General features: G+C 62.8%; 41 protein-coding genes. 21 read left to right on the top strand and 20 right to left on the bottom strand.

Annotation, left to right across the window (positions count from 1 at the left end; translation table 11 throughout):
* Nucleotides 1–49: 49 nt before the first annotated feature.
* The gene (locus BGO20_RS15685) at nucleotides 50–817 is read right to left on the bottom strand and encodes a RelA/SpoT domain-containing protein (protein WP_291665145.1); all 768 of its coding nucleotides are present in this window, start codon (nucleotides 815–817) and stop codon (nucleotides 50–52) included.
* A 239-nt stretch (nucleotides 818–1,056) separates the two neighbouring features.
* Between BGO20_RS15685 and BGO20_RS15680 the strand changes: the two genes are divergently transcribed.
* Nucleotides 1,057–2,433, top strand: a complete 1,377-nt coding sequence (locus tag BGO20_RS15680; RefSeq protein WP_291665144.1) for a transposase — start codon at nucleotides 1,057–1,059, stop codon at nucleotides 2,431–2,433.
* Between the two features lie 99 nt (nucleotides 2,434–2,532).
* Here BGO20_RS15680 and BGO20_RS15675 read toward each other — a convergent pair whose 3' ends face one another.
* From BGO20_RS15675 to BGO20_RS15625, 11 genes are all read right to left on the bottom strand, one after another.
* The gene (locus tag BGO20_RS15675) at nucleotides 2,533–2,919 is read right to left on the bottom strand and encodes a c-type cytochrome (protein ID WP_089174908.1); all 387 of its coding nucleotides are present in this window, start codon (nucleotides 2,917–2,919) and stop codon (nucleotides 2,533–2,535) included.
* 28 nt (nucleotides 2,920–2,947) lie between these two features.
* Complete coding sequence (locus tag BGO20_RS15670; RefSeq protein WP_291665142.1) at nucleotides 2,948–4,222, bottom strand: molybdopterin molybdotransferase MoeA; 1,275 nt, start codon at nucleotides 4,220–4,222, stop codon at nucleotides 2,948–2,950.
* A gap of 74 nt (nucleotides 4,223–4,296) precedes the next feature.
* A complete protein-coding gene (locus BGO20_RS15665) occupies nucleotides 4,297–6,759 on the bottom strand; it encodes an arsenate reductase (azurin) large subunit (RefSeq protein ID WP_089174906.1) in 2,463 nt (820 codons plus the stop codon).
* 11 nt (nucleotides 6,760–6,770) lie between these two features.
* Complete coding sequence (locus BGO20_RS15660; protein WP_089174905.1) at nucleotides 6,771–7,292, bottom strand: arsenate reductase (azurin) small subunit; 522 nt, start codon at nucleotides 7,290–7,292, stop codon at nucleotides 6,771–6,773.
* Between the two features lie 179 nt (nucleotides 7,293–7,471).
* Complete coding sequence (locus tag BGO20_RS15655; RefSeq protein WP_291665139.1) at nucleotides 7,472–7,633, bottom strand: hypothetical protein; 162 nt, start codon at nucleotides 7,631–7,633, stop codon at nucleotides 7,472–7,474.
* A 17-nt stretch (nucleotides 7,634–7,650) separates the two neighbouring features.
* Nucleotides 7,651–8,190 (bottom strand): MerR family transcriptional regulator, encoded by a 540-nt coding sequence (locus tag BGO20_RS15650; protein ID WP_157733016.1) that lies wholly within the window; start codon nucleotides 8,188–8,190, stop codon nucleotides 7,651–7,653.
* 76 nt (nucleotides 8,191–8,266) lie between these two features.
* Nucleotides 8,267–9,583 (bottom strand): sigma-54-dependent transcriptional regulator, encoded by a 1,317-nt coding sequence (locus tag BGO20_RS15645; RefSeq protein WP_089174903.1) that lies wholly within the window; start codon nucleotides 9,581–9,583, stop codon nucleotides 8,267–8,269.
* Complete coding sequence (locus BGO20_RS15640; protein WP_089174902.1) at nucleotides 9,573–11,030, bottom strand: sensor histidine kinase; 1,458 nt, start codon at nucleotides 11,028–11,030, stop codon at nucleotides 9,573–9,575. Before BGO20_RS15640 ends, BGO20_RS15645 begins: the two co-directional genes overlap by 11 nt.
* On the bottom strand, nucleotides 11,027–11,818 hold the full coding sequence (locus BGO20_RS15635) for a substrate-binding domain-containing protein (protein WP_349236645.1): 792 nt from the start codon (nucleotides 11,816–11,818) through the stop codon (nucleotides 11,027–11,029). The genes BGO20_RS15640 and BGO20_RS15635 overlap by 4 nt, the downstream gene beginning before the upstream one ends.
* A 461-nt stretch (nucleotides 11,819–12,279) precedes the next feature.
* Complete coding sequence (locus BGO20_RS15630) at nucleotides 12,280–12,960, bottom strand: transmembrane anchor protein (protein WP_089174900.1); 681 nt, start codon at nucleotides 12,958–12,960, stop codon at nucleotides 12,280–12,282.
* An 11-nt stretch (nucleotides 12,961–12,971) separates the two neighbouring features.
* Nucleotides 12,972–13,697: a HupE/UreJ family protein gene (locus BGO20_RS15625; protein WP_089174899.1), complete on the bottom strand. Its 726-nt coding sequence runs from the start codon at nucleotides 13,695–13,697 to the stop codon at nucleotides 12,972–12,974.
* Between BGO20_RS15625 and BGO20_RS15620 the strand changes: the two genes are divergently transcribed.
* From BGO20_RS15620 to BGO20_RS15610, 3 genes are all read left to right on the top strand, one after another.
* Nucleotides 13,698–14,147 (top strand): hypothetical protein, encoded by a 450-nt coding sequence (locus tag BGO20_RS15620; protein WP_157733014.1) that lies wholly within the window; start codon nucleotides 13,698–13,700, stop codon nucleotides 14,145–14,147.
* Nucleotides 14,148–14,237: 90 nt separating this feature from the next.
* A complete protein-coding gene (locus BGO20_RS15615) occupies nucleotides 14,238–14,516 on the top strand; it encodes a metal-sensing transcriptional repressor (protein ID WP_089174897.1) in 279 nt (92 codons plus the stop codon).
* 65 nt (nucleotides 14,517–14,581) lie between these two features.
* Nucleotides 14,582–15,952 (top strand): MFS transporter, encoded by a 1,371-nt coding sequence (locus tag BGO20_RS15610; RefSeq protein ID WP_089174896.1) that lies wholly within the window; start codon nucleotides 14,582–14,584, stop codon nucleotides 15,950–15,952.
* 64 nt (nucleotides 15,953–16,016) lie between these two features.
* Here BGO20_RS15610 and BGO20_RS15605 read toward each other — a convergent pair whose 3' ends face one another.
* Together BGO20_RS15605 and BGO20_RS15600 are read right to left on the bottom strand one after the other, a co-directional pair.
* Nucleotides 16,017–16,811, bottom strand: coding sequence for a metallophosphoesterase (locus BGO20_RS15605; protein WP_089174895.1), 795 nt, complete (start codon nucleotides 16,809–16,811; stop codon nucleotides 16,017–16,019).
* A 51-nt stretch (nucleotides 16,812–16,862) separates the two neighbouring features.
* On the bottom strand, nucleotides 16,863–17,966 hold the full coding sequence (locus tag BGO20_RS15600; RefSeq protein ID WP_291550179.1) for an HAD family hydrolase: 1,104 nt from the start codon (nucleotides 17,964–17,966) through the stop codon (nucleotides 16,863–16,865).
* A 232-nt stretch (nucleotides 17,967–18,198) separates the two neighbouring features.
* Between BGO20_RS15600 and BGO20_RS15595 the strand changes: the two genes are divergently transcribed.
* The 5 genes from BGO20_RS15595 (at nucleotide 18,199) to BGO20_RS15575 (ending at nucleotide 25,876) form a co-directional block, all read left to right on the top strand.
* Nucleotides 18,199–18,627, top strand: coding sequence for a helix-turn-helix domain-containing protein (locus tag BGO20_RS15595; RefSeq protein ID WP_089174893.1), 429 nt, complete (start codon nucleotides 18,199–18,201; stop codon nucleotides 18,625–18,627).
* 1,493 nt (nucleotides 18,628–20,120) lie between these two features.
* Nucleotides 20,121–20,825: a TnsA endonuclease N-terminal domain-containing protein gene (locus tag BGO20_RS15590; protein ID WP_089174890.1), complete on the top strand. Its 705-nt coding sequence runs from the start codon at nucleotides 20,121–20,123 to the stop codon at nucleotides 20,823–20,825.
* Nucleotides 20,825–22,975, top strand: coding sequence for a Mu transposase C-terminal domain-containing protein (locus BGO20_RS15585; protein ID WP_291665129.1), 2,151 nt, complete (start codon nucleotides 20,825–20,827; stop codon nucleotides 22,973–22,975). The genes BGO20_RS15590 and BGO20_RS15585 overlap by 1 nt, the downstream gene beginning before the upstream one ends.
* Before the next feature lie 7 nt (nucleotides 22,976–22,982).
* Nucleotides 22,983–24,044: an ATP-binding protein gene (locus tag BGO20_RS15580; RefSeq protein ID WP_089174888.1), complete on the top strand. Its 1,062-nt coding sequence runs from the start codon at nucleotides 22,983–22,985 to the stop codon at nucleotides 24,042–24,044.
* Nucleotides 24,041–25,876 carry a TniQ family protein gene (locus tag BGO20_RS15575; protein WP_089174887.1) on the top strand — a complete coding sequence of 612 codons (1,836 nt, stop codon included), beginning with the start codon at nucleotides 24,041–24,043 and terminating at the stop codon, nucleotides 25,874–25,876. Before BGO20_RS15580 ends, BGO20_RS15575 begins: the two co-directional genes overlap by 4 nt.
* 681 nt (nucleotides 25,877–26,557) lie before the next feature.
* On the opposite strand, the gene BGO20_RS15570 is transcribed toward BGO20_RS15575, so the two are convergent.
* The 3 genes from BGO20_RS15570 to BGO20_RS15560 all read right to left on the bottom strand — a co-directional run bounded on the left by BGO20_RS15570 (nucleotide 26,558) and on the right by BGO20_RS15560 (nucleotide 29,935).
* Nucleotides 26,558–27,541 carry an AMP-binding protein gene (locus BGO20_RS15570; RefSeq protein WP_291665149.1) on the bottom strand — a complete coding sequence of 328 codons (984 nt, stop codon included), beginning with the start codon at nucleotides 27,539–27,541 and terminating at the stop codon, nucleotides 26,558–26,560.
* A 406-nt stretch (nucleotides 27,542–27,947) separates the two neighbouring features.
* On the bottom strand, nucleotides 27,948–29,276 hold the full coding sequence (locus tag BGO20_RS15565; RefSeq protein WP_291665126.1) for an ATP-binding protein: 1,329 nt from the start codon (nucleotides 29,274–29,276) through the stop codon (nucleotides 27,948–27,950).
* Complete coding sequence (locus tag BGO20_RS15560) at nucleotides 29,273–29,935, bottom strand: response regulator transcription factor (RefSeq protein ID WP_291665148.1); 663 nt, start codon at nucleotides 29,933–29,935, stop codon at nucleotides 29,273–29,275. The genes BGO20_RS15565 and BGO20_RS15560 overlap by 4 nt, the downstream gene beginning before the upstream one ends.
* Nucleotides 29,936–30,113: 178 nt before the next feature.
* Between BGO20_RS15560 and BGO20_RS15555 the strand changes: the two genes are divergently transcribed.
* The 7 genes from BGO20_RS15555 to BGO20_RS15525 all read left to right on the top strand — a co-directional run bounded on the left by BGO20_RS15555 (nucleotide 30,114) and on the right by BGO20_RS15525 (nucleotide 38,706).
* The gene (locus BGO20_RS15555) at nucleotides 30,114–30,503 is read left to right on the top strand and encodes a PepSY domain-containing protein (protein ID WP_291665124.1); all 390 of its coding nucleotides are present in this window, start codon (nucleotides 30,114–30,116) and stop codon (nucleotides 30,501–30,503) included.
* A 188-nt stretch (nucleotides 30,504–30,691) separates the two neighbouring features.
* Nucleotides 30,692–31,162: a DUF2271 domain-containing protein gene (locus BGO20_RS15550; protein WP_291665122.1), complete on the top strand. Its 471-nt coding sequence runs from the start codon at nucleotides 30,692–30,694 to the stop codon at nucleotides 31,160–31,162.
* Nucleotides 31,163–31,185: 23 nt separating this feature from the next.
* A complete protein-coding gene (locus tag BGO20_RS15545; RefSeq protein WP_291665121.1) occupies nucleotides 31,186–33,396 on the top strand; it encodes a PepSY domain-containing protein in 2,211 nt (736 codons plus the stop codon).
* Nucleotides 33,377–34,405, top strand: coding sequence for an FAD:protein FMN transferase (locus BGO20_RS15540; protein WP_465246042.1), 1,029 nt, complete (start codon nucleotides 33,377–33,379; stop codon nucleotides 34,403–34,405). Before BGO20_RS15545 ends, BGO20_RS15540 begins: the two co-directional genes overlap by 20 nt.
* Nucleotides 34,406–34,464: 59 nt before the next feature.
* Nucleotides 34,465–35,820, top strand: coding sequence for a ferredoxin reductase family protein (locus BGO20_RS15535; protein ID WP_291665117.1), 1,356 nt, complete (start codon nucleotides 34,465–34,467; stop codon nucleotides 35,818–35,820).
* Nucleotides 35,821–36,130: 310 nt separating this feature from the next.
* Complete coding sequence (locus BGO20_RS15530; RefSeq protein WP_291665115.1) at nucleotides 36,131–38,014, top strand: heavy metal translocating P-type ATPase; 1,884 nt, start codon at nucleotides 36,131–36,133, stop codon at nucleotides 38,012–38,014.
* Entirely contained in the window at nucleotides 38,011–38,706 is a 696-nt protein-coding gene (locus BGO20_RS15525; protein WP_291665113.1) for a VIT1/CCC1 transporter family protein, read from the top strand. Before BGO20_RS15530 ends, BGO20_RS15525 begins: the two co-directional genes overlap by 4 nt.
* A 429-nt stretch (nucleotides 38,707–39,135) precedes the next feature.
* Here BGO20_RS15525 and BGO20_RS15520 read toward each other — a convergent pair whose 3' ends face one another.
* From BGO20_RS15520 to BGO20_RS15510, 3 genes are read right to left on the bottom strand one after another with little or no spacing between them, the layout of a single operon-like run.
* Complete coding sequence (locus BGO20_RS15520; protein WP_291665111.1) at nucleotides 39,136–40,833, bottom strand: flotillin family protein; 1,698 nt, start codon at nucleotides 40,831–40,833, stop codon at nucleotides 39,136–39,138.
* 19 nt (nucleotides 40,834–40,852) lie between these two features.
* Nucleotides 40,853–41,488 carry an OB-fold-containig protein gene (locus BGO20_RS15515; protein WP_291665109.1) on the bottom strand — a complete coding sequence of 212 codons (636 nt, stop codon included), beginning with the start codon at nucleotides 41,486–41,488 and terminating at the stop codon, nucleotides 40,853–40,855.
* Nucleotides 41,488–42,594 carry a PspA/IM30 family protein gene (locus BGO20_RS15510; RefSeq protein WP_291665107.1) on the bottom strand — a complete coding sequence of 369 codons (1,107 nt, stop codon included), beginning with the start codon at nucleotides 42,592–42,594 and terminating at the stop codon, nucleotides 41,488–41,490. Before BGO20_RS15510 ends, BGO20_RS15515 begins: the two co-directional genes overlap by 1 nt.
* A 435-nt stretch (nucleotides 42,595–43,029) precedes the next feature.
* Here BGO20_RS15510 and BGO20_RS15505 point away from each other — a divergent pair, with 435 nt between their 5' ends.
* The 5 genes from BGO20_RS15505 (at nucleotide 43,030) to BGO20_RS15485 (ending at nucleotide 50,082) form a co-directional block, all read left to right on the top strand.
* The gene (locus BGO20_RS15505) at nucleotides 43,030–44,610 is read left to right on the top strand and encodes a DUF4153 domain-containing protein (RefSeq protein WP_291665105.1); all 1,581 of its coding nucleotides are present in this window, start codon (nucleotides 43,030–43,032) and stop codon (nucleotides 44,608–44,610) included.
* Nucleotides 44,610–45,314: a response regulator transcription factor gene (locus BGO20_RS15500; RefSeq protein ID WP_291665147.1), complete on the top strand. Its 705-nt coding sequence runs from the start codon at nucleotides 44,610–44,612 to the stop codon at nucleotides 45,312–45,314. The genes BGO20_RS15505 and BGO20_RS15500 overlap by 1 nt, the downstream gene beginning before the upstream one ends.
* The gene (locus BGO20_RS15495) at nucleotides 45,296–46,936 is read left to right on the top strand and encodes a sensor histidine kinase (protein ID WP_299858263.1); all 1,641 of its coding nucleotides are present in this window, start codon (nucleotides 45,296–45,298) and stop codon (nucleotides 46,934–46,936) included. Before BGO20_RS15500 ends, BGO20_RS15495 begins: the two co-directional genes overlap by 19 nt.
* A complete protein-coding gene (locus tag BGO20_RS15490; protein ID WP_291665104.1) occupies nucleotides 46,929–47,327 on the top strand; it encodes a ribosomal maturation YjgA family protein in 399 nt (132 codons plus the stop codon). Before BGO20_RS15495 ends, BGO20_RS15490 begins: the two co-directional genes overlap by 8 nt.
* A gap of 247 nt (nucleotides 47,328–47,574) precedes the next feature.
* Complete coding sequence (locus BGO20_RS15485; protein WP_291665102.1) at nucleotides 47,575–50,082, top strand: rhomboid family intramembrane serine protease; 2,508 nt, start codon at nucleotides 47,575–47,577, stop codon at nucleotides 50,080–50,082.
* Nucleotides 50,083–50,587: the final 505 nt, after the last annotated feature.

Genomic DNA, 50,587 nt, shown 5'->3' with positions numbered 1-50,587 from the left:
CCTTCGCGACAGACTCTACCCATTCATGGAGGAAGATCAGGGTCTCAGGTCAGCTCAGATTGTCTAACGTCGCAGCGGCTCCAAGTCTGCGATCGAGATCGAGAATCTCTTGGCGTCGCGGCCTGCCGACTGGCGCACCTGGGACGGGCGAGCAATTCTCGTGCTCTGCGAACTCCGATGACACCAACTCGAACAGGCGCAGCCAATCTCCGTTACCGGCGCCCCCTTTGAGATCCTCACCTCGGATTAAACCGACAGCCTCGACAGCCGTCGCCCAAGTGTGTTGAAGTTGCGTTCTAACCTGCACTTCGATCCGGCGCCCCGAGAAGTGCTCTACCTCCCCGCTGCCGGTGAATTTGAGCTTGAGGTGATGGCTGCGGTAACCGCCTGGCTTCGGTTCTGCGATGTAGTTGTTCTGGTCAAAGATTATGTGGCGGCAACTGTCACCGTAGGCGTTCACGAGTCGTTGCACGTCCTCCATCCGCGGCAGGATTGCTCGGCAACCACCCAGGTCTTGAATCGCTTCCAGTCCGATATTGATTTTCCGGAGCTTCTTCCGGATGGACGTCATGCGCTTTAGTCGGGCTGCGCTGATTCCAGAGGTCTGTTTGAGACCGAGCTTCCTGACCTTCGCGATTAACTCAGCGTGTATGCGGCGCATCGGCGCCGCATGTGAGTCGGGCCAACTATTCGCGACAGCAAAGGCATGACGAATTTCGTCCTGTGTTTCAGTATTCCAGACAAGATCACCGGCGAGTTTTCTGCCTGCTCGGCCGACATCCTTCTTGCTGTAGACGAAAAGTGGATAGGCGACCATGAGAGGTTCACTGAGAAACAGACAGGGGCGGACGCTCATTATTTAGGCTGCCCCTGCGTCGCCCGGCAACATGCTGTCGCAAATGTCCACAGGCACAAATTATCGCGAGAAGCGTATCCTTTCTTCGACTACCCGGAGGCTGATGCTCCGAATGTCAGCCAAGGGCCGATTGTGTTGAAGAAGTGGGCGTTGCTACGAGACTGAAGTCCTGATTCAGTTGTCCTTGGGAGGGGCGGCCGATGATGGGCGAACGAACAGTGGCGCAGGAGGCGCTGTTCTACGAGTTCAGCCTGGAGCGGCATGTCCCGCCTCAGCACCTGCTGCGCGCGATCGACCGCTTCGTCGACCTGTCCGGCGTCCGCGCGCATCTGCGTCCGTTCTACAGCGACACCGGCCGCCCCTCGATCGATCCGGAGCTGATGATCCGGATGCTGATCGTCGGCTACTGCTTCGGCATCCGCTCCGAGCGCAGGCTCTGCGACGAGGTCCATCTGAACCTCGCCTATCGGTGGTTTTGCCGGCTCGGGCTCGATGGTGATGTGCCCGATCACTCAACCTTCTCGAAGAACCGGCACGGCCGCTTCCGCGACAGCGATCTGCTGCGCGAAGTGTTCGAGACGACGGTTCGGCGCTGCATGGCGGAAGGGCTGGTCGGCGGCGAGGGCTTCGCGGTCGACGCCAGCCTGATCAAGGCAGACGCCAACCGTCAAGACGGCGTGCCCGGCAAGGACGGTTTGCCTCCCGAGGTCTCGCACCATGCCGTGCGCGAGTATCTCGCCGTGTTGGACGATGCCGCCTTCGGCGCGGCGACCCCGGTCGTGCCGAAGTTCATCTCGCCGGCCGCCCCGGCAGCGCGCTGGACCGCGGCCCATGGCGGGCAGGCCTTCTTCGCTTATGCGACCAACTATCTGATCGACCTGAAGCATGCCGTCATCATGGACGTGGAGGCGACCACGGCCGTGCGCCAGGCCGAGGTCGGGGCTGCGCGAACCATGGTCGAGCGGACGCAGGACCGCTTCGGCACCTGGCCCGAGAAACTGGTGGCGGATGCCGGCTACGGCTCGGCCGAGAACCTCGCCTGGCTGGTGCATGAGCGCGGGATCGAGCCGCATATCCCGGTCTTCGACAGATCGCAGCGCCGTGACGGCTCCTTCAGCCGCTCTGACTTCGCTTACGACCATGAGGGCGATCTTTACATCTGCCCGGGCGGCAAGGAGCTTCGACAGTTCCGTCGCGCCTTCGCGGTGCCGCGTGACGGCGTCGATCGCGAGGGCCTCATGCGCTACCGGGCCATGAAGCGTGACTGCGACGCCTGCTCCTTGAAGCCGCGGTGCTGTCCGAAAGACCCAGCCCGCAAGGTCCTCCGCTCCATCCATGAAGGCGCCCGCGACATGGCGCGTGACATCGCCGCCACCGATGCCTACGCAACCTCACGACGCGAGCGGAAGAAGGTCGAAATGCTCTTCGCCCATCTGAAACGCATCCTCAAACTCGATCGTTTGCGGCTGCGAGGACCTTGTGGCGCACGCGACGAGTTCCTCCTCGCAGCCACCGCCCAGAACCTCAGGAAAATGGCAAAGCTGATGCCGATGGGAGCGCCGCCCCAGCCGGCATGAGGGGCGAGCGCCCTCTCACCGATCACCCTGCCTTCGTCGATAGCCGACCCGGCGCCCACTTCTTCAACACAATCGGCCGCGAGCGAACGTGATATTTGCTCACGGAGCCTTCTTTCCATCCTTGTCGAACTGCTTGAGGAAAGCGGTCAGGTCTTTGATCTCCTGATCATTCTTTATCCCGGCGAACACCATCTTGGTTCCTGGAATCCTGGCCTTCGGATCCTTGATGTAGACGGCGAATGTCGCCTCGTCCCAGGTGATGCCCGAGTTCTTGTTGGCGCTCGAATAGCTGTAGCCCTCGACTGATCCGGAATGCCGGCCGAACAACCCGTTGAGTTCTGGCCCGACGCCGTTCTTCGCGGTTTCACCTATCTGGTGGCAGGCACGGCATTTGTTCCAGGAGCGCTCGCCCGCCGAAATGTCCTGGGCAAAGGCAACGGACGGCGAAGCTGCGAGCAAGGCAAGCACAGGCCAGAGGCGATTCATGGTCGATGGATCTCCGATGATGAAAGGGTCAGATGGCGAAAGCGCCACGAAGCGGATGAAACAGGATCACGTCTCCGGGACGAACGCCGCCGTTCTCCGCAGCGATCTCGGCCAAACCGTCGGCTTCAGCGAGGGGTTGCAACCGGGCAGAGCCGCCCCGGCCAAAGATTTCGACGCCAAGGCCCTCGGGACCGTCGACGAGTTTGACCGGAACGAACTCAGTTCGGCCTGCGCGGCGAGCAAAGGCTGACTTGCTCGGTAAGGGAAAGCCGAGCCGCCGTGGAAGCTCCCGCCCCTCAAGGGAGCAAGTCATCGTTCGGCCCAGCAGCAGCCAGCAGACTAGGCTCGAAACCGGATTTCCGGGCAGGCCCAGGTACGCCGCGGTACGGATGCGACCGACGACGGCGGGCTTGCCGGGCTTCAAGGCGATCTTGAGGGTTTCGCCGCTGCCTCCTGCCCGCTCCAGCGCTTCAAGTGCATGGTCCTCCTCGCCGAGGGAGGCGCCCCCGCTGGTGATTACGAGGTCGGCTCGCTCGGCCGCACACTGAAGTCGATCGGCGATCATTTCAGGGCGGTCAGGAACCCAGCCACCGTCGATTGGCACCAGGCCTGATTGCTCGATCAAGGCGAGCAGCATTGGCCGGTTGGAATCATAGATCGCGCTGGGTTCGAGTGCGTCAGCGGCCTGTCGGAGCTCGTCTCCCGTCGAGATCACGGCCACACGCGGCCGTGCGCGTACCTTGAAGGTGCCGATGCCCTGCGCGGCGGCAAGGGCGACATGGCGGGCATCGAGACGCTCGCCCACTTGGAGAAGGGTCTCAAGCGGTTGAACGTCCTCGCCCTTGATCCGGATATTGTCTCCCGCCCGGATCGGGCGACGCAGGACGATGACATCGCCATCGCGATCGACATGCTCTTGCATGACGACGGCGTCGGCCCCCTCGGGAATCGGGGCTCCGGTGAATAGCCGGGTCGCTTGGCCACGAGCGATCTTGCCCCCGCGACTGCCAGCGGGAACACGACCGACGACCTGAATGCGGGCTCCGACCGCAATCCCGTCACGCGCCACCACGGCATAACCGTCCATGGCGGACTGGGTGAAGGGCGGAGTCGCGACCAACGCCACAACGGGCTCGGCAAGCGTACGGCCCGTCGCCTGCGCGACCGGGACAATGTCGGCCTCGATCAACGGCGCGGCATAGGCCGATGCGCGAGCGCATGCTTCCGGGATCGAGAGAGTGACGGAAGCATGATCGACGGCTGGAGCCGCGAGCAATGCTTCCGCCGCAACAGGAGCGGTCATGGGCAACCTGCGAGCTGGAAGCGACGGGAAATGAGCGGGTCGCGCATGCGTCCGACCCGCTCATCGTGACGACGTCAGACCGCGTATTCGCGGCTCTTGAAGGACAGATGCCTGGTATTCTCCGGCGCGCTCGCGATCTTCCGGATGTTGCCCCAGGTCTGCTTGTAGTTCGGGATCACGAACTCATTGACGCCTGGCGAGACGACATTGCCTTGGACGCCAGTGGGAAACGCGAACAGCATGAAGGCCTGCTTTCGCTTCGCCGAAGGCGTCGGATAGGCCATGGCCTGCGTCGAGCCATTGTCATTGTAGACCTCGACGAGATCCCCGTCCTTGAGACCGAGCTCGGTCATGTCGGCTGGGTTCAGCTCGATGAAGGGATACGGCTGGGCGTCCATGACGAAGTCGTTCTTCTGGTCGAGATAGGCGCTCTGCCAGATCAGGTTGGCCCGCCCATTGTTTATCAGGAACGGGAATTTGTCCTTCTCGGCCTGCTTGCCGGCAGCCTGGAGACCACGCCACTGCGTCTCCATGAAGGTCGCCTTGCCGTCTTTGCCGCCGAATTTACCGTCAGCGAAAAGCCGCTTCGTGCCAATGATCTTGCCGTCCGCGAAGCCGGTCGCCGGCTCCTGGAAGCCATTCGTGCCCATCGCCTTCAGGCGAGCATAGGTGACGTGCTCTCCGCCCTTCTCATGGGCATGATAGCCGTCCATGAAAGCGTCTTCCTCGGTTTTCCAATCGAAGCCTTTGAAGTTGTCGGCGACCTGGGCCATGCCGATCTCCCGGAAGACGCGCTCCATGTTGTTGGCGATGCGGGCCGCGATCAGACAATCGGGCATCGCCTGTCCAGGCGGGTCCATGTAGCGCTCGACGAGGCGCATACGACGCTCGCCATTCATGGAGGTCAGGTTCATTTCGCCGGAGGTCGCGGCCGGGAGCCAGACATGCGACGCCTGCCCGATCTGGCTCGGTATGATGTCCATATCGACCGAGAACAGGCCGCCCTTCTTGATCGCCTCGACGATGGCGTTGACCAGCGCCGTACGGTCACCGAACGGGACCGAGTCCATGGCCTCCTTCACCAGGTCAGTGCGCTTCTTGTAGGTTCTCTTGAACTGGTAGGCATTGAGCGTCGTCTTGTAGTGGTCGCACCCCCAGATGTGGTGAACGCCCCCCTTGCCCTCGATCAGGAGCTTGTCGACGTATGCCGCCGGGCGACCGACATGGGCATCGGACGGACGCGAGTAGCCTTCCTGGTGGCCGCCCAGACGCACGCAGCCACCTCCCGGCCGACCGATGTTGCCGGTGGCGAGAGCGACATTCACGAGCGCGCCGTTGGTGCGGTAGTTGTCATTGCCCCAGATCAGGCCCTTCTCGTAGGCGAACATGGTGCGGCGACGCGCATTGCCTTCCTTTGGCGACGCGATCCATTCCGCCGACTGGCGGATCTGGTCGACGGTAAGACCGGTCAGAGCGGCAGCTTGCTCCAAGGTCGTCTTGTTGGCCGCGACCATCTTGTCGAAGCCGTTGGTCGAGGCGGCAATCAGTGCCCGGTCGAGCCAACCCTTCTCGGCGATGTACGTCATCCAGGCATTGAACAGCGCAAGATCGCTGCCCGAGTTGATGGCCAGGTGCATCACCCGGTCCTTGCCGGCCTCCACCTCGCAGGCGTTGACCGTGACGGTGCGCCGCGGATCGATGATAACGATCCGCGCAGGGGGATGAGCCTCATTCGGAAGCTCGGCGCGCTTCTTGTCCATCGACGTGCCACGCAGGTTCGGCACCCAATGGTTCAGGAAATAGTTGGTTTGGGTCTCCAGCGGATTGGCGCCCACCACGACGATCGTGTCGGCGAGCTCCGCATCCTCGTAGCAGTTGTTGAGCTCGCCGATGCCCATGTCGCGCGTGGCGTGGACCTCGGAATTGTAGGCGGGCCGGTTGTGGATCCGGATATTCTTCACCTTCATGGCGCCGAAATAGAGCTTGCCGGTGCCCCAGGTGTTCTCGTAGCCGCCCCCGGCGCCGCCATGGTCGAAAGCGGAGACGAAAAGCCCGTCCTCGCCCTGATCCTTGACGATCTGGCACGTGACCCGGGCCACGAGATCGAGCGCATCATCCCAGGACGTCGGCGACATCGCGCCGTAGCGCCAGACCATCGGGTGCGTGAGGCGCTGCTGCTGTGTCGAACGCGCCTCCGAGAATGAAGTCTCCGCCATGCGGGCGCCGCGAACCGAGCCGAGGCCCGAATTCACCACGCAGTTCTTGTCCGGCATGATGACCAAGTGGACGTCCTTACCGTCCTGCTTGACGATGTTGTACATCGACGGCGAATACCAGGCGCTGCTGTCGGCCCCTTGCTGCTGGGCAAGGTCGACCTTGAACTTGTTCTGACTCGGATCCGTGCCGCCCTGCCGATTGATGTCCCAGGTGTAGGCCTTGTAGCCGCATCCGACGATGCAGAAATGGCAGGTGACGTTGTGCTCCTTGGCGTCCGCGGGGACGATGGGGAGGCGATCGATCTGACGCTTATAGGTCATGGCCTTCTCCCTCAGAGCACGTTGGACAGGCGGCCGTAGAGCAGCTCGTCGAGCCCCTCAGCCACGATGTCGCCATTGGCTTCGACCCGCAGCGCATATTGCGGCAGGTTCTGGGTCGACTGCCCCCAAACCTGCTGGCCGCCAGCCTCGCAATCGAAGCGGGAGTAATGCCCGGGGCAGTTCAGCGTCTTGTCGGTCGCGTTGAACGCGAGCGGAAAGCCCTTGTGCGGGCAGACGGTCGAGAAGCCGACGATATCGCCGTCAGGGCCGACGCCTCCCGGAACGCGCTTGCCGAGCTTGATCAGCACGCCCGGCGCATCATCATCGGGATAGGCAACATCCTTCGGCTCGTTGACCTTGAGCTCTGCGACAGTTCCGAGCTTGTTGGCGGGATACTCGACCAGCGCGGCAGCGGGTTTTGCCTGAGCCGGCGCGGAAACGATCGTCGTCGCAGCGGCGCCTGCCGCGGCGAACCCCGCTCCTGACAGGAACCGGCGGCGGCCGAGATCGACCATCAGATCGCACTTCTTCATTGAGGTTCCTCCAGCCAGCTTCTCGTGAGCGGTAGGAGGTGATTGCAGGCCCCGTGCCAGGGCTCAGAAGGCCGAAGTCCTTAACAAAAACAGTGGCCTAAGGATCATGGTCGATCTGAGCATGTTCGAATTCTCGAACATGCTGCGGTTGCGAAAGTAAGGAAATCCAGACCCTGCAATCAGCGCGAAGAGTTCGTCGGCTGCTCGCCGTCGTCGCGACCGAAAGAAATCTCGAAATCCCGCCATTTGAGCCGCCGCAGGCGCATGGCAAGCACGAGCCCGAGGACCCCGATCAAGCTCAACACGGTCGGAGTGGCGACAATCGCAGTGAGGGCATCCATGCTTGGCATCGCGCTTCTCACTCGTCCAGGTCCGTGGTCTCAACGACCAGATGCGGGCGATCGAGTTTCGCCAGGATCGCTTCGGCCGCCTTCTTCGTGTCGAAAACAATTGTAACCGGCCCACCGGGCTGAAGCGTTCCCCGCTCTCGCTCATACTCATCGAGACTGTCCGTCCGACAGACCCCGGCGCTATCGACGATCACATAGCGGCCGATCCTGTGGCGGGGATCAGTCGTCCCGACCGCATAATTGGCGAAGCCGAGCATCGGCAACATGGCCATGCTCGCCGCCGTTTCCGCGTTGCGGAAGCCGTCGCTACCGAGCGGCGTGGCGGCGACCCGAAGTCCGATCCCCGCATCCGAAAAGGACTTGAGCGCGAGCATATGGCTCAGGTCTTCGAATGTGTACCTGCTGTGCTTTCCATCGTCCCGCGAGGCCAAATAGCCGCGTCGCTTCCAATCACGCTGCAACTCGACCGAAACGCCGGTCGCACGCGCCGCTTCACCAGGCGTGTACTCGGTCGAGATATATCGGACCGTCCGGCGTCGAGAGCTCATGCATTGCAATCCGTGAGATGCCCCACGAATACCGCAAAGACAAAACCGTGTCAAAGACCACGGTTTATCTGCAGTCTCAATCTCTCGCGGATCCCAGGCCGTACCGTCTCATCTTTTCCCAAAGTGTGGTCCGGGAGACCCCAAGTGCCTTCGCGGTAGCAAGCACTGCTCCATCGTTTTCAGAGAGAACACGGGCAATATGGCGCCGCTCGGCTTCGTCGCGAATGCCCTCCAACCCCTCCCGCTGAGACGGTTTGAAGGCAGTTTCGAGATCAGGAAACAGATCACCCGGCATCAGCAACGGTCCGTCGCTCAGAGCAACCGCACGTTCCACCCGGTTGCGGAGCTCGCGCACATTGCCAGGCCAACTATGGGCGAGCGCAGCTTCCAGGGTCAGCGCGCTGGCACCTTGAACGCGCTCTCCCATCTCGCTCGCGAATTCCGCCACGAAGCGATTGATCAGCCAGATCACGTCTTCATTTCGATCGCGCAGCGGTGGAACGGGAACATGCACGACATTGATGCGATAGAGGAGGTCTTCGCGGAATGTCCCTTCCCTCACCTTCCGATGCAGGTCTGCATTGGTGGCACAAACTACTCTTGCCCTGAACGGAACGATCTGCTCGCCACCCACCCGGCTGAAATTGCGATCCTCCAGAAGCCGCAGGAGCTTTGCCTGAAGCTTCGGCGCGAGATCGCCGATCTCGTCGAGAAACAGGGTTCCCGCACCAGCCCGCTCAGCGTAGCCAAGATGGCGGGCGTGAGCGCCCGAGAAAGAGCCCTTCTCATGCCCGAAGAGCTCGCTCTCCATGAGGTCCGACGGAATAGCGGCGCAGTTCACGGCCATGAACGGCCCGGCTGTCCCACGGGACGCATGTAGCAACCGGGCGCAAACCTCCTTGCCGCACCCGGTCTCACCCGTGAGCAGGACCGGAGCGCTGACCCTGGCCAGTCGCATGAGAGTGCTTTCGAGCGCGCGCATTGCAGGCGATACGCCGAGAAGCCCCTCGCCCTCCGGCTCAGCCGGATCAACCAAGGTCTCCAAGCGCTCAAGGAATACCGACATCTCGAAGGGCTTTGTGACGTAATCCGCCGCGCCACACCGCATCAACCGCACCGCCTGATCAATCTCTCCGAAGGCCGTCATAAACAGGAATGGGGGAGCTCGTTCGGACTTCACGGTCTCAAGGAAGATCTCCTCGCCATTGCCGTCTGGCAGCTTGAGATCGCAGATCACCGCCTGCGGCCGGCGCTTCGAGAGTCCCTGCACAGCCTCCGCTTTGGTCTTCCACCAGGTGACATCGGCACCTTCAATGGCGAGCCTCTGGACAAGAGATTCCCCCATGATCGGATCGTCCTCGATCAAGCCGATGGCGCAACGTTCAAGCGACATCGCGAAGCTCCTCTTTTGCGCGCAGGGGGATTGTCATGCGGATCAAGGCACCTCCAAGCGGTGACCTGGCGATCACCACCTGACCTCCCATCTCCTCGAGGAGACGACGCGTGACCCATAATCCGAGCCCCGCCCCTTCACCGAACGGAACTGGGCTGCTGGTCTCACCGGCAAGAACGGCATAGGCATCGGGGCTGAAGCCGGGCCCCTGATCGTGGACTTCCAGCAGCAAATGATCGCCTTCTATCGCGCAGATTACTGAAAGCTGGCCGCCAGGTGGGCTTACACCGATCGCATTGAGCAACAGGTTCAACGCGATTTGACGGAACGCAGTCGCCTCGATTGGCAACTCGCCCTGGATCGTGTTTTGCCAATCCAGTGTCAATGTGCGCCGGGCAATCTCTGGCCGAACGAGCAATCGCAGATCATCGAGGTCATTTGCGGCCAGATGGCGTGGATCGCGATCGGCACGATATGCCGCCAGCGTCGAGCGGACGACGTCCCGGATTCCCTTGAGGCCGCGTTCAATCAAATCGAGCGAGATCGATCGAACCTTCGGCTTGTCGCCATGGCGCTTCAACGTGTCGATCGCGTTGAACAGGCCGCCGAGAGGGTTGTTGATCTCATGGGCCATGCCGGAGGCCAGGCGTCCGAGACTGGCCAGCCGCTCCTCATTCGCCAGCTCTTTGGCAATCGCCTCGCGCTCGTTGACTGCACGCGCCATCGCGTTGAAGCGGATGAACAGGCGTCTGAACTCGCGGGTCGACGCGACGATTTCGTCTTTAGGAATCGGCTGTACCGGCCCCGAGACGCTGAGATCGAGGTGCCTCGATAGGGTGCCAAGCGGCCCGAGCATGCGCCTGATGATCCAGTAGCCTAAGGCGGCCAGCAGCAAGGCGATTGCAGCGTTTGTGGCGACCAGGGTTCGGAGGACCTCGCCGCGCTCGCGCAGCAGGTGGGAGATATCATAGTCAACATAGATCTCGCCGATGCGGCGATCCTGGTAGAGCAAAGGCCTCCGCGCGAAAGCGCGCCCCTTGCCAGTGTCGACGAAAAGCAGCGCGTCGCCATCGAATGCACGATCTCGTTCAGATTGCCGACTGAGCACAGGCGCTTGCCGGGGATCGCTTGCGGCAAGCGTTTCTCCCTTGCTGTCGACGACCACGATGCTCGCGCGGCCGAAGCCACCTTCGAGCGTCGCTCCCCTCTCGATAATGTCGAAGATCTCCCAGATATCCTCCCGCAAGACATGCGGGATGACTGCCGAGGCCAGGCCGTTGAGGTAGATCGTCGACATCGCCGCGAGCTGTCGCTCCTGAGTCTCGCGCAGTCGCGTCAGCACGACATTGGTTAGTACGATACTGACCACCACCATGAAAACTGCGACGAGAACAGGCGCCTTGAAAGCCAGCGGCCAGCGCCGCGGATCAAGCGAAGCTCGCCTCATCCGAGTGCCCTCACCAAATCCACGCGGGCCGCGATGCTGTCGAAAAGCGCAGGCTCCCCAGGCGTGAAACCATCGAGCCTCAGAAGAGCCAAAACGTCCCGACCCGTCTGATCAGCTGGCATTTCGATCAATGCCCGCCGCAGGCGCGCAATCCCGTCACTCCTGACGTTCGGGGTGGACGTCGCGATGGGCGGGAAGCCCATCCAGGCAGAGCGCCAGGCAGGCCTAGTTTGCCGTGTCAGCTCCGGCTCGGTCTCCGTCATCACCTCCCAGACGTATCCATCCACGCTACCCGATTGAGCCAGGCCCGCGGCTACCGCGCGAACAACGTTTCGATGCCCGTACGTGAAGAAGGTTCGCCGAAAGAAATCCTGGGGCTTGGCTCTACGCTCCGCCAACAATGCCCGTGTCACGAGATATCCCGAGTTGGAGTCTGGGTCAGAGAACGCGTGAATGTCTCCGCGTAGATCGGCGATCGAGCTCGCATCGCGATCAGCACCAACAAGAAGATAGGACTGATAGGTCGGTTTGCCGCGCCAGACGGGGACAGCCACCAGTTCGAGCTCACGACGATAGGCCACGAAGGGAAACCCGCAGATCCAGGCGGCGTCGAGCAGCCCTGAGATCAGCTGCGACGTAATCTCCTGATAGGTCCGCTTCAAAACAAGCTGGACCTCCATGTTCATGGCGGTCGAGAGATACCGCTGCAGCGCTTCGAGCAGTTCGAGATCGGAGGTCAGAAACACCGGTGTCAGGCCGAAGCGGAATGGTTGTTGAGCTCGGAGCACAGAAGGCGCGGCGAGAGTTGAGCTTACACCAATCAAGACGGCTCGACGCGTGAGAGCGCGGCGTTTGACGGCTGGACCTGAGAGCCGGCCGACCCTCGATGTCACGGCAAACCTCCCAGATTTTGCTTATTTTATTTCAATCTGGTCCCTCGCTGGACCCCAGTCAAATAGCTTCGGCATCTCGATGATCGTCGAATTGTCGCCTTCAAGATTCTCTCTGTTGATAGCCTCGCGCTGCGAGCTAGGCGTTCGCGCCACTATCGTAGACCCCGCACTACTCCCGTCGCGCGTTGCCAGATCGCCCCGGTTGCGCCGTCCTGCGACGCGAGTTCCTCGAGGTCGAAAAACCCTTTTGCTTCCGGGCACCCTGCTCCGAGCACCAGCGTCGGGCAGACCCGTATAGTGCTACCGACAAGGCCTGCCAGCCGGGTCGCTCGATCGACCGGCTGGCAGGCATCCGTTTAGATCATTCGTTTGATTTCGACATAAGCGCCGTTGGTTTTCAGCGTGATCGTCACGTCCTTAGCGCCACGATTGCGCCAGAACCAGCCGTGGCCTCCGTCGCCTTCGGCGGTCAGAACGCCTTCGTCGCCAGCGGCGCCGCGGCCCTGCTTGTAACTTTTTTCTTTGCCGCCCCCGGCCGGGGTGCCGTGCATGTCGTAGTTCACGACGCCGCCGTCGGTGGCCCAAGAAAAGTTCACTTTGGCGCCCGCCTTCATCGTCAGCTTGTATTCAACGCCTTCGCTCGGCTTCAGGGTGATGACCGTCTCCTCTTTGCGTCCGGCAGCCTGGGCGACAACCAGCCGCTCGCTCGCATGGGCGGGTGAGACGAGAAGGGCCGCGAGCGCACTGCCGAACAGGCTGGAACGCTGATCCGAGGCCGGACGGTTGGATTGCTCGATGGAGCCCGTCGAATCCTTCTGGCGATCGCGCTGGGCTTCCTCTGCGAGTTGAGCCTTGATCTCGCCCATCTCGGTCAACTTGAGCATGCGGCCGACCCCGGTCGGGTCGATAGCATACTCGGCCGGGAGCACGATGGTGACGAGGATGCCAGCCGCGGCGACAAAGGCGATGGCAGTGGAACGCAGGAGCTGCGCCGAGGTCGGCAGTTCCGCGCGGGTCGGAATATCGGTGTTGTACATGGGTTCGAACCTCAAACCTGCGAGATGAAGTAGCCGGTGAGCTGATAACCGATCAGCACGAACCCGGCGGTGAGCATGACGGTGTTGGCGGCGTAGGCATTGCGCCAGAAGCTGTTGGTGCGACGCCAGAAGCCCATCACGATCAAGATCGTAGCCAGGGCGGTGAGCTGCCCGATCTCGACGCCGACATTGAACGCGAGGAGGTTCGGGACGAGGCCGTCCGGGGAGATGCTGTATTCGAGGATCTTGGTCGACAGGCCAAAGCCATGGAACAGGCCGAAGATGAGCGTCGCGACCTTGGTGTTCGGCTGGAAGCCGAGCCATCTCTGGAACGCGCCCATGTTGTCGAGCGCCTTGTAAAGGACCGAGAGGCCAATGATCGCGTCGATGATGTAGCTGTTTATTCCGACGTTGAAATAGACGCCGAGCAGCATTGTCGTCGAATGGCCGATGGCGAACAGGCTGACATAGATCGCAATGTGCTTCAGCCGGTAGAGGAAGAAGATCACCCCAAAAAGGAACAGGATATGGTCGTATCCCGTCACCATGTGCTTGGCCCCGAGATAGACGAAGGGGACGATGTTCACCCCCGTGATCTCCTGGATGTAACCCTTGTCGCCTTCGGCGACGGCATGGGCGAGCGCAGCGTTCAGGCCGAAGAGCCCGAACATCGCAGCGAGCAGGATTATGAGCAGAGCGCGCAGCTTGCGACGCCCCGCCAATGAGGATTGTTTCATTTGATTTCCAAGATTTGTCGTAAGGGAACGCCGCCTGTGGCGGAGCGCTTTTCAAACGACGACAGATCTCGGAGGTCGATCGAGGCCGTGGCGAAGCCTCAGTTCGGTGTCTTGCGGCTCAAGCCGCATCACGATGCCGACGAAACGCGGTATTCCGAGCCGGGGCTGACCGACCAGGTTCGCAGTCTCGTGAACATGGTCGGAGGTGCTGTGGCCGTGGACATGTCCTGGGACGCGCTCGTTCGGCTCGCCCTCGTCATGCGAATGCCCGTGCTCCGCGATCGCTACGGCAAGTTCGGCATGGCGCAGGGCTTCGGCCTGAGCCATCGCATAGACATTGTGGCCCGACTGGACGTGGACCGCGGACAGCAACATCGCGAACACCGCCAAGAAGGCGGCCGCGAGGCTCGATCTGCTTCTGATGCTGCGACGCGGCATACGATTAGCTAGGGACACCATTCTTAACGAAAGTTTGACGTGATGACATGGAGGCGCCGAATCGCGCTTTGACTCATCCTATCCAGGGGGATACCATCAGCTATGTCCGATAGCCATCTTCACGAGAGCCATCCCGAGATCGCCAAACGCCTGAAGCGGGCGGAGGGCCATCTGCGCAAGGTCATCGAAATGATCGAAGCCGGCCGGCCGTGCCTGGAGCTCGCCCAGCAACTCCAGGCGGTCGAAAAGGCGATCGGGCAGGCCAAGAAGAACCTCATCCAAGACCATCTCGATCACTGCCTTGAAGACGTCATCGGCCCTCTCGCACGCGAACAGCGCCGCCCGATCGACGAGTTCAAGGAGATAGCCAAATACCTATGAGAACGTGATCCCAGGCTGCCCTGACTTCGCCGCTCCGCGGCTGATTAGAACTGCATCGGACGATCATGCTCGACGTTCTCGCCAACCGAACCTATCGGCACCTCTTCCTCGCCCAGATCATCGCGCTGCTTGGGACAGGCCTTCTGACCGTCGCGCTGGGACTACTCGCTTTCGCGCTTGCGGGTGAAAAGGCGGGCGCGGTTCTCGGCACCGCGCTGGCGGTCAAGATGATCGCCTATGTAACCGTCGCGCCCGTGGTCGGTGCCTTCGCCGCACAGCTGCCGCGACGCGCCTTCCTGATCGCGATGGATCTCGTGCGGGCCGGGATCGCTCTGCTACTGCCCTTCGTTTCCGAGGTCTGGCAGATCTATGTCCTGATCTACCTGCTGCAATCGGCCTCGGCTGCCTTCACACCAACCTTCCAGGCGACGATCCCCGACGTGCTTCCGGAGGAAGCCGACTATACGCGGGCCCTCTCGCTCTCGCGCCTGGCCTACGATCTCGAGAGTCTGGTCAGCCCGGCTCTCGCGGCACTACTGCTGAGCCTTGTTAGCTTTCACTGGCTATTCTCAGGCACCGTTGTCGGCTTTCTCTGCTCCGCAGCTCTCGTGCTGTCGGTGTCTCTACCCGCTTCGCCCGCCGCCCATCGGCAGGGAGGCATCTACGACAAGACGACGCGTGGGATGCGCATTTATTTGGCGACGCCGCGCCTGCGCGGTCTACTGGCTCTGAACATGGCGGCGGCAGCCGGCGGTGCGCTGGTCATCGTCAACACCGTCGTCATCGTGAAGGGTTGGCTCGGATTGGGCGATGGGCAGGTTGCCCTGGCGCTGGCCTGCTTTGGGGGCGGTTCCATGCTTGCGGCGCTCGTCCTGCCGCGCATTCTCGACAAGCTTCCCGACCGGCGCGTGATGCTGTCTGCGGCGTTCTGGCTCGGCCTCATCCTGACGTTCTTCAGCGCGTCGCTGTTCGCCGCTTCCGGGACCGGCACCACGAACGCGACCTTGCCGGCGGGAAGCCAGGTTTGGTCTTTGCTCCTGTTGACCTGGCTGCTGCTCGGCATCGGCTACTCAGCCGTGCAGACACCATCGGGCAGGCTGCTGCGGCGTTCCGCCCAGGCAGCCGACCGTCCGGCCGTGTTTGCCGCGCAATTTGCGCTATCGCATGCCTGCTGGCTGGTGACCTATCCGCTCGCTGGATGGCTCGGTGCTACGCTTCCGCTCGCCGTCACCGCCTTGGCCTTCTCCGCCCTCACCTTTGCCGCACTCGTCGTTGCCGCACAGGTCTGGCCCGCGGCCGACGCCGAGACCCAGGTTCACAGCCATGACGATCTACCGCCGGATCATCCCCACTTGGTCGAGGCCGATGGCCATCGTCATGACCACGCCTTCGTGATCGATGACCTGCACACCCGCTGGCCCTCGAGGGCCAATTGATGGGCTGGGACGGATAGGCTGATCTCGCTTCACAGATCACCTGTGACATGCGTTGATCGACTGATCAGACCTCAACGACGCAAAGAGGGTCGAACCGTCGATTCTCTCGATCGCCGTGCAGATTTGGGTAACCAGCCTGGTTGGCCAAAACGCGCGTGCGTCCCACCCTGTAGTCGTGCGATCCGTGATCATGGCCATGGATCCAGAGGTCTGGCTGGTAGTCCTCGATTAGGACACTCAGATCCGAGACGAAAGCCGGGGACAGCGCGCTGCCCTGGTGTCTTGGCTGGACCGATTGCGGGTGTGGCGCGTGGTGCGTGACCACAACGGTTGGCCCCTCGTGCGTCTTTGCAAGCTCGCTGCGAATGAAAGCAAGATCGAGCCGGTGTTCGGCCGCTGCATGCCAGGGCATGAAGCGGCTATAATGACCGCTGTCCTCGCGATAGCGAATGAGTCTGTGATCGTTCAGCTCCTGCCCGGCAAACACCATCGACGGCTTAGGTGTCCCGAGGAGGCGATAATCGGTCCATAATACGCAGCCGATAAAGCGGACGCCATCAATGACGACGCTGCGACGGGCGAGCAGCTCGATCCCCGCTGCCCTCGCTGCTTCTCTGCCATCGGCGAGGCTCGACTTCATCTCGCTGCCGTAGAATTCGTGATTCCCAGGTACATAAACGACTGGGCGCCCAGAGAGCGGGCCCAGGTGCTGCTCTTGCTGCACCATCCACGCCACAGCCGCCGTAATTGGCTGCCCCATGTCGCCGGCGAACACCGCCACGTCAAACTCCGGCATAGGCGCAGGAAACTTGAAGGGGCCAAATTCAAGATGCAGATCGGAGATCACCAGCAAGCGCATTCTGCCTCCAAGTCGTTTGAACTGACGGAAGGGTCGAAGTTGGGGGCGGAACTACCGCGCCTTCGCAGCGGCAATTCGCGCGAAGAGGTCGACAACCTCGCTCGGCGCAAAGAAGGATACGCGCCCCGAGTACGAGCTCTCGAACTCCTCGATAGGCATGGCCAGCGCATCGATGGCGCCCGGTCCGAAGACGTCTGCCTCCAGATCGTCGCCGGTGAACAGGACTTCAGAGGGCTGCAGTCGTAGCTCCCTGCATACCAACCGGTAAATCTCATGCTGGGGCTTCATCAGGCCCGCACGAAACGACAGCACGAGCGCGTCAGGTGAATCGGGAAGCTGATCGATCAAGGTCTGCTCGTAGGAGTAAGCGAGGTTCGAACAGATCGCGATCTTCAGCCCGGCTCGACGCAACGCGGACCACATCTCGCTCACGCCCGGTCGCAACCGCGTCGATGCACACTCCGCTTCAACGTCTGCTTCTAGCCGTGCCAGCTCGTCTTCAGTTACGGGGTTGGCCATCTCTCGCGACAGTTGTCGCAAGCCGGTCGGGCGCGTGATTGCCATCACCGCCAGCGCGCCCGACGGTTCATCGCGGAGAAGCGCGTGGAATGGACGACGCTTGTCGACGATTTCTACAACGGTCCCGAATGCATCAAAGCAAACTGCCTGAATCTCACGCGACGTGGCACCTGTCCAAATCTCCTCGTTGGCGGTACTGGCTGGATCGCTCAAATCTATGTCACGGCGAGCCGATGCGCCCTCGACGACAGCAGCAATATGCCGCCGTACGGTCATCTGATCTTCGAATGATCCGCAAAGCACCTCAAGCGGACACAGGCCATTGAACGGAGGAAGCTGTCGGGGTCGAAGCAACCACAATCGCTCTTCTCGTGCGCCGGAAACGAGCAACAAGAATTGGCGCAGGTCGGCAAAAACACCGATTACTACCGAAATCCTTAGTAGCGTGCCTGTATCGAGCGCGAGCGGCTTATGCTCACGAGCAATCCTCGCCCATTTGCGGAGTTGCGGTAATTTGCACTCCAGAAGCTGCGCCTGCTGTCTCTCAGATAGTTCCCAGCGACGAGCAATGTTGAGGAACGTGCGCATACCGGGTGCACTCACGCGAGCGCGCTCTTCGAAACTCCGTTCGGACATTTGGACCTCGTGCGGCGAATTGCTGTTTGCGGACAACTTCGCGGGAAGCTGCGGATAAACGGCGAGATCAGCCTTTGAACGCCTGAGCAAACTCGACCGGGACCACCATTTTTGCGATGCTCCCGTTCACGTTGATTCAGCCGCTTATGCGGAATTTTTCAAAACAGAACGCCACATCGCTCGATGTCGCGTAACGACATAGCTCGCAGGCACTGTTGGTGAAGAAGCGCTGATGAAGGCCAAGTCGGAGTCATATCCACCTGCGGAGACCGCCGCACCTTCGGGCGAGCCTCGCGACCAGGTATATCATTATACCAGTAGTATACGAATTTTCCACCTAAAAAAGGATGGTCCGATCCTGCTCACGTCGGGGAGCATGCTGCCGATGCCTGAAGATGAGGAAATTCCCGGCTTCTTGTGCCAGGCAGCCCGACAGCTTCTCAATATCTCGCAGCAGACGCTTCACGAGCGCGCTGGCGTTTCCAAGAAAACTATCAATGATTTCGAGAATTTATTTGTCGCGCCACAATTGGAAACGAACAGGAAAATTCGGCAGGAACTAGAGAGGCAAGGCGCTCGTTTTTTGATCGGAAGCGAGCGAACTGGTGTCGTCATTCTGAACGAACCCCTCCCAGCGCCCAGGTCAAAAACCCGAGATTAGTGCGCTTCAGAATTAACCATATTGCGTCGAATTGTATGAAATTATCTACACCGCTGGTATATTAATTAGGTCGAGGCCAACCCGAGGTAACCGCCCTGCCCGCCTGCAGCAGCACTTGCCCGATCCGGATCGGCCTGCATCGGAGCCGGATTGATCGGCGCATTCCGCTAACTGCCCACCGGCCGCGACGGCCGTTGATGTGCCTGCAAACCACTTAGGCCAGCGGAGAATTCCCATGATAGGCACGACCCAGGTCTGGCGCGCGAACGCGCTCGAACGAGAACTCATTGCCAGTCTTCCTCGGCGGCGCCGCGGGGCGCCCCCTCACCCGGATATTAGACGGCGGGTCTCACCGGCGCGAGGTGCGACAATTTCGATAGCCGACGGGCCCCTATCGGACCAACTCCTCGATGAGGAGTTCGACGAACTGGGCTGCGAACTGACGACACTACTTCAGATGGCGGCCCAACTTTAACGCTCGGCTCTCACGCCCCACGCGGGCAAAAAGCCCGTCGGCCTAACTTCCTGCGCCATCCTACGCGCCTAGGGCAACGCAGGCCTCATCATATACCCCAAAAAGAACTGCCGATCCGGGTAGCCACACGTCGCTAGCGCCCAAGACGACGCCAAGCGGAACTCACCGACAAGGCGCCTATCGCGTCGCGTCAGCTGACGCGGCAACCCATTATCAAGTAATTAACCAAACCCGCAAAGCAGCCGGTATAGAATCGCTTCATCCGCGATCGGCTTTTTTGGTTCGTCCGGCGCTAACGATAATCACCCCGCCCATACCATAAAGCGAATACAGAGTCGAATCGGTAAAGTCGACGCAAAACCGGTCATGAGTCGGCGTCAAATCGCTGGACAGAGATACCGTTGCCTGAGGTACAAACCCGTCAACCAGCGAATGAGTTGGGATAACAGATGGAGATTTCGCGACAGAAACACAGATTGAAAACGCACAGGCAGCATCAACTTTGGCTAGTTCATGCCCAATCGACCTGAACCATACCCCTTTCATCTACGGAGTACGGAATGGAGAAGTTGGCTGCTCTCGTAGTCCGGCTCGGTCAAATCCGAGTGGAATTTGGCGATCGGGTCGCACTGCGTGCCATTCACGCAGCATCCGTGGCCGCCGCACAGGTCGTTCTGGCGGAGGCCGAGGCTGAAGCGCGGGTCAGGCCCGTTCTAACAGCCGAGATCATCGCCTTCCCTCTCATCGGCAGAACCGAGCCCGAACCAGATCAGGAACCAGGAATGTAGAGACGAAGCTCGAACCGACTCAAAAATGAAAGGGACATTCTGACGCCCGTCAGAATGTCCCCTTGAGACAACCCACTCCTCCGGAACTGGAAAACCTCGGAGTGGACCTACCGAACTCCGGCAGCTGCCGAACTCAGTTCCTCGTGTATACATGCGCGCGTGATAAAGCGCAAGCAGTTTTCACGAGAAATTGGGGTCGCGGTAGTGTGCCTACCGAAGAGAACCCCAAGATGCTTACTATTGAAAACCTGCCTTCTTCGCCGGCTCCGATGATCTATCTGCCGGGCGAGTCGCGTTCGTCTCGAAATGTCCACTCCAAGAGCCGCGGGGCGTGCCGACCCAGCATCGTTGTCCACGGTCGCGAGGTCATGTGCGAGTCTGGTGAGGAACGTGACGCGGCGCAAATCATCGCGACCAATCCAGATGTCGTCGACCTTCGAGAGCAGCCTCCCGCTGTGACCTGGGTCGACGCCGAAGGTACCCCTCGGCGGCACACATTCGACTTCCTGGCAACTTTGCGATCGGGAAAGAAGATCGCAATCGCGGTCAAGCCCATGGAAGTCGCGAAACGCACTCGCTTTCTGGAGACATTAAGTCTCATCGCTCGGCAATTGCCGCGCAGCTTCGCCGATGGCGTAAAGCTCGTCACCGACGAGGACCTCCCGCTAGACCATGTCCATAACGCGGTTTTGCTCAGGCAGTCGCTTCGCACCTCGAACCCGGCGCACGACGAACTCATCAAACGTCTTCTGGCCGAGCATAAGTACGCGACGATCGGGCAGATCATCGAGGCGAGCGGCCTCGAAGGTCAGGCCTTCCAGGCAATCATCCGCCTGATCGCCGCGGGCGTCGTTCGCGTCATCGACAATGCCCGCATCGGATATCTGGCTAGGATCGAGCTCACGATCTCCTCGAGCAATGAGGAGGTCGCGTGATGAACTCCGAATTCACCCCGCGCTTCAGCCTGTCGTACCAGGATCGCCTGGTCATCAACAACATCGCTTACAAGCGCCGCCGCCGTCTGCCCCACGGATATATTCTCGAACGCGTTGATGATCCCGATGTGGTCGAGACTTTCACCGACCGGGATCTCTTGCTGGCTTCCTCAAAGCCCGACTTCCGTTTTGAACGGAGCGCATTTGCCGAGGGCAAAGCGTCCGCTGCCTCCAATTCGGTCGATGGGCTGATCAGTTGGATTCCAGAAGATCAGCAGGAAGAGGTGCTGTGGCGCACGAGGTTTTGCGGAGGGATGGAGAAGGAGATCCAGGCCAAGAATGCCACTCTCTCGGACGCATCCTATAAGAAGTGGGCTCCAGTTGTCGCGCAGCGCGACCATGCTGATGAGCTAAGTCGTACTGCAAACCGCAATGCAGATGGCGAAATCATCAAGCCGAAGGCTGGCGATCGCGAGCTTGGGTGCCGCAAACCTCCAAGCGCGCGCACTTATCGCAAATGGCGCAAGTGGTACCTGGAGGGCGGCGAACGAGCTATCGCGCTCCGGAAGCGCTATTTCAGATCGGGTAACCGTGTAACGGAGCGACTGGGGCTGCCTGAGCGGCAGATCATGCACCGCTTCACCCAGATGTACATGTCGGAAACCCGGCCGACCAAGCGCGATGTCCATCGCCTAATGAAGGCTCACATCATCGAGGAGGAAAACCCGAAGCGGGAGGCGGCGGGTGAAAAGCCGCTTCGGGTCCCAAGCTATGAGCGCTTGGTGGCGGAGATCAACTCCTTCCACGAATTCGATGTTCATGCATGCCGCTACGGTCTCGATGCCGCAAGAAAGCGCTTCGCGATGGTGCAAAACGGCGTCGACGTCGAGCGGCCACTTCAGCGCGTTGAAATCGATGAATGGCGCGTGAACCTGCAAACCCTCTGCGCAGATCTCGGGATCCTCGATAAGCTTTCAGACAAGCTGCAGTCAGAGATCGCAACCGCTCGTCCGTGGCTATGCGCTGCCCTGGATAGCGCGACATCCGTCTGTGTTGGATTCAAGCTCGGCCTCACACCGACGGCCGAGCTTGCGTTGGACACTCTCGAGATGGTGGTGACGCCGAAGGCGCCGTACGCCTTGGCCGCCGGCGCGATGTGCCGAGACGACTTCTATGGCTCGCCCGAGCGCATTGTTCATGATCAGGGGGCCGCTTTTCTGTCCCTGCGGTTTCGTCGCGCGATCATCGATCTCGAAGCCGACGCGGAAGCTCCGCCAGCCGGAATTCCGTCACTTCGGGGTCGCATCGAGCGGTTCTTCAGAACAGCAGGTACGCAAGCGCTTTGCCCGTACACCGGCCGGACTTTTGAATCGATCGCGGCGAAGGGTGATTACGACCCGGTCGCCCGAGTCAGCCTGACCTTACATGAGCTCTGCGATGTCATCACCCGGTGGGTGCTCGACATCTACCACAACACTCCGCACGCCGGTTTGAAAGGAGAAACACCCGCCAACTGCTGGAAGCGGTTGGTCAAGGCCTATGGGATCATTCCATCGCCTGATCGCCACCGTCGTCGTGCCGTCTTCGGTGTCAAGCGCGATTGCTGCTTGACGCCCAAAGGCGTCAACTTGTTCGGCCTCCACTTCAATAGCCGCGAGTTGCAGGAATTTCGCCGCCAGCGAGGTGATGTCACCCTCGAGGTCCGCATGGACCATATGGACCTCGGTCACGTCTCCGTCCGCCTCGAAGATGGCGGCTGGCTCGCAGTTCCGAACGTACGGCCCGGCTTCGACGACGTCCCATTGAAAATTTGGCGCGCGGCGGAGGCGGATCTTCGGCGGCGATTCAAGGCTGAGGCGGCGGTTGCGGATAGGATCGTCGCGAAGGCGATCAAGGATGCCTGGGAGCTTGGCAGGGCAGCTGCTGCCCGCGTGAATATCTTCTCCACTCGGCCCAGCACCGAAGAACTGGACTACGCACAAAAGGAGCTCGGGTACGGCTTTGGTCGACCTGCGCAGCTGGCTGACGGCGCCACGCCGCTCGTCGGCAATCTGCTCGCGGGGGCGATTCCGACCGGGACCAGCGAACGCGCTGTGCCTTCAGCTGTCGCACCCAAAGCCAAGACCCGTTCATTTAAGATTACGGATTGATATTTCCATGACCTATAACTCTGACCTCATTGAGGTATTCCGCGTTTCGCTTTCAGAGCAGCAGAAAATCGTTTTGGCGGCGCGTGAAAAGCTGAAAAACAAGCATATCGAGACGGAATGGGATCCTGAGCTCAGGCGCAAGTTCGATACGCTGATGCGTTCCGTTCTGAGCCAGCGGCAGTCTGGCAGCGAGCCAGCGCACGCTCGGCATGAGGGGCGCTGCCTCTTCGTGAGCGGGGAGGCCGGAACCGGAAAAACCGCATCTCTCGAGCGGCTTTTTCGAACACACCCCATCCTTCAGCCTCGGGGAGAGCATCGCTCTCCCTTGCTCAGGGTGATCGTGCCAGCTCCTTGCACCTTAAAAACGCTCGGGCGAGAGGTGCTCAGAGCACTGGGTTACCCTCTGGCTCGGGAATTGGCGGATCACATCATCTGGGCCCGCATCCTGGAGCTTCTACCCGTTGCCGGTGTGCTGATCATCCATTTCGACGAGACGCACAATCTGACGGACAACGCCAACGTGGTCCAAATGGACAACATCAGGAAGACCTTCAAGACGCTGATGGTCTCGTCCTGGCCAGTTGGCCTGATCATTTCGGGCTTGCCTAGCCTGATCCCCGAGATGCGCAAAATCGACGAGATTCGCCGTCGTGGCCAGTTTGTGTCGGTTCCGCTGCTAAGGCTGCCCGACGACAATGAGATGGTCGAAGGCATCATCTGCGGCCTTGCGGAGGTGGTTGGCGTCGCCATTGGCGAAGACGCGGCCGAGCAGATCGCGCCTCGGCTGATCCACGGCGCCTTGCACCGCTTCGGGCTTGTGATTGAGCTGATTCACGAGGCCGTCGAGCTGGCCCTGTTGGACGAGAAGGCGCTTTCGATCGAGCACTTCGCCACTGCCTACACAGACCGAACCGGCTGCGGCGCGCTGATGAACCCATTCGTGGCTCCAAACTGGGCTGATCTCGATTGCTCACAGGTCCTGGTTGATGAGCCGCCAATCGAGCCCGTCCTACCGATTGACCCGCCGCGTCGTAGTGGTCGCGGTCGCAAGAATGGAGGTCGCTCATGAGCGGCCTCTATCCTTCGCTCGAGCTGCGGACCGGTGAGTCACCGGCGAGCTTCCTGTCACGGCTGGCACTTCTGCACCGCGCCCAGAGCCTCAGCGTGTTCGCGCTTGATATGGGTTTCCAGTACCAGCACATCGTAGACGGAGATCGGGCCGCGTTGAGCCGGTTTGCCAGCGTCTCCGGTGCTTCGGTCGAGCAGCTCTTCGATCAGGCCATTGTCCGTGAGCATGACCATTATCTCTATCGCGGGCAGACCTTCGTCAGATCCTCCCTCCGACGAGCGCGAGTCGTGGCCTGCCCCCGCTGCCTGGCGGAGGATCTCGGCGATGGCGCCAGTCCATGGCAAGCGAGCGGCCGCAGCGATTGGCTGTTTCAACATTACCGTGTTTGCCTGAAGCACCATGTGCGGCTGGTGGAGTTCGGCGAGGTCAGCAACGACCAGACCACTCATGACTTTGCCCGGAGAATGGCACCGCTCGTCGTTGATATTCCGACACTCGCTCAGGAGGCAAAGCCGGGCGATCCAACAGAGTTGGAGCAGTATCTTGAAGCGCGTCTGACTGGCGGCGCCGGCCCCCGCTGGCTCGACAGCCTGCCATTCTATGTTGCCTGGAGAACCTGCGAAGTGATCGGTGCCGTAGACCGCAACGGGCGCGATGCGCCCATTCGCGATCTGAGCGAAGAGGACTGGCGACATGCCGGCAGCCGCGGGTACGACATTGCCGCTGGCGGTCCTGCCGATGTTCGAGCGTTCTTGCACGATCTCTGGTCGACAAGCAGTTGCGCCAGGCAAGGCGCCTCCGGCCCTCAGGCCTGGTTTGGGCAATTCTTCAAATGGTTGTACGCGATGAAGGGCGATCTGAACTACGACCCGGTTCAAGCCATCGTCATCGACTTCGTCGCTGACGTGGCCCCTGTCAGCCCGGACGACAGGCTCTTCGGCAAGCAAATTGTTCAGGAACGACGGCTGCACTCGGTCTTCACGGCGGCCCGCGCAAGTGGAATCCATCACAAGCGCCTCAGGAGGGTGCTCCGCGCGTCAGGCGTGTTGCCGCCCGATAGCGACCACCTCAGCGACAACTTGGTGACCTTTCGCCTGTCAGCAGGTGAGCCGATCATCGAGATGCTCCAGAACGTCATCACGCTGAAGCAGGCTGAGACCTACATCAATGCCGGGCGCGTGCACACCAAACTCCTGGCAGATCATGGCTTCATTCAGCCGGTGGAAGGGCATGACCGCCTCGAACTAGGCGATCAGCGCTACGACCGCCGTGAGCTTGACGAATTCATAAGGCGCCTGTCCGCCAACGCTGTATGGGTTAAAGAACCTGAGGGGCCCCAGTTGACCATCGCAGCAGCGGCGAAGCGTGCCTGCTGCTCGGCGATGGAGATTGTAAAACTGATACTCGATCACCAGTTGGGGTGGGTAGGCTCGTGGACCGCGACAACCGGATACCATTCCATTTTGGTCGATGTGTCCGAGATCAAACGGCTTACGCACGGTGAATACGGTGACAATCTTACAATGCGTCAGGCTGCAGACTTACTTCGATCCACCGATAGGGTTGTCAGCGTGCTCGTAGAGCGCCAGCTGCTCGCGACTGAGAGCCGGATCAACCCTATCAATCGATGTCCCTATATCGCCGTTCCACGCAAATCCATCGAAGGTTTCAAAGCTCAATATGCGTCGCTCCATGAGCTCGCCCGCAGTCGCGGACAGCATATGCCCGCCTTGAAGCGGGAATTGGCAATGCGCGGTGTTGAGCCAGCTTGGCCCCCAAATCAGGTTGGCGCGTCGTTTTACGAGCGAGCCGCTATTCCGCCCGGCATCTAAATCGAATCCAGGTTCGCTAGGATTTCAACCCGGCCTCACGGCCGGGTTTTTTTGTGTTTTGGGCTAAGAGAGCGGCTAAGTTTGCGGAAGTACTATCCCTCTGATTGCGGAACTTTGATCCTGGAATCCAAAAATCCCAATCAAACGATTTCAATAACTTAGGGTTTCTATTGCGGAAACACTATGCCTCTCTCTTCAACGATTGGTGTGCAGAGAGGCGTAGTGTTGCCGCGATTGTCGGTCGAGTTCCGCAATCGATCTACGGACGCCCGGTTATAGCCGGGCGTTCAATCTCATTCTGATCGGTCACTTCGTGCTGCCACGGTTGCGAGTTGCGTCAACGACCTGGCTGTCGCGATTCGGCTTTGGACCTCCGATTGAAAAGCGCCCTGCCCCGGCGCGACTCGGCGTGGGCTCCGCCTGAACAAGGCAATCAAGTTCGGAGGGCCCCTATGCCTCAAGACCGAACCTCTCGTGGTGGTGCTAACCGGGGCGGCTCTTGATGCTTCGGTAGGACGAGTGCCCAAGATGGCCCATCTCGCCCGGGCGAGCAGCTCGCGATTTTGGCGCCCGTCTGCTGCGGCTGTCTTTCTGGCACAGGCCCGAGTTTGGCCTGCGTGGCTGCGCCACCACTCGTCTCTGCGAAAAGGCTGCCAAGGCCATCTGCTGACCATCGAGACGCTACTGCGCCATGCCCTTGAGTTTGGCTCGCAGCGTGACGTAGTCGACTTTTGAGCGGTGACGCTTGTCCAGCGGGATCTCGCTGATCGCGATGACATGCACGTTGCCGATCAGGGCCGCTGCGCGGGTCCAGGCCGGAAGCTGGTCCAGATCTCCTTCCACGGCGAGAATCGCACGCCCATCGAACCCAACCAGCGCGCTGCGGCGAACGCCCGGCCAGAACCGGGATGCGGCCTCGACGCCGAAGGGCAGCAGTCCGCCGGCCCGGCCGTCGAGCCGACCGCCGAGCCAGAGGCGGCCTTCGGCGTCGAAGCGACCCGCGTCGCCGGTGCGGTGCCAGATCTCACCTTCATGCTTTAGCTTGGTTGCGGCGTCGGCGGCGGGATCGAGATAGCCCTTGTTGACGTGATCGCCGGTGACGATGATCTCGTCCTCGCGGATGGCGACGCGGATGGCCTCGACGGAGCGTCCCGCGAGCAGCCCAGCCCCGGTTTTCATGGCCTGCCAATCCTCGGGCTTGATGTCGCGGTGGTGCAGATGCGCGATCGGCTCGGCCTCGGTCGAACCGTAGACCGCGACGACGTCGGTACCCGGCATCTTCTCCGCGATGCGCTCCAGGAGATCGGGGAAGACCGGGCCGCCGCCCGTGAAGATGGCGTCGAGCCGGATTGGGGCGTCGCTGCGCGCCAGCACTTCGCAGACCGAAGGCGGCAGGAGCGCACGCGTCACGCGCTCCTCGGCGATCTGTCTTGCGATGAGACCGGGCTCGGCCTGGTCGTGCCGGCGCAGGTTCCACCGCGGCAGCACCGAGGTCACGCCCATGCCGAGATTGGCGACGACGAAGACCGGAAAGGCGATGAGGTCGATCTCGTCGGCGCGTTGCGGGGCCAACAACTGCGCCAGGATGGCGCTCTGCGCCGCCAGGAAGCCGTGGCTGCGCTGGATCGCCTTCGGCTTGCCGGTCGAACCGCTGGTGAAGGAGATCAGCGCGGGGTGATCGGGCGTCAGACCCTCCAGTGGATCGCCCGCGATGGCGCCGTCGGCTGGCGTCAGCGAAAGCCTGATCGCGACGCTCCCTTGGTCGCCTGCGCAGCTGGATCATCAAGACGGTCCGCTCGCCCACGCGCACGCTGGGGCGGCCAGCGACAGCCGAGGGTCCGTCGGGCCAGAGCGTTCCGAGCGCTTTCAAGAAGGCAGCGGGTCAGGCAATTGGTCGGAAGCTTAGGATGTGGTCGTGTTTGAAGGGAATGTTCGCTTCATGGCAGACCACCAACGTCAGGAATTGGCGCATTTCAACCGAGTGCCGGAGAGCATTTCTGGCCCTTTTCCGCGCCATGAATGTCCGCTCGTCTTAAAGAACTCTAGTCAGCTTCACGGAACGCAGCAGTCGTTACAAGGGCAAGGAGAGCCGTGCCTCGAAACCTCCCTCCCGCCCCGGCCGCGGCGAGCTCAAGACGAGCTTGCCGCCAACGCCGGACGCGATGGCCCTGGCAATGGCCAAACCGAGGCCGGAACCATCCGCGATCGTCTGGCCACGCTCGAAAGGCTGCGAAAGGCGCTCCAGCACGTCCGGTGGAACAGGCGATCCATCATTTGAAACCGTCAACTCTCCCGCGAGGGACAGCGTGACGGCCACGAGGCCGCCGGGCGCTCCGTGCCTCAAGGCGTTGTCGATGAGATTCCGCGCAGCGATGGCAAGGGCGTCGGGATCGATGTCGGAAAGGATCGGGGCGTCGGGCAGAGCGAGGTCGACCCGACCGGCAGCGTCTGAAGTCCGGATGATCTCGTCAACCACCAGCTTCACGACCGGGCGGATGTCGGAAGCCTCCGCGCTCCTCAGCCGTCCTCCCTCGGCCCTTGCCAGTTGCATCAGCTTCTCCGCCAGCCGCGACAAGCGCTGGAGCGCCGCTTCGATCTGCTTCGACCGCTCGCGCGCAGCGGTGTCCTTCGTCTCGGCGATCAGACGCTGGGTCTGTGCCAGCGCGGCGGCGATGGGCGTGCGCAATTCGTGGGCGGCATTGGCTGTGAAGCTCCGCTCCGCCTCGAGGGCGCGGCGCAACCGGTTCAGAAGGTGATTGACCGCCTCCGCGATGGGGCCGATCTCGGAAGGCAGGCCCGCGACCGGAACGGGAGAGAAATCGCCGCTGCCGCGCGCGCCGATCTCTCCGCGCAGATTCCGCACCGGCGCCGTCGAGACCCGGACCACCGCCCAGACGCCGAGCAGGCTGAGCGGAATGATCAGGGCGAGCGGCAGGGCCAGCCCCAGCAGGGCCTGCCGCGCCACCGCGTGACGGTGAGCCAGCGGCTCCGCCACGGCGATCGTCACCGCGCCCTGCATGGCTGCGTCGAAATAGAGGCGGTGCGTCGCCGTATCGACGAAGCCCATCCTCGAAAAGGCCGGAAACACAGTATCGTCCGCGGCGTGCGAACGCAGCAGCACGGCGCCCTGCGCGTCCCGCACCACATAGGTGAAATACTCGTCATGCTGGCGCAGCGTGGCGATGCGCTGGGTCGTGTCGCCTTCTTCCCGCCCGACGATTTCGAGCGCGGCGAGGGGAAGTATCCGTTGCGCGGTCTCCTCGAGCGCGCTGTCGAACACCGCATCCATCTCGTGGTGCATCTTCTGCGCCGTCAACACGGCCGCAGCGATCCAGAGCAGCGTGACGCCCAGCCCGAGCCAGAGCGAGATCCGCCATTGCAGGCTGCGCGGCGCGGTCACGCCGCGCGCCCCAGCCGGTAGCCGAGGCCGCGCGCGGTCTCGATGACGGCCTGTCCGAGCTTCTTGCGCAGCCGGCTGACATGGACCTCGATCGTGTTGCTCTCGACCCCCTCCCCGAAGGCATAGAGCCTTTCCTCCAATTGGGCCTTGGACAGGATCTGGCCCGGGCGCTGCACGAAAGCCTCGAACAGGGCCCATTCGCGCGCCGTGAGGAGGATATTCCGCCCCGCTCGCAGGATCGAGCGCGCGACGAGGTCGATCTCGAGATCTCCGATCCGCACGAGAGGGTTCGGATTGCCGCAATAACGGCGCGCCACCGCGTTCAGCCGGGCCGACAGCTCCGAGAGGTCGAAAGGCTTGATCATGTAGTCGTCGGCGCCGGCATTGAGCCCGCCGATGCGATCGGAAAGCTGGTCGAGCGCGGTCAGGATGATGACCGGCGTCGCGTCACCCCTGGCGCGCAGCTCGCGCAGGAAGCCGATCCCGCGGCCGTCCGGCAGCATCAGGTCGAGCAGAAGCAGGTCATAGGCGGCGCTGAGGACATGGTCCCGCGCGGCGTCGAGTCGGGTGACCCAGTCGATCGAGTGGCCGTCGCAGACAATCTGGTCGCGGATCGCCGCGCCCAGGATGATGTCGTCTTCGATCAGCAGGATGCGCATCGTCTCGCTCTCGCCGGCCTTTCCGTCCGCCCGCCTGCGGCCCTGCTTATGAAACTCGGACGCGAAGCTGACATTGACCTGAAGCAAGCATCGCCGCGTCTTCAGCTATCCGTCAGGAAAGGGGACCAGTCTCGAATCCAGGAACTTCGAACAGGAGCAGGATATGAGAAGGGCGGCATTGATCGCCGTTGCCGTGCTGGGCGTGCTTGCGTCGGGTGTGGCCATGGCGGATGACGATGACTGCACGGTGCCCATGGCGCAATGGCAGCCCCGCGAAGCCGTCGCGGAGATGGCGAAGGCGCGCGGCTGGACCGTGAGCAGGATCAGGGTCGACGACGGCTGCTACCAGATCAGGGGCCAGGACGAGAACGGCCGCGCGTTCAAGGCGAAGATCGACCCGGGATCGCTCGCGGTGATCGGTCTCAAGCGCAAAGGAGAGGATCACGACCGTAGCGGACGACGCCATCGCGATGGAGCATCGCGACCCGCTCCCGCTTCCCCGACCGGCGCGCCGCCCGCCAACGGGCTGTTCGGCGATGGGGCGGCGCCGAAGGTCGAAATTCAGTGAGGATGGACGGCCTGCGCCTAGTCGGCCTCACTCCGGTTTCTGAAACGCCTCGCCCCGCGCGGGGCGTTTGCGTCTGGCGGCCGATCCAAGCTGACGGCGAGCTGAAGGAGAAACCCGCAGCGCTTCAGGAAGGTGTCAGCCTCGGCGCCCAGTTTCGGCCCGATGACAGACCGCTTCTGGAGACAACGATGAAATCGCTTCTTCTCGCCCTCGTGATATCCACGGCCTTGACCGCTCCCGAATTGGCGGCGGCGCGCTCCGTCACGCTGACGACGACGCTCAACAACTACGGCGGGGACGGCGCCTATCTCGCACTCTACGTCACCGACGCCGCCGGTGCCTACAAGGGCACGCTCTGGGTCGCGGGCGGGAAGTCGAAATATTACAGCCATCTCAGCGGCTGGGAGCGCGGATCGGGCGGGAACCTTGCGCAGATCAGCGGCATCACGGGCGCGAGCGTCGGGGCCGGGCGCACGCTGAAGGTGACGCTCGACCTCGCCGACGCGCTCTTCGATGCCGGCTACAAGCTCCATATCGACGCGGCGGTCGAAGATATGCGCGACAGCCCGTCGGACGTCGTTGTGCCGCTGACCTCGGCCGGCGCGGGCCAGCCCGTAAAGGGCCGCAACTACATCCGCTCCTTCACCTACGGCATGTGAACCGGCCGAGGAGGGATGGAGCGATGATGCGTCGGATTCACGCCCTTCTGGGCCTCTCTGGCATGCTCCTGCTGATGGTGCTCGCCATCAGCGGCGCGATCCTGTCGATCATGCCGGCCTGGGACCGCGCGGGGGCGATTTCGCCGCCCGCTGCAGCCATGAGCGTCGCCGATCTCGCAGGGCGGGTCGCGCAGGCTGTCCCCGAGGTCGAGGAACTCAAGCGCTTGCCCTCGGGCAGGATCGTCGCCTTCCATGGCGGGACTGACGGCCCGGCGGCGAGCGTGATCGACCCCGCGAGCGGACAGGCGGTCATGCCCTATGCGCAGCCGGCGTTCGAGCGCTGGATGACCAATCTGCACCGCTCCCTCTTCCTGGGTGACGGCGGTCGCCTGGCGATGGCCGCGGGCGCGTTCGCGATGCTCGTCTTGACGCTCTCCGGCCTGCAGATGACCGCCCGGCGTATGGGCGGATGGGGGCGAATTCTCGAGCCCGCGCGGGGCCATGGCGTGCAGCGCCTGCATACCGATCTCGGCCGGCTGGCGGCTCTCGGGCTGCTTCTGTCGACGTTGACCGCGCTCTATCTCGCGCTGGCGACGTTCGAGATGATCCCCGATGGCACGTCGAAACGGCCGGCCTTCCCAGTGGTGACTACGGGCGGTCCGGCACTGCCGGCCGGGCAGCTCGCCGCGCTGCGCGGGATCGATCTCACTGAGCTTCGCGAGTTGACCTTTCCCAACCCGTCCAATCCGGACGACGTCTTTCACCTGACTACGGCTGACGGCGCCGGATATGTCGATCCGGCCAGCGGGGCGATGCTCGCCTGGCAGGACTATTCGATCGCGCACCGGAGCTATGAGCTCGTCTACATGCTGCACACCGGCGAAGGCCTGTGGTGGCTCGGCCTGTTGCTCGGGCTCGGCGCCATCAGCACCCCGGTCCTTGGTGTCAGCGGCGGCGTGGCATGGTGGAGCCGGCGGCGCGCTCATGCCCGCTTCGCCGGCAATATTCCAGCCGGAGATGCCGACACCGTGATCCTCGTGGGCAGCGAAGGTGGCAGCACATGGGGCTTCGCCCGGACGCTGCACGCGGCCCTCACCGCCAATGGCCACAAGGTCCACGCGGGGCCGATGGACCATCTCGCGCGCTCCTATCCGGCCGCGCGGCGCATGCTCCTGCTGACGGCGACCTATGGCGATGGTGCTGCCCCGGCAAGCGCGAGCGCGTTCCTGAAGCGTCTCGACGAGATCGCGGAGCGACCGTCCTTCCCGGTCGCTGTCCTCGGCTTCGGAGATCGCCAGTTCCCGCATTTCTGCCAGTTTGCCCGCGATGTGGAGGCGGCCCTGCGGCAAAGGGGCTGGCCGGCGCTGATGCCGCTGGAGACGATCGACCGCCAGTCGTCACAGGAGTTCGCGCGCTGGGGCGAGGCGTTGGCGGCCGTGATGGGCGAGACGCTGACGCTGACGCATGTGCGGGAGCGGCCGCGCACGCACAAGCTGCAGTTGGTCGCGCGCATCGATTACGGCGCGGAGGTCCAGGCTCCGACCTGCGTGCTGCGTTTCACGCTGCCGAAGGGCGGGCTCCTCGCGCGTCTCGCCGGCCGCGGTTTCCCGCGCTTCGCCGCGGGCGATCTCGTCGGCATCCTGCCGCCGGACTGCGACGTGCCGCGCTACTACTCGCTGGCCAGCTCGACCCGCGACGGTTTCGTCGAGATCTGCGTCAGAAAGCAGGCCGGCGGCCTCTGCTCCGGCTTCCTTCACGGCTTGCAGCCAGGCGATACGCTCGAAGCCTTCGTAAAAGCCAACCCCGCTTTCCATCCGGCCGGTGGAGGCAAGCCGCTGATCCTGATCGGTGCCGGCACGGGCATCGGACCGCTCGCCGGGTTCATCCGCGCCAACCGCGGATGCCGCCCGATGCACCTCTATTTCGGCGGCCGCGACCCGAGTTCCGACTTCCTCTACGGGTCCGAGCTCGCCGCTTGGCTGAAAGAGGGGCGGATGATCAGCCTCGCCACCGCCTTCTCGCGCGTGAAGGGCGGCGGCTACGTGCAGGACCGCCTGCGCGCGGATGCCGAGCGTCTGCGGGAGCTCATCGCCGGAGGGGCACAGGTCATGGTCTGCGGCGGGCGCGACATGGCCACGGGCGTGATGGCGGCGCTGACCGAGCTGCTCGCACCGGCGGGCCTCACCCCTGCCGTCCTCAAGGCCGAAGGGAGATATGCCGAAGATGTCTACTGATCTTCTGCGCCATGCCCTGAGCGGCGCGACCATGGGGACGCGGTGGTCGGCGCTGCTCTATGCTCGCCCGTCGACCGATATCACCGCGCTGGAGGCGGCGCTGGCACGAACCGTCGACCGCGTCGACCGCCAGATGTCGAGCTGGAAGCCGGACAGCGACCTGATGCGCTTCAACGTGGCGCCGCCCGGCACTTGGGTCGCGCTGCCGCCCGAACTCATGCGGGTCCTGGCCCGGGGGCTGGAGATCGGACGGGCTTCGGACGGCGCCTTCGACATCGGCCTGGGTAGCCTGGTCCATGCCTGGGGCTTCGGAGCGGCCCGTGGTGCGCTCGACCCGGAAGCGATCAGGGCTGCTCTCGGAGAGGTCCTGCCGCCGGCGCACGCGATCGTGGAGCTCGACCGGACGGAAGGGCGGGCGCGCCGGCACGCCCGATCCGCCCTCGACCTCTCGGCCATCGCCAAAGGCTGTGCCGTGGACGAGATGATGCGGACGGTCGAGTCCTTCGGAATTGCCGACGCGCTGGTCGGCCTCGACGGGGAGCTGAAGGCAAGGGGCATCAAGGCTGACGGGACGCCCTGGCTGGTGGCCGTCGAGCGACCGGATTACGCGCTGCGCAGCGCCATGGGCACGGTCGAGCTGCGGGATGCCGCCGTCGCCACCTCGGGCGACTACCGCCACTGGATCGATCTCAATGGACGGCGACTATCGCACACCATGGACCGTGCGCGCGGCGGCCCTGTCGACAACGGGATCGCCTCCGTCTCGGTCGTCGCTGACAGCTGTATGGATGCCGATGCCTGGGCGACGGCGCTCATGGTCCTCGGACCGGCACAGGGCGAAGCGCTCGCGCAAAGGCACGGTTTCGACGCCTTGTTCATCCGCCGCGCCGGCGGGATGCTCACGGAGATTCCTGTCGGCCCAACCTTTCGGAGCGCCCCCTTGCTGCCTGCCCGCATGGCGGGGCCGGGCGACGGCGCAGCAGCATCAGGGCTTGAGCTCCGTCAATGACGCACTCTTCCCGTCCGCACAGCTTAATCCTCGTCCCTCCGGGGAGAATTTCGAAGGCGATGCGCAACATCAAGCACGCATTCTGGGGCCTGCTCCTGCTATCGAGCCTTCTGTGGCTGGCCGCAGAGCCGACGGCGCTCCAGCCGGCCAGTTTCTTCGCCCTGCGCGACGCCATGGTCCAGTACAGCGGCGTCGTGGCCATGACGGCGATGAGCGTCGCCATGATCCTGGCGCTGCGGCCGCGCTGGCCGGAGCGCTGGCTGGGTGGGCTGGACAAGATGTACCGCCTGCACAAGTGGCTGGGTATCGCCGCACTGGTCGTCTCCGTGATCCACTGGCTCTGGAGCCAGGGGCCGAAATGGGCGGTGGGTTGGGGCTTGCTGGCGCGGCCCGCGCGGGGAGCGCGACCGCTTCTGGACAATCCGATTCAGCAGGCCTTCGCGAGCCTGCGCGGCACGGCAGAGGGGATCGGCGAATGGGCGTTCTACGCGTCGGTTCTCCTGATCGCGTTGGCGCTCATCCGGCACTTCCCCTACCGCCTGTTCTACAAGACGCACCGTCTGTTGGCGGTGACCTATCTGGTTCTGGCGTTCCACGCTGTCGTCCTGACCGATTTCGATTATTGGACGACGCCGGTCGGCATGGTGATGGCGCTGCTCCTGGCCTCGGGCACCTATGCGGCCGTCATCGTGCTGCTGCGCCGCGTCGGCGCCAGCCGGCAGGTCGAGGGCAGGATCGCCTCGCTGCAGTACTATCCGGGCGTGCGCGTCCTCGAAGCCGAGATCGACGTACCCCAAGGCTGGCTGGGTCACAGGCCGGGGCAATTCGCCTTCGCGACCTCCGATGCCCGCGAAGGCGCGCATCCCTACACCATCGCTTCGGCATGGCACGAGAACGACCGCCGGATCACCTTCATCGCCAAGGAGCTCGGAGACCACACCGGCCGGCTGCGGGAGAAACTGCGCGTCGGCCAGAACGTGAAGGTGGAAGGTCCCTATGGCTGCTTCGACTTCGACGACGATCAGCCTCACCAGATCTGGATCGGCGGCGGCATTGGCATCACCCCGTTCATCGCCAGGATGAAGTCCGTCGCGCAGGAAAGGCGCGCGCAGCCGGACCAGTCTCCCCCGGCGGTGAACCTGTTTCATACGACCACCGATGTCGACGAGACCGCGCTCGCCAAGCTCAAGGCGGATGCCGAGGCCGCGCAAATTCGCCTGCATATCCTCATCGATTCCCGGGATGGCCGCCTGACCGGGGATCGCATTCGCGCGGCCGTCCCGGAATGGCGCGACGCCAGCATCTGGTTCTGCGGCCCGTCAGGCTTCGGGGAGGCGCTGCGCGAGGATTTCGCCGCCGCGGGATTGCCCGTGATGGAGCGTTTCCATCAGGAGCTGTTCGCCATGAGGTCCTAGCCGCCTCATAGCGTCGAGAACCGGGTCGCAAGGGCCGTTCGCTCCGCCGTCGCTTCAGGCAACTGTCGCAAACAAAGGCTGCGGCCGCCCCATGCTTATCTTGTAATTAGAATACTTCTAAACTAGTTATCGCGGACACCTCCAGCATCCGCTTGATCGGACTAGTCCCGCCATGATGACCGCAACCGGGCCTGCGCCGCTCTGTCCTGCCAACTCGCAGCCCTGCACCTGCTTCCGCCCGTTCGACCGCACCTGTCCGGCGCGGCCTGCGGAACGCGCCGGACACCTGCCGGGTTGGCTCGGAGATCGCGTGCCGCGCGCGCTGACCCTCTACGGTCATGACATCGAAACCATCGAGGTCCTGCGCATCGTGGCCGTCGCGGTCTCGGCGGCGCTGGTCTGGTTCCAACTCGTCCGCCCTGTCGCCGGCTGGGACATCGTCGGGATAGCGGGTCTGCTGTTCGGAGCCTGGCCGATCTTCCGCGAGGCACTCGACAACGTCAAAGAGCGGCGGATGACCATGGAATTGTCCATGGCGATCGCCATCGTGGCTGCAGCCGCGATCTCGGAGTTCTTCACCGCGCTGGTCGTCACCTTCTTCGTGCTCGTCGCCGAGGAGCTGGAGCATTTGACGGTCGATCGTGGCCGGGCTGCGATCACGGACCTCATCGACGTGATGCCGCATCGCGCGACCGTTCGCCGCGACGGCGTGATTTCGGTCGTCCCGATCGAAACGATCGGCATCGGCGATCGGATCCTCGTCGCGCCCGGCGAGAACATTCCCGTCGATGGGGTCGTGATGGCGGGTGCATCCTATGTCGATCAGGCGCGCATCACCGGCGAGTCGATGCCGGTCAAGTGCCGCGAGGGCGATGTCGTCTTCGCCGGCTCGATCAACCAGTCCGGCGCGCTCGACATCCAGGTCGATCGCATCGGGCGCGACACCAGCTTCGGGCGCATCATCGACGCGATCGAGAACGCCGAGCAATCCCGCGCTCCGGTCCAGCGCCTCGCCGACCAGCTCGCCGGTTATCTCGTCTACTTCTCCTTCGCCGCGGCGATCCTCACCTACCTGCTCACCGGAGACATCCGCGACACGATCTCGGTGATCATCGTCGCCGGCGCCTGCGGCGTGGCGGCCGGCACGCCTCTGGCGGTGCTGGGGGGCATTGGGCGCGCGGCGCGCAATGGTGCCATCGTAAAGGGCGGAAAGCATCTGGAGACGCTCGGCCGGATCGACACGATCGTGCTCGACAAGACCGGGACGCTGACCTTCGGCGAACCCCGGGTCCTGGCGATCCATCCGGCCGCCGGCCACGCGAAGGCGGAGCTCCTGCGGCTTGCGGCCGCGGCCGAGCTGCGCTCGGAGCATCCGCTCGCCAAGGCGGTCGTCGCGGAGGCACGCACCCGCGGGATCGCGGTGCCGGAGCCCGACAGCTTCGACTACAGGCTCGGGCGCGGCGTCTCCGCCCGGCTGGGCGACGACCGCATCCTGATCGGCAGCGTCAAGCTTCTGCAGGCCGATGGGGTCGAGGCGCCCGCCGATCGCAGCGCCGATGCCGTTTCCTCCGAGATCTGTGTCGCGATAAACGGGCGCTATGCCGGTTCCTTCGCCGTCGCCGACGAGGTGCGCCCGGAGGCTGCCGCTGCCATCCGCGCCCTGCACGCGATGCGGATCCGGACGCTCCTGCTCACCGGAGACAATGCCAAGGTCGCCAACAGCGTCGGCGCCAGCCTGGGCATCGATGCGGTCGAGGCCGGCATGCTGCCCGAGCAGAAGCTGGAACGCGTACGAGCGCTGGTCGCCTCCGGCGCCAAGGTCGCCATGCTGGGCGACGGCATCAACGATGCGCCCGCGCTAACGGCCGCCAGCGTCGGCATCGCGATGGGATCGGGCACCGATGTCGCCAAGGAGAGCGCGGACATCGTGCTGCTCGCCAACGACCTCGAGCGCCTGGTCGAGACGGTCCGGATCGCGCGGCGCACGCGCCATGTGATCTGGCAGAACTTTTCCGGTACGATCTCGGTCGACGCGCTCGGCATCGCGCTGGCCGCTTTTGGTTTCCTGAATCCGCTCCTGGCCGCCTTCATCCATGTTTCGTCGGAGCTGATTTTTATATCAAACTCGGCGCGGCTCCTGCCGGCCGCCGACAGGATGCGGCTGCCCAGGCGTGAAAAGGAAGATCGGGAATGAGCCGCCTCCACAGTGAGAACCATCTCGTTGCCAGGATCGGCTGGTTGCGGGCGGCCGTTCTGGGCGCGAATGACGGCATTATCTCCACAGCCAGCTTGATGGTCGGTGTGGCGTCCGCCGCGAGTTCATCGAGCGAGGTGATGGTTGCGGGCGTGGCCGGGCTCGTCGCCGGAGCGATGTCGATGGCGGCAGGGGAATATGTCTCGGTCAGTTCCCAATCGGACACCGAGAAGGCCGATCTCGCGCGCGAGCGGCAGGAGTTGGCCGTCCAGCCGGAGTTCGAGCTCCAGGAACTCGCCCAGATCTATGTCGAACGCGGTGTCGAGCCCGCGCTGGCGCGGCAGGTCGCCGAGCAGCTCATGGCGAAGGATGCGCTCGGCACGCATGCTCGCGAAGAGCTCGGGATCACGGACGTCACAGCCGCGCGACCGGTCCAGGCTGCACTGACTTCGGCTGCGACCTTCGCGGCCGGCGCCGCCCTTCCGATCATCACTGCGACGCTCGCCCCCGCCAGCCATCTCGTCGCCATCGTGTCGGGCATGTCGCTGATCTCTCTGGCGGTGCTTGGAACCCTTGGAGCCAGGGCCGGTGGCGCCGCCATTCTGCAACCCACCATCCGCGTCGCCTTCTGGGGAGCTTTTGCGATGGGCCTGACGGCCGCGGTCGGTGCGCTTATCGGGGAGGCGATCTGAACGCCGCTCGCCAGAACCGCTTGCCCCCTTCTGAATGTCCGGTTTCTGGCGTCGAGGCGATGTCCGCAATTGGCGCAGCGCGGCCTGAATCTCTTACGCTGCCGACACGGAAGCCTGGATCGATCACGGGCACTAACCTGTAATTGATCGTCAGGTGCGTGCAACCAGCCGGCCTGAAGACAGGATTGGCTCCACATCCAGCCACGGAGCTACGCCCGGACCGTTCTTCGCATAGTGGAAAGTGGCGGCAAACGTAGCCCGTCGAGATCGAACGCGCCGGCTCGACGAGTGTTTCGCGAGCCGGCGCTTATGCCGACGCAATAGTTTTGGCGTTCTGATTCTGGCCGCAGTGGGTTTCGAAAGCATTATCGGGTGTATCCAGGCCGCCAGGTTTATTGGCGACCTAGCGAGCGCTGCTTGCAACCCTAGCTAGTTCTGGTCCGAAGCCGGTTCCGGGGCGTTTGGCTTGGCAGCGCTCTTCGAGACTGAATGCAGGGAAGCTCCCAGGAGCGCCTGCGTTGGATCTGCGCCCGTAAAGCCGGCCTGACTCAGAATTTCGTCGAGGATCGGCTTCTGGGCGGTGAACTTCAGCAGCTGCCCGGACAGGTCGTCGAGCGGATTTCCGTTGGCCTCGCCGGCGCCCCCGTTGAAACCCGGCATACCGCCCGTGCTGAAGATGCGGATGTCGGAGATCTTCTCGATCGGCTTCATCGCCTCCGCCAGTGCCTGCGGCAGAATATCGACGCGAGCCTTCCCCAGTTCGTATTCAATGATGCTCGTGGAAAGCGCGTTTCGTGCTTCGTTCTTGGCTCGCTCGGCGCGAGCCTGCGCCTCGCCGAGCTCGATGACGCCGACGGCGCGAACCTTCGCGGCCTCGGCCTCCGCCTCGGCCTGAATTTTTGTCGCGGCCGCGAGGTCTTCGGCTGCCTGACGTTCTGCCTCCGCCTTGACGGTGACAGCCGTGGCCTGCTGTTCAGCTTCCTGGCGGGCCGCAATCACGGCGATGCGCTTGGCGCGTTCGGCAATCTCGACCTCCCGAGCCGTGGTCACCTGTTCCTCCGCGGTGATGGCGTTCGCCTTGGCGGCGTCGGCTTTGGCGCGGGCCGCGGCCTCTTCCTCGGTCTTCTGAGCGACGGTGATTGCGGCTTCGATGCGGGCGGTTTCGGTGATCTTCCGCGCTTCGGCCTCTCGCTCGGCGATGCCGCGTTCGGCCGCGATGCGCGCGGACTCACGAGCCTGCCGCGCCTCGGCATCGCGTTCGGCGATGCCGCGCTCGGTCTCGAGACGAGCCGTCTCCTCGGAGAGCCGCGCGAGTTGCTCGGCCTTGGCGGCCTCGGCGCGAGTTTCCGCCGTCTTGTTGGCAATGTCCCGTTCTTGGGACAGTTCTGCATCACGCTGCTCTCGCTCGATGGTGAGGCGACGCAGCGAAGCTTCGCGATCCTTGGTTGCGATCTCGACCTCGTTGTCGCGGACGATCTGATTACGTTCGCGCTTGCGCTCCTCGGTAATCTTCGTCAGCGCTGTCAGACCCTCGGCGTCAAAGCTGTTGTTTGGATTGAAATGCTTGATGTCGGTCTGATCGAGGCGCGTGAGCGAGACCGACTCCAGCTCGAGGCCGTTCGACTGCAGATCATGCGCTACCGCCGCCTGAACCGACTTTACGAATTCGGCACGCTGCTCCTGCAGATCGCGCAGCGACATCGTCGCAGCAACTGAACGCAGGCCATCGACGAACTTCGCCTCGACCAATGCCTTGAGAGCATCGGCGTCGTTGGTTCGGTCACCGAGCGTCTGCGCTGCCAGCGCGATGTTGTCGGCATCAGGCTTCACGCGGACATAGAACTCGGCAGTGATGTCGGCCCGCATGCGGTCTTTGGTGATCAGGGACTCGTTCTCGGCACGCTTGACCTCGAGGCGCAGCGTGCTGAGCGAAACCCAAGAGTAGGAGTGAAAGATCGGAAGGATGACGGAGCCGCCGTCGAGGACGACTTTCTTTCCGCCCAAACCGGTTCGGACATAGGCCTTGTCCCGCGTCGCTCGGGTGTAGAGCGACGTCATGATGACGCCGATGACGACGATGGCCGCGACGATGACAGCCGCGATGATACCCAGTGAGAAGAAATCCATGATCAGCCCCCTGTCGGCGTTAGCCTTGCTGAAGTCCCGGTGGCGCGGGAATCGCTTGGAAGAGGCCGTCAGAGCCGTCGACAATGACGACGAGCCTGCCGGTCTCGATAACATGACCGGGGGCGGCAGTCGCCCTCAGCACATGAATGTTGTCGTGCCGGTCCTTCACGCGGACCGATCCGGGATTCCCCTGGTCGAGCGGTCCGATTGAGACCGTCCCGACAAGGCCGATGAAATCGACCTGGCTGATCGCCGCCGTCTCGTCGCGCGGGATGATCCGGGCAATTCCGCGGCTCAGCCATCGGGTCACGGGCACCGCCGCAACCAGCGCAGCGGGAACCGCAGCGGTGATCGGCAATGGCCCGGCCAGTCGGGTCGCCAGCGATTGAACAGCGAAGCCGAAAACCGCGAAGGCTGAAAGCAGGATCACCGCGAGCACCAAAATCGGCACCCCACCGGCATTCAGCCAGGACATCCAGCCGCCCAGCAGGCCCGCCTCATGACCATCCGGGCCATGGTGCCCCAGCCCGTCATCGAGAATGCCCGACGCCGAGGCTCCGAGCAGGACTGACACCAGCTCGACCAGGCCCAGCCCGACGACGATCATCAACGCCAACCAGAACGGCCCTGTGCCCGGCTGGAGAATCGAGCCCATCAGCGTTGACCCTCACGAAAGGCCTTGAGGCGCGCCTCGATTGCATCTTCGCGTTGCATCCGGCCGAGTTCCTCGACTTCGGCCCCCCCTTGAACGGGCTTCGTCGGCACACCTGTGACCCTCTCCACGGCTTCGAGAGCCGCAGCGAGACGTTGATCATTGCGCTGCGACGGTGTCGCAACAATGGGTGCTGCGCGCTCGGCGCGCTTGGCGTCCTCCAGACGCTTCATCGCATCGGTACGCGCGGAGGCGATGCTGCGTAGTGTTGCCTCGGCATCGGCAATCTCCGCGGCGTTTTCCGAGATCGCCTTGTTGAGCGCGGTGCGCTGCGCTTCCAGGTCGATCTGCAGACCTGTGGCAGCACGAGCCAGATCCTCTCGCTGCTTTTCGAGACCGGTCTTGATCTTATCGTCGAGATCGCGGATCTCGGCATCGAGATCATCGGCCTTGGCCTTCAGGCGGTGACCCGCGGCGACAGCGACGCCGAGTGCCGCACGGGCTTCCTCCGAGATTTTCCCGATCTCGCGAACGGCTTGCTCGGCAACCGCCACCGGGTTGGCTCCCTCGGCTGCATCGACCGCATTGTTGACAACGCCGGCGATCACACGCCCGAGGCGGGCCAAGATACCTTCATTGGACATGGTGGTCTCCTTTTGCGGATGGAGGCCGGCCTGTACGCCGACGAGGATGCTGATCGAAGAACCGCTGAAACAAAGACGGGCTTCTGAGAAATCGTCCCAACCGGCGCGGTAACCGTTCACGACATAGGGGATGATGATGCGCCCGCCGACCGTGGCAATGCTCAGGCTGTCGGGCCCTTTAACAGAGAACAGCTTGGAATCGAGCGGGATGTCGTTGACCTGCTCGCCGGCGTTACGGCGGCTGTGATCGCGCAAAGCCAAGGTCGCCATGCGAGAAGGCAGGCCAGTCTTCGCGCGGATCTCCTCATAGGCCTCCTCATGCAGCGCCACGAGGTTGGCGCCCGTCGTGCCTTCGAGAATTCGTAAGGCAGCCCGGTACGCTTCCAGAGTCTCCCGCAGCGCCAAAAGATCATCCCTCGACGGTAACAGGCTGAGGACCATGGTGGTCTGATGCTTTGCGAACATGGCATCAATCTAAAGCACTGCTTTGGTGCTTTCAAGGACTGAGGGCTTCCACGAGATAGAATGGTGTACGCACCATGGAAAAATGCCGATCATTTGGACCCATAAAGGCCGCCGAGGTCAGCCTCTCGCACAGAGCCGGAGACCGAGCCGCACCGGGACGTTCGACAGGTGACGCCCTCTTCCCTGCACGATAACTGCACGAAAATCCTTGGTTCCTACTGATCTGCATCGCGGGTGCTGCAAACTGCCGATGCAGTGTTCGCGCATGGCGGACGTCATCGCTCCAGCATCCTTCCCGTCGCGACTGCCACCGAGGCTGATCAAAGATGGCTGGTGGCTGGAGACAACGATGCGGCCCGCCTGTGCCGACATCCTCGCCTTTCCGGTCCGCGCCTCCATCGCGGCCGCGGGCGTTCGCAGCCGAGATCGACAGCCATGCCAGCCCAAACCCATGAGACAGCCGCGCCTGCCGAACCCGGCAAACGACCCCAAGGATGGCTGACGATCCAGTTCACGGCCGCAGCCGCTCTGGTCATGCTGGCGGACGCCCTATTCTACGGGCATCCGCTTGGGATCTCGCTGGCATTGTTTCTCTGCATCCTCGCCGCCGCGTCCGCCTGCCTCAACCCACTCCGAGCCGAGCCGAGACGACGTTGGCATGCGATCGTCCTCCTGGCGGCCGGACTGCTGCCCGCCGTCGAAGACATCAGCTGGCTCTCGGTCACGATCGCGCTCGTTGCGGCGGCCGTCGCTGCCCGGATGCTGACCGAAGCGAGGCAACTATCCTGGCAGGAGCATCTTTGGGCCGCGCTCCGCATGCCGCTTTCCGGCTTGCGATTGTTCAGCGATATCGCACGGGCGAGCCGTAGCAGCAGGCAGCGGCACAGCCCTGCGGGCATCCTGGCCGCGTTGCTGGGCTGGGCGATGCCGCTTCTTCTCTGTGCCGTCTTCGCGACATTGTTCGTCTCGGCAAACCCGCTGCTGGAGAGCTGGCTGAAGCGGATCGACCTTCAGGCCTTTCTCGGACAGATCTTCTCGGGTCGCTCGGTATTCTGGGCGGTCACGCTGTGCCTGATCTGGCCGCTCCTTCGCATCCGTTCGCTTCGCCGGCGCAAGCGTGCGATCATCAAGCCGTCAGCCGCCGTTTTGATCCTCGACCCGCTCGATCCGTTCAGCGACCGCACCATCAGACGCTCCCTGAGCCTGTTCAATGGGCTCTTCGCCATCCAGACGGCGATGGACCTCGTCTATCTCTGGGGCGGCGCCAGCCTGCCTGAAGGCCTGAGCCACGCGAGCTATGCGCATCGTGGCGCCTACCCGCTCGTCGTCACGGCGCTGCTCGCAGCGGCCTTCGTGCTGGTCGCCATGCGCCCTTCGGGGTCGAGCGAGCGTGATCCGCTGGTCCGGCCGTTGGTCCTCGCCTGGGTCGGACAGAACCTTCTGCTCGTGCTCTCCGCCCTGCGGCGCCTCGATCTCTATGTCGAAGCGTTTTATCTGACGGAGCTGCGGGTGGCGGCCTTCATCTGGATGCTGCTGGTCGCGACAGGGCTCGTCTTGATCATCATCCAGATCCTGTCACGCAGGACGGTCGGCTGGCTGGTCTCGGCGAATGCAATCGCGCTGGCGCTGACACTCTATGGCTACAGCTTCGTGGATACTGCAGTTGTCATCGCGAACTACAACATCCGGCACTCCTTCGAGATGCGGGGCCAGGGGCAGACCATCGACATCGCCTATCTGTTTGGCCTCGGTCCCAGTGTCGTTCCCGCCCTTGACCGCTATGCCCCCCGCATCCTCGCGGCCAATCACATCTCGCCCCGTTCTCCCTGGGCTCGGCCTGATCTTGCCATCGCCAGCGGTCGCCAAAGGCTCGTCTGGCGCCATCTTGGAACGCAGGCCGATTGGCTCGGATGGAGCTTCCGCGGATGGCGGCTGTCGCGATATTTGGCTAACACTCCGGAGGCTCCGTTCAGGACGATACCCATGTCGCCAGCCGGTGCCGCCGAGGGCAGATGATGACGCCGCGTATTCTCGTGGTCGACGACGACAGCCATATCCGCGACGTGATCTGCTTCGCCCTCGAAAAGGCAGGCATGGCGACGACAGTGGCGCAGGACGGCCTACAGGCGCTCGACGGGTTCAGGCAGCGTCCGGCAGATCTCATCGTGCTGGACATCGGCATGCCGGAGATGGATGGGCTCGAAGTCTGCCGGCAGATCCGGAAATCCTCGGAGGTGCCGATCCTGTTCCTGTCGGCGCGCGACGATGAGATCGATCGCATCCTCGGGCTGGAGATCGGGGGCGACGACTATGTCACCAAGCCGTTCAGCCCGCGCGAGCTGGTCGCTCGGGTCAACGTTATCCTCAAGCGGGTGCGCACGGGCCGGGCTCCGGCCCGGATGGCCGACGGCAGCTTGTCCTGGGGCGCGCTGAGTCTCGATCCCGCGGCGCATTTCGTTCACTTCAATGGTGCGGAGCTGTCCCTGACGGCGATCGAGTTCGCCATCCTGCGGATGCTGATGGCGCGGCCGCGCCAGGTGTTCAGCCGGGAGCAGATCCTCGGCGGCGCTTACGGCGGCGCAATCCATGTCTCCGACCGGACGATCGACAGCCATATCCGCAACATTCGAGGTAAATTCGCGAAGGCCGGCTGCGGGAACGCGATCGAGACCGTGCACGGCGTCGGTTTCAGGTTGGGTCAATGCGAAGCTTCGGCGTGACGGAGCAGGTTGCGGCGCCGGCCCGGGTGACGCCCAAATGGCGGCCGAGCCTTAGCCTGATCGTCATCATGATGCTGACGGCCGTTCTAACCCTGCCACTCGTCAGCCTCTTCTTCTTTCGGATCTACGAAAACCAGCTGGTTCATCAGACCGAAGCTGAGCTGATCGCGCAGAGCGCTGCGCTATCAGCCGTGATCGAAAGCGATCTGGACGGGCATCTGCCACCGGACACGGCCTTGGGAGCACGCCCTCCTGCGGTCGCGCCGGCCGAGCAGCCGGGGCCTTTCACGCCGATCCTCCCAAGTCTCGACCTTGCTCGAGGCGACCTGCTTGGGCGCAGGCCCGATGCGATGCCGGCCCTCCAGCCTGCCAATCCCGTCTTCAAGTTAGCCGGCGAGCGCTTGTTTCCTTTGCTCGAAAGAACGCAGAGCATCACGCTCACGGGCTTTCGCCTGCTTGACCCGGACGGGGTCGTGATTGCCGGGAGGGCGGAGGTCGGGCTCTCTCTTGCGCATATCGAGGAGGTTCGGGAGGCCGTTCAAGGACGCTTCAAAGCTGTCCTGCGACAGCGCGTCTCCAAGAATCCTCCGCCGCCGCTCTATTCGCTGAGTCGCGGCACCAGCATCCGCGTTTTCACGGCGATGCCGATCATCGTGCGAGGGCATGTCGCCGGCGTTCTTTACGCCTCGCGCACGCCGAGCAATGTGTTTCGCCATCTCTATGAAGAGCGCGGGAAGGTCGCTCTCGCAGGCGCCTCTGTCGCCCTGCTGACCATTCTCATCGGGCTCGCTTTCCATCGCGCCATCACGCGCCCGGTTCATGAGCTGATTGCCCGAACCACAGCGATCGGACAGGGGGACCGCAGCGCCATCGTCCCGTTAAAGCATCACGGCACGGCCGAGTTCGCACGGCTCGCGCAAAGCTTCCTCGACATGGCCAATAGCCTCAATAATCGATCCGATTTCATCGCCACCTTCGCGGCTCACGTCTCACACGAGCTCAAATCGCCGTTGACGTCGATCGAAGGGGCAGCCGAACTCCTGCGCGACGACATGACCGGCCCAGCAGTCGCGATGAGCGACGATGATCGGCGCCGCTTCCTCAGCAACATCATTTCCGACACACATCGTCTGACCGCGATTACAAACCGCCTGCGCGAACTTGCGCGGGCCGAAATTGCACCGACCGGCGGCTCAACGGAACTCTCGTCGGCCATGGCCGACATCCAGCACCGCTATCCCGCGCTCGACATCCGTGCCGACGGCGCTCTCGACCGTAAGATCCGCATCTCTGCCGAGAACATCCACATTATCCTCTCTCATCTGCTCGACAATGCGCTGCATCACGGCGCAACGCGGATCCAGGCTGCCGCGAGCACGGCTTCAGATCGGCTCGATCTGGTCATCTCGGACAATGGCGGCGGGGTTTCACCGAATAATCGCGCCCGGATCTTCGACAGCTTCTTCACCACGCGACGCGACGCCGGGGGCACAGGAATGGGCTTGTCGATCGTACGGGCCATGTTGACGGCCCACGGCGGCGAGATCACGCTTCTCGACAGCGCGGACGGTGCGGCCTTCACCCTCTCATTCCCGGTGACGGGCGAGCTCGATCTTGACTGAGGCAACGGCGCGCTCGCGCCTCGTGACAATTGCCCTGACTGCTGCGGTTATTGCCTCGGGATTGCTCCTGAGGCGCTATGGTTCAGGTCTCGGCTTGCCATTTGTGGTCGTGAAGTACGGCGGCTCGCTGCTTTGGGGCATGATGGTCTATTTGCTGTTGGCGGCCTTTGCCCCTCGGCGAACTGTCACGCAGATACTGATGGCGGCCGCGTTGGTCGCGGTCAGCGTTGAATTGTCTCGCCTCTATCACACGCCTTGGCTCGACGGGTTCAGGCTGACGACAGCAGGCGCGCTCTTGCTTGGCCGCGTATTTTCGCTCTGGAACCTGGTGGCCTACGGTCTCGGCATTCTCCTGGGCGCGTGGGCCGACCTCGTGGGCAGAAGGCGCTGATGGTCGAACCCTAAACAGCGTTCGGCGCGACCTTGAAACCAAAATTATGAGTCACCGACCTAGCTGACGCCATGTCCGCTTTCGGGCAGGGCCCTAATGTCCGGTTGTGGCGCTACCTGCGCAAGCAATAAGAGCGTTTACCCGCATCACCCCCCCAAACCGATTGACCCTTAGGTTGCGCCTGCGAGATGCTGTCGGGCCTGGTCAGCCCAGCTCACTCGGCTGACAGGAATGGGCCGGGGGCAACATGACGGGATATCCGATTTGGATTCGGGCGGGCATCACGAGACGCGTCTCGGCGTTCCTGATCGATCTCGTCCTCGTCATGCTGCTGACGCAGGCTTTGGTGGCCTGTATCTACGGGCTGTCGGGCGGCCGAGTCCAAGACAGCAGCGCATTTGTCAAAGAGTGCCTACCCGCCAAACAGCGCCCAGCCGGCATGTCATTGCCAGCCGCGTTCATCCCAACCGGCGAAGCGATCTGTACGGCCTATCTCATGACCAAGCCGGTGGCGCGATATTATGTCTTCGAGCATAGAATTCCGGGATCGCCATGGAAACAGACCATCGGGTTTCCGCTGGACAGCAATGACCAGCCAATCAAGGCCTTCGATCTCACGCTCGTTCAATGGCCGCTGCTTGCATTGCTGCGGTGGGCGTTCGAGAGCCATGGCTGGAGATCGCCTGGGAGATCGGCGGCCGGGCTTTTGGTTTCGTCGTCCCGGCATGCTGCCGGTAACATCTGGAATCGAGAGCTAGCCAAGCGATATCTCGTATTCGCAGCCGCGGCGTTGCCTGCGGTTGTCTTCGCGGCCGTCGGCGTTTGCGCCGCCTGGTCAGATCTCCCAGTCCTGAGCGCGGTTATGCTGTGGCTGACGGGCATTGCAGGCTGGCTCCCGTCTATCGCTCTCGTTGCCGCGGCGATTGCAATAAGCAAGCAGCGTGACGCATTTTATGATCAAGCCGCGGGGACGCGCATCGTCAGGGTCTTCGATCCTCAGATCGACGAGGCGCTGGCGGCGGAGGAGCCATCGGCACAGGAAGGCCGATTTCCTTCTCCAGGCACCGTAGTAGCGGGCGCGCGGGCCGGATTTGCTTTGTCGTTCGTGCTGCTACTGATTTTTGCTGCAGAACTCGCAACCTCGCATTTGGCTGGCCGGGTGACGGGCTTCATGGTCGATTGGCAGTCAGGCGTGCAGTTTGGCGGAGTCTCTTACGAGCTCGTTGCCCAAGGCGGGCAATGGTACCGGCTGGCGACGTCATCGTTCCTGCATTGGAGCCTCAGCCACCTGGCCACGAATCTCGTCGCACTCATGCTGATCGCGGTCCTGCTCGAGCCCGTCATCGGAGCTGCTTGGTTAATCGCAATCTTCATTCTCAGCGGCTTAGCGGGCGCCGTGCTTTCGATCGTGCAGAACCCGCCTAACGTGATGAGCATGGGTGCCTCTGGCGGGATCCTCGGCTTGATGACTGCGGGCTTGATCATCTCCTGGCGACTGGCGCCGGGAAGGCGTCGGCTCTGGCTTCAGGCTGTCACCATCGTCATTCTGACGGGCACTTTGACACAGGGGAACTGGTTGCCAGCCTTGGGCTCGGATCATGCTGCCCATCTTGGAGGGATGTTGGCTGGAGGCGCCACTGGCCTCGTCTGCATACTGTTTTTTGGCTCGAAGCGATTCCCATCAATCGGCAAGTACGTGGTGGGGGCCGCCGTGCTCGCCTCCAGCGTGACGGCGGCATCCATCCCGATGTCTGGCTTCGGCGACTTCCCGCTGGATCGTTTGCTCGTACCACCCCAGATCATGCCCAAAAACGATCAGGAATGGGCCTATCAGGCAGCGGAGCTCGCAAGGCGCTACCCGCGCGATCCGCGGCCTTACATCGGGCTCGCGCTCGCGGCTGGCGTAGACGTCGAAAAACGGGAGCGCGCTCTGGATCAGGTGAAACTCGTCTCGGCTGCGTTGAAGCCCAATGACCAGGATTTCGTCCTGGCGACCTATCGCAATGGATTGAAGGCCATTGTGCGCGCCCGCATCGCAGCACGCGACTTCACGGTCGCCCAAGCGAAGCTGGATGAAGCTTTAGCGCTGCAGCTTCCGCTCGACCCCGATCTGCTCTACCTGCGCGCGGAAGCCGAGCAGCATTTGGGCGACTGGGTTTCCGCCAAGGCCGATCTTCAAAAGCTCTTAGCAGCCAATCCCGCCAATGTGCCCGGCTGGATATCGCTCGCATTCGTGACGTCGGCGATGGGTGATCAAACTGCCGCTATCAATTTGAGCGGTATCGCGCTGCTCCATGACCCGAAGAGCTTCGTCGCCTATCGCCAACGCGGATGGTTCTTTTACCTAGCCGGCGATTTCAAAAAGGCGCTCGCGGATCTGGAAAAAGCGCGGGAACTCGGTCCCAAAGACCACTATGCTGCCATTTGGACCCATTTGGCATCAACGCGAGCAGGCTTAGGCTCCCGCATCGACGAGGTCTCGAAACAGATCGATCTCGCGAAATGGCCTGGCCCGGTACTCCGTTATCTCCGTGGAGATATCGATGCAGCTGGCCTCCGAGCCAATGCAGCCAACAGCAATTCGATTATCGATCAGAACCAGCGTTGCGAGGCCAGCTTCTATATCGGCGAGACCCTTCGCTTGACCGAGGCTTCCGTGGCCGCCGCGAATTTTCGAGCAGCGCGCGAAATTTGTCCGAAAAGCTACTACGAATGGATCGGGGCGAATGTGGAGCTCTCGAAAAGCAACTTGTAGCTCTCCGGACACTAACTGTTGTGGAACTTGCGGCATTGTTCCGCGCGGGTGGCATTCCGCGTTTCGGCAGGGTTTTATTTGGCTGGGTGTTATTTGGCGTAAGCCGCGTCAAATCTCTTAGCACAGCTGGGGCGACCGATTTTTGAGCTCGCTTGCTGCCCTTCAGGACCTTCCCGCACAATGTCCGCTTCAGGGCGGCTATCGAATGGCTGCTTGTGGCGCGAGGCGGCCCGAGGCCTCAACCCCAGGCTAACGGCTGAGTTAGGTCGCCGCAACGCAGCGGCGGTCGACCCCGAGCCAGCGCTTCCAAAGTGAACTGGAGTTGACCCGTTTCCGTGGACTGTTCACGGCTTGGGCGGGTCAAGTCAGCTCATGATGAAGCCTTTCGTATTCGATGGGCGAGAGGTATCCCAGCGCCGAGTGACGGCGTGAGGGATTGTAGAAGCCTTCGTGTGATCCGCCCCCGCCGGCAGGTCCAAGGTGATTGTTAGTGGACGGTTGGTCT

It is taken from the genome of Allobosea sp. 67-29, assembly GCF_001898115.1.
Lineage (GTDB): Bacteria > Pseudomonadota > Alphaproteobacteria > Rhizobiales > Beijerinckiaceae > Allobosea.
This window is presented reverse-complemented; position numbering and strand designations above follow the sequence as displayed.

What these genes read in the sequence shown, in the direction of transcription:
- BGO20_RS15600 (WP_291550179.1), bottom strand. Translation starts at nt 17,966, where the DNA reads ATGTCCGAACGGAGTTTCGAAGAGCGCGCTCGCGTGAGTGCACCCGGT.
- BGO20_RS15615 (WP_089174897.1), top strand. Translation starts at nt 14,238, where the DNA reads ATGTCCGATAGCCATCTTCACGAGAGCCATCCCGAGATCGCCAAACGC.
- BGO20_RS15495 (WP_299858263.1), top strand. Translation starts at nt 45,296, where the DNA reads ATGCGAAGCTTCGGCGTGACGGAGCAGGTTGCGGCGCCGGCCCGGGTG.
- BGO20_RS15505 (WP_291665105.1), top strand. Translation starts at nt 43,030, where the DNA reads ATGCCAGCCCAAACCCATGAGACAGCCGCGCCTGCCGAACCCGGCAAA.
- BGO20_RS15675 (WP_089174908.1), bottom strand. Translation starts at nt 2,919, where the DNA reads ATGAATCGCCTCTGGCCTGTGCTTGCCTTGCTCGCAGCTTCGCCGTCC.
- BGO20_RS15500 (WP_291665147.1), top strand. Translation starts at nt 44,610, where the DNA reads ATGACGCCGCGTATTCTCGTGGTCGACGACGACAGCCATATCCGCGAC.
- BGO20_RS15590 (WP_089174890.1), top strand. Translation starts at nt 20,121, where the DNA reads ATGCTTACTATTGAAAACCTGCCTTCTTCGCCGGCTCCGATGATCTAT.
- BGO20_RS15660 (WP_089174905.1), bottom strand. Translation starts at nt 7,292, where the DNA reads ATGAAGAAGTGCGATCTGATGGTCGATCTCGGCCGCCGCCGGTTCCTG.
- BGO20_RS15510 (WP_291665107.1), bottom strand. Translation starts at nt 42,594, where the DNA reads ATGTTCGCAAAGCATCAGACCACCATGGTCCTCAGCCTGTTACCGTCG.
- BGO20_RS15670 (WP_291665142.1), bottom strand. Translation starts at nt 4,222, where the DNA reads ATGACCGCTCCTGTTGCGGCGGAAGCATTGCTCGCGGCTCCAGCCGTC.
- BGO20_RS15640 (WP_089174902.1), bottom strand. Translation starts at nt 11,030, where the DNA reads ATGAGGCGAGCTTCGCTTGATCCGCGGCGCTGGCCGCTGGCTTTCAAG.
- BGO20_RS15645 (WP_089174903.1), bottom strand. Translation starts at nt 9,583, where the DNA reads ATGTCGCTTGAACGTTGCGCCATCGGCTTGATCGAGGACGATCCGATC.
- BGO20_RS15580 (WP_089174888.1), top strand. Translation starts at nt 22,983, where the DNA reads ATGACCTATAACTCTGACCTCATTGAGGTATTCCGCGTTTCGCTTTCA.
- BGO20_RS15560 (WP_291665148.1), bottom strand. Translation starts at nt 29,935, where the DNA reads ATGCGCATCCTGCTGATCGAAGACGACATCATCCTGGGCGCGGCGATC.
- BGO20_RS15610 (WP_089174896.1), top strand. Translation starts at nt 14,582, where the DNA reads ATGCTCGACGTTCTCGCCAACCGAACCTATCGGCACCTCTTCCTCGCC.
- BGO20_RS15520 (WP_291665111.1), bottom strand. Translation starts at nt 40,833, where the DNA reads ATGGATTTCTTCTCACTGGGTATCATCGCGGCTGTCATCGTCGCGGCC.
- BGO20_RS15515 (WP_291665109.1), bottom strand. Translation starts at nt 41,488, where the DNA reads ATGGGCTCGATTCTCCAGCCGGGCACAGGGCCGTTCTGGTTGGCGTTG.
- BGO20_RS15535 (WP_291665117.1), top strand. Translation starts at nt 34,465, where the DNA reads ATGCGCAACATCAAGCACGCATTCTGGGGCCTGCTCCTGCTATCGAGC.
- BGO20_RS15595 (WP_089174893.1), top strand. Translation starts at nt 18,199, where the DNA reads ATGAAGGCCAAGTCGGAGTCATATCCACCTGCGGAGACCGCCGCACCT.
- BGO20_RS15685 (WP_291665145.1), bottom strand. Translation starts at nt 817, where the DNA reads ATGGTCGCCTATCCACTTTTCGTCTACAGCAAGAAGGATGTCGGCCGA.
- BGO20_RS15655 (WP_291665139.1), bottom strand. Translation starts at nt 7,633, where the DNA reads ATGGATGCCCTCACTGCGATTGTCGCCACTCCGACCGTGTTGAGCTTG.
- BGO20_RS15575 (WP_089174887.1), top strand. Translation starts at nt 24,041, where the DNA reads ATGAGCGGCCTCTATCCTTCGCTCGAGCTGCGGACCGGTGAGTCACCG.
- BGO20_RS15650 (WP_157733016.1), bottom strand. Translation starts at nt 8,190, where the DNA reads ATGAGCTCTCGACGCCGGACGGTCCGATATATCTCGACCGAGTACACG.
- BGO20_RS15525 (WP_291665113.1), top strand. Translation starts at nt 38,011, where the DNA reads ATGAGCCGCCTCCACAGTGAGAACCATCTCGTTGCCAGGATCGGCTGG.
- BGO20_RS15625 (WP_089174899.1), bottom strand. Translation starts at nt 13,697, where the DNA reads ATGAAACAATCCTCATTGGCGGGGCGTCGCAAGCTGCGCGCTCTGCTC.
- BGO20_RS15485 (WP_291665102.1), top strand. Translation starts at nt 47,575, where the DNA reads ATGACGGGATATCCGATTTGGATTCGGGCGGGCATCACGAGACGCGTC.
- BGO20_RS15585 (WP_291665129.1), top strand. Translation starts at nt 20,825, where the DNA reads ATGAACTCCGAATTCACCCCGCGCTTCAGCCTGTCGTACCAGGATCGC.
- BGO20_RS15550 (WP_291665122.1), top strand. Translation starts at nt 30,692, where the DNA reads ATGAAATCGCTTCTTCTCGCCCTCGTGATATCCACGGCCTTGACCGCT.
- BGO20_RS15540 (WP_465246042.1), top strand. Translation starts at nt 33,377, where the DNA reads ATGCCGAAGATGTCTACTGATCTTCTGCGCCATGCCCTGAGCGGCGCG.
- BGO20_RS15680 (WP_291665144.1), top strand. Translation starts at nt 1,057, where the DNA reads ATGATGGGCGAACGAACAGTGGCGCAGGAGGCGCTGTTCTACGAGTTC.
- BGO20_RS15545 (WP_291665121.1), top strand. Translation starts at nt 31,186, where the DNA reads ATGATGCGTCGGATTCACGCCCTTCTGGGCCTCTCTGGCATGCTCCTG.
- BGO20_RS15630 (WP_089174900.1), bottom strand. Translation starts at nt 12,960, where the DNA reads ATGTACAACACCGATATTCCGACCCGCGCGGAACTGCCGACCTCGGCG.
- BGO20_RS15605 (WP_089174895.1), bottom strand. Translation starts at nt 16,811, where the DNA reads ATGCGCTTGCTGGTGATCTCCGATCTGCATCTTGAATTTGGCCCCTTC.
- BGO20_RS15665 (WP_089174906.1), bottom strand. Translation starts at nt 6,759, where the DNA reads ATGACCTATAAGCGTCAGATCGATCGCCTCCCCATCGTCCCCGCGGAC.